Genomic DNA, 57,671 nt, shown 5'->3' with positions numbered 1-57,671 from the left:
CTGGTGATCTTAGCGTTAGATTAGGTCAACCTTCTGTACTAGGTAAATTAATTGTCGGTATCGTTATCGGTCCAGCTGTATTAGGTTGGATTGAAAATTCAGAGCTTCTAACTCAATTAAGTAATGTCGGGGTTATTCTCTTAATGTTTATGGCTGGACTTGAAACAGACTTAGAAGAATTAAACGCCAATCGTAATTCTTCTTTAGCAGTTGCACTCGGAGGTATCATTCTTCCATTCGTAGGTGGTTACGTTTCCGGCCTTGTTATGGGAATGGAACAAGGAAACGCTGTATTCTTAGGATTACTTCTATGTGCGACAAGTGTTAGTATTTCCGTTCAAACACTTCGCGATTTAGGAAAGATGAAAACACGTGAAAGTACAACTATGCTAGGCGCAGCTGTATTTGATGACATTCTTGTCGTTATTTTATTAGCATTCGCAATGAGCTTCTTAGGTACTGATGATGTTAACTTAACAATGGTTATCTTGAAGAAAGTAGTATTCTTCGCTTCTATTATTTTAATCGGATGGAAAGGTGTTCCTGCAATTATGCGCTGGTTATCACCACTACGCGTATCTGAGTCTATCGTGAGCGCGGCTCTTATCATCTGTTTCTCATTCGCATATTTTGGCGAATTATTAGGAATTGCTGGTATTATCGGTGCTTTCGCTGCTGGTATTGCAATTTCTCAAACAAACTACAAACATGAAGTAGAAAAGAAAGTAGAACCAATTGCTTACGCTATGTTCGTTCCAGTATTCTTCGTTAGTATCGGTATGAATATTACATTTGACGGTATTGGCAATCAAATTTGGTTCATCCTAGCATTAACAGTAATCGCTGTATTAACAAAACTAATTGGTTGTGGTGTTGGTGCACGCATGACTGGATTTGACGCTAAGTCTTCTGCAATTATCGGTGCTGGAATGGTTTCTCGTGGTGAAGTTGCACTTATCATTGCAGGAACAGGACTTTCTTCAGGTCTATTGGCACAAGATTACTTTACAGCAATCGTTATTGTCGTTATTTTAACTACAATGATTACACCACCAATGTTAAAATATACTTTTGGTGCAAAAGATAAAGCAATGAAAGCAAGTAAATAAGTTTACTATAATAAAAGGAGATTGCTATTTTATAAGATAGCAATCTCCTTTTTGTTTTATCTTTAAACAATCTCGTTCTTTTTTAACCATTTTTCAAAAATAGTTCGTGCTTCTTCATCATTGATATCATTACTAAATGAATACACCTTAATACCATAATCATCTATATATTCACCCAGTTTCATTTCCTCCACTTTCTTATAAAAATCGTCTGCCTCATAGTGCGGAAGATAAGCATCCCAAACTGGTTCATTTATTCTTTTGTACGCCGTCACTTCTAAATCATATCCGTCTTCATAATATCCGATGTGATAATGTTTGTTCGGATCATATTTATCCATTAAAAGTCCCCTCCTACTAAACAAAAGCGAGCCTTATATTACAGCTCGCTCCTCTCTCTATTTATTAAATACGTTCCATCGCCGTCTTCAACGTTCCAACAACAAAGGCAATTTCTTCACTTGAAATAATAAGCGGCGGTGCTAATGTTAAGACGTTATTATACCCTGCTGTTGTCATACCATTGCGTCCTATAATTAAGCCCTTTTCTTTACAAGCATTTACAACACTTGCAATTTTGTCGTTATCAATTGGCTCTTTCGTCTCTTTATCATTTACTAATTCAATTCCGACTAATAGACCTTTTCCTCTAATATTCCCAACAAGCGGATGTTCCCCAATTTCATCTTTTAGTTGCTCTAATAAAAGGGAACCCATTTGCGCAGATCGCTCGATTAAATTTTCATTTTCCATAATCTCTAAGTTTTTAAGTGCTAATGCACAAGCTGCTGGATTTCCACCAAATGTATTAATATGTCGGAAGAATTCATACTCTCCCTTCCCTTTAAATGCTTCATATATTTCTTTTTTCACAGCTGTTGCAGATAATGGTAAATATGCGCTCGTAATGCCTTTTGCCATCGTAATAATATCTGGCTTCACATCATAATTCATAAATCCAAATGCTTTTCCTGTACGACCGAAGCCGCAAATCACTTCATCACTAATAAGCAAGGCACCGTGTTTTTGACACGTCTCATGAACAGCTTTCATATAGTCTTGTGGTGGCATTAAAATGCCCCCACCTGTAATAATTGGTTCCATAATAAAAGCGGCAATTGTTTCACTTAATTCCCACGTCATAACACGATCGACTTCTTTCACACATTCTACATCATAAATATGCTGCCCTTCAATCCCAGGCATACGGTAACAATCCGGTGGTGTTACGTGTAAAAAGCCTGAAGCAAACGGCTCATATTGATATCTACGCTGCGCTTGTCCCGTCGCTGCCATTGTCGCCATTGTATTCCCGTGATACCCACGATAACGTGACATAAATTTATAACGATGTGGTTCACCTTTTTGCGCATAGTATTGCCTTGCTATTTTAAAAGCTGTTTCGTTCGCTTCTGAACCACTATTTGAGAAGAAAATAACATACTCTCCCCCAAGCCACTCATTTAACTTTTCAGCAAGCTTTATAGCTGGTTCATGAGATTGTGACATCGGAAAGTATGATAATGTTTGTAATTGCTTATAAGCCGCTTCTGCGAGCTCCTTTCTTCCATATCCACTATTCACACACCAAAGACCACTCATACCATCTAAATATCTTTTTCCTTGTATATCTTCAACCCAGCACCCTTCAGCTTTTGCCCCTACCATTGTACTATTTGGACTAAAGGGACGCATTCCGTGCCAAACATATTGCTCATCTTTTGCTAATAATTCATCAGTTTGCTTCGTTTTCATCATTACTTCCACCTTCCATAACAACTTATTTTTCACAAAAGCTGCGCTGGTGCCATGATGACTTAAATTTCTCCCTGCTATTTTCATTCCACAAAATTAAGACAAATCCTACTTACAAATCAGTAATATTTACAAGAAAATGACAAAAGAAAAAAGAGCTTTTCTTATCTATCGAAAAGCTCCTCTTTTATTTAATGTGAAGACGCATCACTAATACCGTGACCAGTATTAGATTTCACAAGAATTTCATCAAATTTCGCTGCATCTTCTTTCTTACTAGATAAAACAGTTCCTAAATATGCTGCAAGAAATCCGAGCGGAATTGAAATAATTCCTGGTGTCGTATATGGGAATATCGCTTCCCCAACAAAAATAGCTTTTCCAGCTACAGGGTTCCAAACATTCGGACTCAACGCTACGAGAACAATTGCTGATACGAGCCCTACAATCATACCGGAAATAGCACCCGTTGTATTAAAACGCTTCCAATATATTGTAAATAAAATCACTGGTAGATTTGCACTCGCTGCAACTGCAAATGCTAATGATACTAAAAATGCTACGTTTAATGTTTGGGCAAATAATGCAAGTATGATAGATAGTATCGCTACTCCAATAGATGCATAACGAGCCATGGATACTTGCTCTTTTTCCGTTGATTTCCCTTTGCGAATGATCTCATTATAAAAATCATGTGCAAATGCTGATGCTGCTGTTAATACAAGACCTGCCACTACAGCCAAAATCGTCGCAAAAGCAATTGCTGATACGAAAGCAAATAAGAAATCTCCACCTAACGCTTTTGCTAATAAAGGTGCCGCCATATTACCAGCTGGGTTCGCTTTAATAATCGCTTCATTTCCTACAAAAGCCGCCGCACCAAATCCTAAGAAAATCGTCATAATATAAAATGCACCAATTAACCACGTCGCATATACGACAGATTGACGTGCAGTTTTTGCATCACGTACTGTAAAAAAGCGGACAAGTATATGTGGTAATCCAGCTGTACCAAGTACTAGTCCTAAATTTAAAGAAAGTGTATCAAGACCATCCTTATACTTTACACCTGGATTTAAAAATGAATCTTTTAATGGTGTAGCTGTTTTCATTTGAGCGAACATTTCAGTCACGCTGAAGTTGAATTTTGCGAAAACGATAACAGAAATAATAAACGTACCAGCCATAAGTAATACAGCCTTTACAATTTGTACCCAGCTCGTTGCTGTCATACCACCAAAAATAACATACACCGTCATAAGTGTTCCAACGATTAATACAGATGTCGTATATTCAATTCCTAATAATAATTTAATAAGTGCACCCGCGCCAACTAATTGTGCAATCATATAAAAGATAGAAATCGTCATCGTATTAAGAGCTGCGACTCCGCGAACTTTTTTCGCATCAAAGCGTGCTGCAATCATATCCGCCAAAGTGTACTTTCCTAAATTTCTAAGCGGTTCTGCAACAAGATATAGTACAACTAAATAAGCAACTAAAAAACCGATACTATAAAAGAATCCATCAAACCCAGTTAATGCGATTGCTCCGGCTATACCAAGAAATGAAGCAGCAGACATATAATCTCCAGCAATGGCCAGACCATTTTGCCAACCAGTTAATCCCCCTCCAGCCGTATAAAATTCACTCGCATTTTTCGTTTTTTTCGATGCAAAATAGGTTATGACAAGCGTACCAAGAACAATAATTAAAAATAGTGCAAACGCAGTAGTATTCAAGTTCAGCCCCTCCCTTTTTGCATATCTTGCAGAATTTTTCGGGAGATTTCATCAAATGATTCTGCTTTTTTGCTATAAATCATACATAGTGCCCATGTCATGATAAATTGGGAAAAAGCAAATACCCACGCCCATGTAACGTCACCAAATGCAGGTGTATTGAGCACCTTTGAATACGATGTTAAAATAGGTAATGCGATAAAAAAACTAAAAAAGAAAATACTCATTGGAATGATAAACTTCTTTTTCGTATTTAATAACAATTGAAATTCTTCCGACTGAACGACCTCTGTATAATTCACCTCATTTTGCAACTTACGTGCTGACGTATCATCTCGTTTCATTAACCGATCCCCTCTCTTACTTGAAATGCACTTCCCCCTTGCATACCTAAAGACTAAATTTTATAAATATTCAGAAACTTATACTTATTGTAGACAATCCGTGCATTCATGCAAAGATTTTTTGATAGACATTTTTCGGCAATTTCCCCTAAATTTTTAATATACTTTTTCAACATAAAGTGACACCTTACTTATTTTTTCCTCATTAAGACAAAAGCAGTGCTTAACGCACTACTTTTGTCTTTTTTTCCTTTTCTAAATTACGAGCTGTTTCGCTTAACTCAACCTCTTTTCCGTCTTTAAGTGTTCCAAATATAAAATCGAATACTGGATTTGAAACACCGAACCAAAACTTTTCGTTTTTATAATGGTGTAATATATGTTGTTTTTTTAGCCATCTTCCAAACTTAGTGACGGGACGAATCGGTCTATGGGCAATATAATGTTTCCATTCGTAAACGAGCAGCATAATAATCATTCCGATTCCAAATGAAAGTGTAATAGTAAGACTTTTTGTAATACCATATGCTATAAGTAAATATATAGTAAAACTAGGTATACTAAACCATACAGGTAAAAACAAAAGTTTTAAATCATCTGGATATACGTGGTGATCATAATGCAATCTTCTTAACATTTTTAATAGAAATGTGTTTTTAGGTGGCTTTATATGGAATAAAAAACGATGTGTCATATATTCATTAAGTGTATAGAAAACAATCCCAAACATACATGCTAACATGCCAAACCACGTAAAAAATTGCATTTTTAAAATAATAATGAAAATAAATAGAATGCTATACATAATAACAATATCATGTTGTAAAAAGAACTCTTTCCCCACTTTCTTCATCTTGTTTCCCCCTTTTCCAAAAAAACAGCCGCAACATATCGTTACGACTATTTCTTTTCTATTCTTGTTCTATTCACTTTACAAATTTGCCCGCTGTTCTATTGCCGAGAAAAAATTGTTTGGCCCAAATATATTTTGCTTCGGAATAATATGTTCCACTGCAAACACTGTTACTTCTCCTCTTTGCACTTCTCCAATAATGAGACCAAATATTTGATGATTTACTGCAAACGTCGGTTGCTTTGTTTGTAGCAATCTTGCAGCATTATGAAATACTGCTTCATATAGTGGATTTCTATCAGTAATTTCTTTTCGGATTTTTGGCGCTAACGTAATTATAATTTCTTTTCCGTCAATAGTGGTTCGATACATAAAAATCTCCCCTTCAATCTTATGTGAACAACTGTAAAGCTTTGTATGCAAAATGTATAGAGTAACCTACTAAAATAATACCTGCTCCGGCTGTTATGTAGCCAAGCGCTTTTGGTTTTAATAAAGTTCTTCCAAAATGTACAGAAAAAGCAATATTTAAATTCCATAAAATAATACCTGCAATAATGCAAAGACTGTACAAAAAAGCTTCTTGTTTCGTTACCTTCGTAAGTAATGAGCTAAGTGTACTTCCGTATATACCAAACCAAAAAACAAGATTTAATGGATTGGATATCGCAATTAAAAATCCTGCCATAAACGATTGCTTAAGACCACCTACCTCTTCTTTTTTATATTCCATGTTTGAGTGGGAAATTCCTTGTTTTACACTTTGAAATCCTAAATAAAATAACAAGAAAAAACCCGTGCAATACATGAAGGCTTGTACATATGTATACATAAACACAGAAGATAAACCGAAATAAATGAGAAGCATAAATAAAACATCTGCAGTCATTCCACCAATTCCAACAACCCAAGCATGCCAAAACCCACGTTCAATTCCTCGTTTTAACATTTCAATATTAATCGGCCCTACTGGTGCAGCTAATGAAATACCTAATACGATTTGCTGTATAATTGCTCCAAACATCGCTCTATCCTTTCTACTCTCTTTACTACTAGTTAATGATGTAATTTGAAAAAATGGACTAGCTTCCATAATAAAATACCCTTTTTTATCCAAAATATACAAAAGAGCCATATAGGTGATGGCTCTTACTTTTCTATCCTATGAAGAAAAGGACATTTCCCTTTTATTGGTTCTACATCGTCTCCTATGAAATATTGTTTCCATTCACGATGCTCTGGGTCACCATAATGACTAATGTTAGGATGTTTCGGCAATTGATCCCACTTTTCAACTCGCTCACGGACCATTTGTCTTGAATATGCTCCTTTAGGACGATCCCCCTCTAATCCATCAAAAATAGTGCGTGGTTGAAACCCAATAACGAGAGAATTCCCTAAATGTCTAGTTTTTCGTTGTTTATAAGCTGGCGCGTTTCCAAATGCGAATATTGGCTCACCACAAAATGAAAATTCCCATAAATAATGGTCTGGATCCTCAGGAATTTGCTTTGGCCATGCTTGATTATCGTTTTCATGTAAATACTGTAACACTTTCCAAAAGGAATCACGGTAATATTCGAGTGATCGTTCTTCACATTCCGGTTCTACAAAAAGGAAAAAGCCCCTTCTTACAATCGGCCTCTCTTTCATTAACTCTAAAAAAGATAACATTGTATGCGGCAAATGACTCCAATCATTATGAGAAAGAAATGAATAACGAAGTTCATTCTTTTTCAAAGCTGTTAAACCGAAATAACATGGAAAAGTTGGTTCTAACACGACACTTGAAAAAATCTCAAATTCTTTTGCAACCCAATCCGGTATGTCGGTTCTCGTTCTCATTCCTTCATTATCTAATAAGTACGACCTATTCATTCTTTCACCTCGTTATGTATAGCATTCAATTAAGAATATTACATACTCGGCCTGTCCTATACCTATTTAAAAATTTGATTGGAAAATTATTTAAAAATATAAAAAATAAAACCGCTTACTTGACTAAATTCTCCCAATTCGTGTATATTTAAATTAATCATTTAGCAGAATATTCAAGAATATAGCATTTTTAGTTTATATTATTTCTTTAAATGAATTTCACTAAATGAAAATAGTAAACGCTTTTAGGAGGAATTGTAACATGCAAGGAAAAGTAAAATGGTTTAACAACGAAAAAGGTTTTGGATTTATCGAAATGGAAGGCGCTGACGATGTATTCGTACATTTCTCTGCTATTCAAGGAGACGGCTACAAAGCTTTAGAAGAAGGTCAAGAAGTATCTTTCGACATTACTGAAGGTAACCGTGGACCTCAAGCTGCTAACGTAGTAAAACTTTAATCCAACATATAACAGAAGGTTACCTTACTTGGTAACCTTCTTTGTTATTCCTTTGTATATTTCCGTTTTACAGAGCAAAAACTATGTAAAATGCGCACTATACAAAGGAGGAATTATTAATGGGATCAGAAGTAAATGATTTTGAAGAAGTAAAATTCCGTGTAGAAACAGCACAAAAGATGGTAGGTTCTGCAACAATTTCAATGGATCCAGACACATTAGAGCATGCCACTACTGCAGTAGAAGCAGCTCGCTCACAGCTTGAAATTATGAAATCTGTTGCAGTAGATTTAGATGAACCATTTTTAATGAACGAGGAAAAGAAACTAAGCAAATGCGAGCAGCAATTAAACGAAGCAAAGCACTAAAAAACATCCAGAGAATTTTCTCTGGATGTTTTTTTATGACAACTGTTCTCCATACTTTTTCAATGTTTCTCCAACTGTACATTGTCTTATACAAAATGAATGTGCATAATATTTACTATTTGTCTTTCGATTATGTTCTCGCAAGAAACATCCTTCACAATATGTTTCTAATAAGTCATTTACCTCTGTAATGAGTTGCTTTTTATCCACCTTTGCACCTCTCTATTCGGTTATTTCTTTATGACTATCAATGACTGTCCCTTCTAATGCTTGCGTTGCTAATTGATGTGCTTCTTTATTTTGTTTTCTAGATATCGGATCACATACAAGTTTTAATTTCATTTGCTTCGCCTTTTGTTCAATTTGATCTAAATAATGGTTTAAATGCTCATCATAACAAGGCCATTCTCCCGCCAATTGCTGCAATACAACTTGAGAATCTCCGCGAAGTGTAACTGCTTCATATTTAATCCCTAATTCCTCGAGTATATTCATACCGTATAATAGTGATGCATATTCCGCTTCATTATTATCATCTATACCTTCTATATATGCATTGCGGCGAATGCGGTAGTTTGTATTTCCTTTTTTATAGTACACACATATACCAACGCCAGCTTCTTTCGTTTGCACATCATACCCCCCATCAAAATAAACGAGTATTTCTTGGGGCTCTTCCTCTACTTGTTTACTCAGTTTTTTCATTTCCTTTAATGACCATTCTGCATCCATTTCATCGTAAAATAAAAGTTCCTTAGCTCTTCCTGTTTTCTCAAAATCCTCTGCAAATTGAAGTATTTCTTCTATGTTCATATAATCTGTTGTTAATTCCGTCTGCAATCCTCGCTTCGTTTTATACAACCAATGAATTTTATATTTCATACTAGATTCCCCTTATATAAGACTTCTTATATGTAGCCAGCTAATGAAAGCCTCACTTTATTTTATTATATTTTATCTAGAGTCACAGCATTATATTCAATATGATTACATACAAAAAGAGCTATCCCTATAGGAATAGCTCTTTCATCTATTACATAAATCTTTCAAATTGTACTCGCTTATTAATCCAGTACATTACAGGCATACCAATGGCCATTACAACAAATTCACCGACTGCACATGTTAACCAAGACAACATAAATGGTAAACCCAATGCAAGATGAAGTTCAATTGCAATCATAAACATTGTAATCGTAAAGATAACCGTATTAAAAATCATACGAGCCCAAACACCTTTAATAAATCGCATAGAAATAATCGTTGCAACTAATGCAAGAATAGATTGCCCTACTCCAAATACTAAATCATAAGCGATCATAGGTGAGAAAAAGAGATTCGTTAAAAATACACCTAATACAATTCCGTAAATTGCTTTCTTGTTAAATACAACGAGATGATTAAACATCTCTGAAATACGAAATTGTACATTCGTAAAGCCAAATGGCTGAATAAGCATAGAAACAGCAATATATAATGCCGCTAAAATACCATTGCCGACTAAAGTTCTAATATTCATGACAAAATCTCCTTAGTTTTTTTACGTGGGATGGTTTCGAACCACGTTATTCTTTTTTTAGCAACAAGATTATATTTTACGTGGTAGCCCCTCTTTCGTCAATAGATTCCTATCATGAACTACCTTTTTTCTTTTAGACAACGTATAATGAAACATATGAAAGATTTAGGAGGTTTCACTTCATGATAGCAACAATCCAAAATGAAAAAGTGATCGTTTCCATTTCTGACAAAGGTGCAGAATTACAAAGCGTTCGCTTAAAAGAAGACAACACAGAATATTTATGGCAAGGTGATTCTACATATTGGGGACGTCGCGCACCAATTTTGTTCCCAATTGTCGGCCGATTAGTAGATAATACATACTACGTAGACGGTAAACCATATTCATTAACACAACACGGTTTCGCTCGTGATCTTACTTTCTCTGTGAAAGAACAAAGTGAAACAAAGATCACTTATATCGTTACTAATAATGAAGAAACGTTAAAAAAATACCCATACGAATTCGAATTACTCGTTTCTTATGAGCTAGAAGGACAAAGCGTTCATGTAACATATGAAGTAAACAATCCTACTTCTAAAGAGATGTTCTTCTCAATTGGGGCACATCCTGGATTCAACTTCCCTTTATTGGATGGTGAATCATTTACAGATTATCACTTATCGTTTAATGGTTCGGAACGCTTAGAAACAAGCGTATTAGAAGGACCTTACCTTTCAAACAAAAAGCAATTAATCGCTGAAAATACAACTGAATTGCCACTTACATATGATTTATTCAAAAATGATGCGCTTATTTTTGAAAATATGAATACGAATGAAATTTCGATTCGTTCTCATAAACATAATAAATTTGTAAAAGTAGAATTTGATGGCTTCCCATTTGTCGGCGTATGGACACCAGGGGATAACGCACCTTTCTTATGTATTGAACCTTGGTATGGAATCGCTGATGAAGTAAATCCAGCAAAAGATTTCAAGGACAAAAAGGGAATTCAATCTTTACAAGCGAATGAAACATTTACATGTCGTTACAGCATCACAATCGGATAACTACTCTATCCCCTACTTCAAAAAAATATTTAAGTAGGGGATAACCTTATAATTTGGAGGTTTCTCATTTTGATTGAAGTATATATTGATGGTGCATCAAAAGGAAATCCTGGTCCTTCTGGTGCAGGAGTGTTTATTAAAGGCGTTCAACCACCTGTACAATTATCATTACCACTTGGAACAATGTCCAATCATGAAGCAGAATACCGCGCTTTACTTCTAGCATTAAAATATTGCATCGAGCATAATTATAGCACTGTCTCTTTTCGTACAGATTCCCAGCTTGTCGAACGGGCTGTTGAAAAGGAATACGCAAAAAATAAAATATTTGCACCTCTTTTAGATGAAGCACTACAGTACATAAAAAACTTCGATCTCTTTTTTATTAAGTGGATTCCAAGTAGTCAAAATAAAGTAGCTGATGAATTAGCTAGAAAAGCTATATTACAAAATTAACGGGGGTATGAGTGTGAAAAAAGATTGGATTGCTCCTCTTGCTTTATTATTTGTCTCTTTTATTTGGGGAGCTACGTTTGTTGTCGTTCAAAATGCTATGTCTTTCGTTGGTCCATTTACCTTTAATGGTATTCGCTTTTTATTCGCTGGAATTATTTTATTATTCGTTCAAATGATTTTCTCAAAAAACACTTCAAAACAAGATATAAAACAGAGTAGCCTCGCTGGATTAATCGTTGGGTTCTTTTTATGTGTTGGCTATGTATTACAAACATTTGGCTTACTTTATACAACTTCTTCAAAAGCAGGTTTCTTAACAGGGCTTAGTATCGTTATGGTACCAATTTTGTCTTTTATCTTTTTAAAACAAAAAGCTACCATTTTTATCGTACTTGGTATTGCTGTAGCAACAGCAGGTTTATACTTATTAACAGCTGCTGATTCTTTCCAATTAAATATAGGAGATATACTTGTTCTCGGTTGTGCAATCGCTTTCGCTGCCCATATTCTTATTAACGGCTTCTTTTCTAAGAAAATATCACCTTTATTATTAAGCACATCTCAAGTATTAGCTGTTGGTATATTTTCTTCTATTTGCGCTTTCTTGTTTGAAGATTGGGAAAAATTATTTTCAGTATCACTATGGACGAATCAATCTTTTTTATTCGCACTCTTTCTAACTGCCCTGTTTGCAACATCTATTGCTTTTTTCATTCAAACATCGGCCCAAAAGCACACTTCTCCAACGAGAGTAGCAATTATTTTCGCAATGGAACCCGTTTTTGCTGCATTAACAGGCGTTCTCGTTGCAAATGAACAACTTTCTATTTCTGCTATTATCGGATGTCTATGTATTTTCCTGGGCATGATTTTTGTTGAATGGCCTTCCAAAACAAAAAAAGAAGCGCAGGCTGCGTGAAGTTATGCTTGTAACTTCCGCATAAAAGCCTTAGCGCTTTTTTTATCTGTAATTTCTTCCTCTTTCAATCGTTCTAATAACGCAACGAAATAACTACCATCAAACTGCAATTGATGTTTAATTGTCGCTTCTATTGCTGCGTTCACAATCCCATCAGACGCACCAGTATATCCTTGTCCGAACATAATAAACCCTTGTGCTTCCTCTGATAATTTAAATCCTTTCGTATGTAAGAATGAAAGATAATCTTCTACTGTTTGCATGTTATTCCCACCTACTCAAAAATTCTCCATCTCCTATCATACATGTTTTTACACGCTATGAGAATGAAATTTCTTTGACAACTTTGTAAATCGCTCTTCTAATTCGCTTGCAATGGAGGATTTCCTAACAATCTGAAGGAATATGTACAGTGGAACTTATTTCATATTAAAGGGGAGACACGATGAAACAAGCACTATTAATTATCGACGCTCAACAAGAATTAATTGATGGAAATGAGCAAGAAAATGAAGTTTTTCGTAAAACCGAGCTATTATCTACACTAAATACAGTCATGCAGAAAGCAATAGATTCCAATGCTCTTATTGTTTTCGTAAGAGATATCGATGTTGCTTCTGGCAGCGGAGAAGGATTTGAAGTACATAATCAAATTCAAGTACCTCAGTCTGCAATCTTTATTAATAAAGCAGCAACCAATTCATTCTACGGCACTTCTTTACTTGAACTTTTAAAAGAAGAGAAAATTGGCCATATCGTTATCGGTGGATGTAAAACAGAGCATTGTATCGACACCGCAGTTAGAACTGCGACTGTACAAGGATTTGATGTTACATTAATTAAAAACGGTCATTCCACAACTGATTCTAACGTATTATCTGCAGAGCAAATTATTGCTCATCACAATAAAACTTTACACGGTCATTATAACGTTGATCATTTTTCTATGGTGAGAGATATCGAGGAAGACCTCTTTCAGCCAACTCATGACCAATATCGTGATTAAATTAGCTCAAAAAAGAATCCTTCATTTAAAAGGATTCTTTCTTTATCCAAAAATTTGTGCTGCAATACTATATAGTTCACTATTTCTTTTTATTAACCGATTACTATTTTTCATCATAATTGGTGGTGTATTCACCTTTTTAAAACCAGCAATCTCTAATTCTTTCATGAAATCGTTCTTTCCTTCTGGTACATCCATTCTTAATTTTCCATTATGCCCTCTTGCTAAATCATGTACTATTCTCATCGCCATCGCATTATTTTTAGCAACGACTGGTCCTATTATTTTATTTTCTGGCGTTTGTATACTTATACCGTATCCTACTACATTTTCTTTCGTATCCTTTACAACGACACACTGCTCACTTTGCATAATTCTTTGTTTTAAAAACTCGTTTCGGCTTGTCCCAAATGCGCCTTTATCTATTTTTATTATTCCTTCTAAATCACTCTCTTTATAAACCATCATATATTCTTCATTTTCTGCACATTTATGATTCGCATTGTACGAGTTACAAATATATTTAGAAACATAGCTTACTACCCTAAATCCTAATGTTTCATATAAGGGCTTCCCTTCATCCGTAGCAATAAGCATACATGGAGTTTGAGCTGATACGCTATTCATGCATGAATTCGTTGTCATCTTTCCAATCCCTCTCCCCTTATAATCTGGATGTACAATTACCATTCCAATAGATGCCAACGCCTCCCCGTATAATATAATTGCTGCGCTAGCAATAAGTTCCTTTCTCTCATTCCAGACGCCGTATACAATACCTGAGTTAAAAACTGCTTCAATTTCTTCTATGTTATAATCCCAGCCAATATAAGAAGATAACGCTACAATATCGCCTATTTGTTCTTTCCTAAGACGCTCCACCCTAATTTCCAATTCAATCATACTCCATCCCCTTATCTAGACATTTAAATCATTATTACTAAATCAACTTGTACATGTTTCCCTTTATTTGTCACACACATATGTTATTTTGACCAAGAGTATATTGTAAATGAGGTGACAACATGCCCATTACGAATCGATTTTCTACCACCACTAACGGCGCACTCGCTATTACAGGTAATACTTTAGGCTTAAGTAAAATTAGTAATCAAAACCGTGCTGGTACAATCGGGGCCATTGGTGCGTTCGTAACTACGAATACAGCTTTACAAGTTCCTACTTTTCCTGCTGGTACAACGTTAAACTATACACAAAATAGTTCTACCGCTATTTTAAATATCCCTGCTGGCAGTACTATTCTTTACGCAGAACTCATATGGGGAGGAAATTATTTAACTCGCGATCAAAATATTACAAGTGTTCTAGGAAATCCCGTTTCATTTACGACACCCGTTTCAACATACTCAATTACTCCTTCAGCTGTTACAGCTTCAAATCAAACATTCGTTTCAAACTCTATTACATTTGGCTTTTATACTCGTTCAGCAGACGTAACAACTCTTATTCAAGCGGGGGGTTCTGGTTCCTATACTACAGGAGCTGTCCCTGGACTTGTTGATCCTTTAGATGCTTCAAATGGATCTATTAACTCGGCTGGATGGACACTCATTGTCGCTTATCAAAACGGGACATTGCCTGCAAGAAACTTAACCATTTACGTAGCTGGTAACCGTGTTTCTGCTGATACTGGTAGTGCAGATGTAGCTGTTTCAGGATTTTTAACACCCGCAGGAGGACCTGTAAGCGGGAGATTATTCTTAAGCTCCACTGAAGGAGATGCAGATTTAACCGGGGATCAAGCATTATTTGGACCAAATTTCAGTTCATTAAATGCTTTATCTGGGCCAAATAATGCTGTAAATAACTTCTTCGGTTCTCAAATTAATAATGCTGCTGGAAACTTAGATACAACTGGGACATTTGGAACGCGAAATCAAAGTGCTTCTACAGGCACAAACATCTCCGCTGGGAGACAGGGCTGGGATATTACTTCTATTGATATTTCTCCTTATTTAACAAACTCACAAGTGTCCGCCGCAATCCGTTTAACAACTAACGGAGATGCGTATATGTTAAATACAGTCGGTTTACAAATCAACATAAATTCACCTACTATACAAGCAACGAAAAGCGTGAATAAAAGTGTTGCTGCAATTGGAGATATTCTCACTTATACAGTTACGATCCCTAACACCGGACTTCTTCCGGCGAATAATGTTACCTTTACAGACATTCTCCCTAACGGGACTTCCTTTATACCTGGCACTGTAACAGTAGATAATGTCCCGCAAACAAACGCAAATCCCGCCGCTGGTATATCTCTTGGAACAATCAATAATGGTGCTTCTCGTACAGTAACTTTCCAAGCTACTGTCGTTTCTCTTCCAAGTCAAAACCCTATCTCTAATACCGCTAATATTACATTTCAATATACACCTATCGCCGGAGGAACAACCTTTAACGGTCTTGCAACAAGCAATTCTGCTGGAACACAAATTAACCTGGCAGATATTAATGGAACAAAATCAGTCAACAAAATTTTTACCGATATTGGTGAAACATTAACTTACAGTATTGCCTTAGCTAATATAGGAAATATCGCTGCAACGAACGTTATATATACGGATCCGATTCCTAGCGGAACTACTTTCATTCCAGGAAGTGTAACTGTTAACGGAGTTACTCAAGCTGGAGCAAATCCCGCTAATGGTATATCAATTGGTTCGATTGCCGCAAATTCCACTACTACTATTTCATTCCAAGTGCTCGTTCCTTCTATCCCTCAAACAAATCCAATATTAAATAGTGGAACAACAACATATCAATATATTCCTGTACCAAATCAACCTGCAGTAAGTGGGACTGATACGACAAATATCGTATCTACTCAAGTGAATAACGCTACTGTAACAATGGTAAAAGCAGTAGATAAAAATTTTGCAGATATTGGTGATACACTAACGTACACCGTTTCTTTTACAGGTACAGGTAATACAAATGCGAACAATATTATTTTTACAGATGTCATTCCTACTGGAACAACTTTTGTTTTAAACAGTTTAACAATAGATGGCACTACACAAGTGGGCGCAAATCCCGCTAACGGCGTGAACATTGGATCCATCCCAAGCGGCACAACAAAAAATGTTACATTTCAAGTAGTAGTAAACACAATACCCGTGTCAAATGTCGTATCTAATGGATCAAATGCTTCTTATCAATATACCGTCAATCCTATCCAATCACCCGTTACAAAAAACATTTCTTCTAATCTCGTTTCCACTCAAATTAACAATGCGAATGTAACATTAACAAAATCAACTAACAAACAATTTGCCACAATTGGTGAAACGATAGGTTATACAATCCTTATTACAAACAGTGGAAATACAGCCGCTAATAACGTACAACTAACAGATCCACTTCCAAATGGAACGATATTAACATTAGGTTCGGTAACGCTCAACGGCGTTTTGCAAAATGTAGATTCTCTCGTTGCTTTACCTATTGGCACAATTCCTGCTGGAGCTACTTTTATCCTCTCTTTCCAAGTAACAGTTATTAATATTACTTCACAAAATCCTATCCTTAATAACGCTTTTGCCTCTTACATTTACACTGTAAATCCAAGTCTGCCACCAACTTCAAAAACAGCAAATTCTAATTCTGTTACATCTACAATTAGACTAGCAAATCTCCATGCTAATAAATCTGTAGATAAGACGTTTGCGGAAGTTGGCGATGTATTAACTTACACCTTTGCTCTTACTAACGATGGAAATGTTGCAGCAAACAACGTATTACTATCCGATTCCATCGCGAATGGCACTTCCTTTGTACCGAACAGTGTTATAGTTAACGGTGTTACTCAGCCGGGCATAACACCAGCTAGCATCAATATTGGTAGCATCAATGCTAATACTACAATTACAGCTTCATTCCAAGTAGTAATAACTAGCATTCCAAATCCAAACCCTATTTCAAATAGCGCTTTCGTCTCCTACAACTTTATCGTTGATCCAAACGCTTCACCTGTAAATAAAAACACTACTTCAACCACTACATTTACTCAAGTAAACGATGCAAATGTCATTTCAGCAAAAACAGTGGATCAAGCGTTCGCTACCGTAGGGGATATATTAACTTATACTGTTACTTTGACGAATGCAGGAAGTGTTTCTGCTGATAGTCCTACTTTCGTAGATACAAATCCAGACGGTACTACCTTTATTCCAAACACTTTTCTTATTAATGGTGTACTCCAAAATAACGCAGATCCAAATATAGGTGTTCCACTACCTTCCATTCCTGCTAACGGCTCACTTACCGTCTCTTATCAAGTAACCGTCACCTCTTTACCAACACAAAACCCAACGATAAATTCATCTAGTACACAGTATAGTTTTATTCTAAATCCGGGAGATCCACCAACTATAGAAATATCTGTAAGTAACACTGTAAGTACACAAATTAATTTAGCTAATGTAGTTATTGTCAAAGAAGTAGATTTAACTATCGCCGATGTAGGGCAACCAATCACATATACAATTTCTTTAGCTAATCTTGGCAATACTACAGCAAATAATGTTATTGTTACTGATATAATCCCTAATGGCACCACTATCGTACCAAATAGTATTTTTATAGGTGGTGCTTTACAACTAGGTGCAGATCCCAGTACCGGTCTTCAAGTCGGCTCCATTCCTTCGGGTGGTTTTACAACGATTGTTTTTCAAATAAGTGCAAATGGGCTACCTTCACCAAATCCAATTCAAAACAGCGCTTCACTTCAATATAGCTTTATCGCTGATCCAAATTTACCCGCTCTTGTTAGAAACGCTGCTAGCAATATAGTAACTACACAAATTAATACTGCTAATATCATTGCTACAAAGCTAACAAGCACAAACTTTGCTGATGTCGGTGATATCATATTATATGCGACTATTTTAACAAATAACGGGAATATCCCTGCTGCTAATGTAACGTTTACAGATATCATTCCAGCGGGTACCCTCTTCATTCCTAATACTGTAACGATTAATAATGTCCCTATAGCTAATGCAAATCCTGCTAACGGCATTTCGATTGGTACGATAGGAGCAAATTCATCACGCACCGTTGCATTCCAAGTTTTTGTACCAACTATCCCTGCTGTAAATCCGATTACAAATCAATCAGGCACAACATTCCAATATACGTATGATCCATCCAAACCCGCTGTGATGCAGATGGTTGCTTCTAGCACTGTACAGACAACTATTAATAACGCCTCAATTGCCGCTACTAAATCGGCAGATAAACAGTTTGCTAACGTAAATGATATTATTACGTACACGACTACTTTAACGAATAACGGGAATACACTTGCATCAAATGTAATATTTACAGATGTAATCCCAAACGGGACATCGTTCATTCCTAATAGTGTTACTGTAAACGGGAATGCACTGCCTAATGTCAATCCAGCAAGCGGAATTGCAATCGATCCAATAGATCCGAATACAAATACAATCATCTCGTTCCAAGTACAAGTAAATTCTATCCCGAACCCGAATCCAATCCCGAACCAAAGTAATACAACGTATCAGTATGTCATAGATCCTAACTTACCTCCAGCATCCGCTAATGCGCTGAGTAACGTAATAACAACTCAAATCAATAATGCCACGATTATCGCTACAAAATCAGTGAACACACCGAATGCTGCAATTGGAGATATCGTTACTTATACAATTGCAGTTACGAACACAGGAAATATCCCTGCTAGTGCTACAGTTTTAACAGATGGGCTTGGACCTGGTGCATCCTTCATCCCAAATTCCGTTACAATAAATAATGTTTCCCAACCTGGATTAGATCCTTCATTAGGGATTCATTTAGACGATATTTCACCAGGAAACACTACTTTCATTACATTCCAAGTGAAAATTCTGGCTATTCCACCTAGTGGAACTTTAACGAATAATGCTCTTGTAAACTACGAATATGCAGTGAATCCAGCTGAAACGCCAGCTATTGGTAGTACCGTTACAAACACAACAGTTACACCGATTATTGACGCTACTTTAGTAATAAATAAAAGTGCTAGTACAACTTTCGCTACGATTGGTGATACAATTACATTCACTTCATCTGTTACAAACACAGGAAATACTACTGCGAACAACATTGTTTTTACAGATACAATTCCAAACGGTACTACCCTTGTCCCAAATAGCTTTAAGATAAATGGTGTAACCGTCCCGAATGCAAATCCACAAAACGGTATCAATATTGGTAACTTAAATTCAAATGCATCGGTTACACTCAGTTTCCAAGTAAACATCACAACGCTTCCAAACCCTAATCCAATTCCGAACAAATCATCGCTTCAATATAGCTTTATTGTTGATATAAATGAACCGCCTGTTTCACGAACAGTTCAATCCAATACAACTTTTACGCAAGTAAATTCAGCTTCCGTTATCGCAACGAAAACTGCGAGCAGTGCATTTGCCGCTGTTGGCGATACAATTACGTATACAACTACTCTCACTAATAGCGGAAATACTACCGCAAACACACCTGTTTTTATCGATATATTACCACCTGAACTTTCATTCGTTCCTGATAGCGTACAAATTAATACCATCCCACAACTTGGATTTAGACCAGATAGCGGAATCTCTTTAGACTCAATTCCAGTTGGAGGAACGACAACAATTAGCTTTCAAGCTATCGTTGGCTCAATACCAGCTACAAATCCAACTTTGAACCAATCCAGTACGACATACTTGATCATTGTTGACCCTACCCAGCCACCGGTGACAGAAACAGCTACAAGTAATCCAACTTTAGTTCAAATTAATGAAGCAATTATTCAAGCAACGAAAAGTGTGGATCGACTATTTTCTGACGTAGCACCTGGAAATTCATTTTTAACGTATACAGTTTTATTAGAAAATGTAGGGAACACAACTGCTACGAATATCATTTTTACAGATCCTATTCCAAATAACACAATATTTATAGAAGATAGCGTTCGAGTCGGCGGAGTTTTATTGCCTGGGGTAAATCCAGCGAATGGAATACCAATTGGGGATATTATTGCAGGAGATTTTACAAACGTCACCTTTCGCGTTCAAGTAGTTAGTATTCCAAATCCAATTTTCACAATTGGACCTGGTGGACCAAACTCACCGGTTGTAAATAGTGCCTCCATTGACTATCAATTTATTACAGGACCTAATTTACCACTCGTTTCAAGAAGTACGACATCCAATCCCGTTGCGACACAAATAAATTCCGGAGAAATTGTGGCAATCAAATCTGTAGATAAAACTTTCGCAACGATTGGCGATACAATTTCTTATACAATTACATTAAGTAACCCTGGAAATGTCACTTCACAAAATATCATTTTTACAGATATTTTACCTGACGGAACGACATTCATATCTGGCACTCTTACAAACGATTCTGGTACACAGCAAATCGGAAATCCAGCTAGCGGGATACAGATTGGAAATATAAACCCAAATGGAACGGCCGTTATTTCTCTCAACGTACTTGTTACAAACATTCCAAGTATAAATCCTATCTCTAATTTTAGTTCCATACAATTTGAACATGTGATTGATCCTAGCCAACCTTCTGCATTACAAACAGCTGTATCTAATACAGTTTCAACGACCATTAATAGCGCAGTATTAACTACAACAAAAAGTGTTGATAAATCTATTATTTCCGTCGGGGGATACACTTACGTATACAACGACTATTACGAATACAGGAAATACACCAGCTACAAATATAACTTTTACAAGTGCGATTCCTCCTAGTACTACTTTTGTACCAGATTCGATCACTATAAATGGCATCCAGCAGCTTGGTGCACAGCCAGCACTCGGAGTAAATATACCAAATATCGCTCCTGGTGAAACAGTAACTGTTACTTTCCAAGTAAATGTGATTTCTGTTCCCCCTTCAAGCTCAATTATGGGTAACGATACAATTTTATATTCTTATACTGTTGATCCAAACGGAACTCCTGCTACTACTTCTACTTCAACAAACATTGTTACAAACCCTGTATTAGATGCTATGATAATGATGATTAAATCAGTTGATCAAACACTTGTAACGCTAGGTGATACCATTACCTATACGACAATTTTAACGAATAATGGTAATACAAATGCAACGAATATTACTTTCACCGACCTTATACCAGATGGTACAACGTTTATTACTGATAGCGTTACAATAGATGGCATCACGCAAATTGGCCTTAATCCTAATACAGGTATAACGATTGGAGCAATTGCTCCTAACAGCTCAATATCTATAGCATTTCAAGTGACGGCTACTTCTACACCTGTTCAAAATCCTATTGCCAATTCCGCTAGTGCTTCTTACACATTTATCGCTGACCCAAATGCCCCTATTGTTTCAAGAAATGTTACTTCAAACACAGTGTTCACTACGATTAATACAGCTACCATTCTTTCATTAAAACAAGTCGATGAATCCTTTAGTCGTATTGGAGACACACTCACTTATACTGTCGCTTTAACAAACAATGGAAACTCATCCGCACAAAATGTTATATTTACAGATACAATGCCGAGCGGAACTACTTTTATTGCAAACACATTCTCTATTAATGGGGTTCCTCAAAGTGGTGCGGATCCATCGAATGGTGTGAATATTGGGACTATAACAGCCGGGACTACAGTAACCGTTTCGTTCCAAGTTACTGTAACGTCATTACCAACGGAAAACCCCATTGTAAATTTCTCATCAACATCGTACCAATTAGTCTCACCACCTGATGCAGAAACTTCAATTAGTAATCCTGTTTCAACGCAAATTAAAGAAGCCATATTATCCATGACGAAAAATGAAAGTGTATCCTTTGCAGATATCGGGCAAACTGCTTTTTATACTACTTCTATTACCAATGTAGGAAATACCGATGCAACTAACATTGTATTCACAGATGTATTACCAAGTGGACTCACATTTGTTCCTAACACATTAACTGTCAATGGCGTTTTACAACCTAACGCGAATCCAAATACAGGTGTATTACTTGCAACACTTCCACCAAATGAAATATATAGTATCGTCTTTCAAGTGACAGTGAACAGTATTCCTCCTAGTAACCCAGCACCAAATACAGCATCAACGACGTATGAGTTTACTGTTGATCCAGGTAATCCGCCAGTATCGAGTACAGCTACTTCCAACACTACACTCCTTCAAATAAACAACGCAACTATTATTAGCATAAAAACAGCAGATCTTACTTTCGCGGATGTTGGTAATACAATAACATTTACACTTAACCTCCCTAATACCGGGAATGTGACTGCAACTGATGTAACTATTATTGACATTCTTGATAGTAATTTAAGTTTCGTTCCAAATAGTTTCACAGTTAATGGGCAAACCATTCCAAACGCTGATTTATCTACTGGTGTAAATATTGGTTCCATTAATGGTGGTAATGCGGCAATCGTTACATTCCAAGCAACTGTTATTACACTTCCAACACTTAATCCCATTTCTAACTCTGCTTCTATCACATATCATTATGTCGTTGATCCTAGCCAGCCACCTATTACAACTTCCAATCAATCTAATACAACGACAACACAAATTAATAGCGCTACCCTTACTGCACAAAAAAATTCAAATGTATCTACGGTAGATATCGGGCAGGATATTACCTACACCGTTACAATTACAAATAGCGGAAATGTTAGTGCAACGAATGTTATTTTTACCGACCTTATTCCAGACGGAACTTCCTTTGAACCAAATAGTTTTACACTAAACGGAACTAGCATCCCAAATGCAAATATCATTACAGGCGTTCCAATTGGTGATATTGCGCCAAACGAATCTGTCATCGTAGCATTCCATATTAATGCCAATGAAATTCCGCCTATAAATCCAATTACTAATCAAGCTAGCGTTAGCTTTCAACATATCGTTAATCCAGCTAATCCTCCAGTTTCAAAAAACATTACTTCTAATAGCGTTTCAACACAAATTGAAAGTGCTATTTTAAATACGATTAAAATAGGAGATAAAGCATTTGCAACGATTGGTGATACGATTACGTATACAACAACTATTACGAATACAGGAAATATCCCAGCTAACAATGTTGTATTCTCAGACCCTATACCATCGTGGACACAATTTGTTGCAGGATCAGTTGTTGTTGATGGAACTCCATTAACATCCGCTTCTATCATTGACGGCGTTGGCATAAATACAATAACTCCAAATCAAATCGTAACAATCGTATTCCAAGTTCAAATTGTAAGCAACCCAACAACGCTCACACCTGAACTCCAAAACTTAGGATTTGTTAACTTCCAATATAACGTAGGCAATGCATTACAGGCTCAACCTGGCAATGTGGAAACGAACGTCTTCGTTACCTCTATTAATTCAGCAATACTTTCAGCTGTAAAAACTACTAATACAGCCTTTGCAAATATTGAAGATACAATCACTTATACAGTTTTGATTCAAAATAATGGCAATACAAACGCTACGAATGTAAATTTCTCAGACATGGTTCCAGCAGGAACAACCTTTGTTGAAAATAGTTTTACTGTAAATGGAAGTAGCCTTCCAGGCGCAAATCCAAATTACGGAGTTAATATCGGAACAGTTAACGCGGGTAGTTCCTTAACCATTACTTTCCAAGTCATAGTTACATCAACCCCACCTTCAAATCCGATTACAAACGTAGCATCTATTCAATACGCATTCATCGTTGATCCAGCCTCTCCTCCTGTTACAAGCACGATAAATTCTAATAGCGCTTCAACACAAATTAATAACGCGACTGTTACAACTGTTTTACAAGCAAATCGAACAATCGTATCTCTCGGAGATGTAATTACGTATACAGCAACATTAACGAACACTGGAAACTTCCCTGCAAACTCTGTATTACTCATTAACGGCATTCCTGAGGGAGCATTATTTGTTCCAAATAGTGTCACGCTCAACGGAGTTTCACTTCCAGATGCAAGTCCAACTCTCGGTATTCCAGTTGGTATTATCGCACCAGGTGATTCTGCTACTATTACGTTCCAATTTCTCGCTAGTTCTATTCCACCGCAAGGAGCAATTATCAATCAAGCCATTACAAGTTACACGTATATCGTCAATCCAAGTCAACCTCCAGTTACAGCAACATCCTCATCTAATACGGTTAACACAGCTGTTGTTGATGCATCGTTATCCGCAATTAAAAATACAGATTCTCTCGTACAATCTACTGACGGTACAATCACTTACACAGTAGTCGTTCAAAATAACGGAAATACTACTGCAAATACAGTTACTTTAACAGATTTGGTTCCAGAAGGAACTGCATTTATTCCTAATAGCGTAACTATTAATAACGTTTCCGTTCCAGGTGCCGATCCTAATGTAGGAATACCATTAAACTCCATCGCACCGTCAGAAATAGTTACCGTCACATTCCAGGTTATCGTTCAATCCATTCCAAGCGTGAATCCAATTTCCAATACGGCCCGTATTGACTATAATTTTATCGCTGATCCAACTGCTCCCATCATCTCTCGAACAATTACGTCTAATCCTGCTTTCACACAAATTTCGGATGCGACTATCCTTTCTTTAAAAGCAGTCAATGCACAACAAGCAACAACAGGTGATATTTTGACTTATACAATAACATTAGAAAATACAGGAAATATCCCAACTACGAATCTCACATTTTCAGACACTATCCCTCAAGGGACTACCTTTGTAGAAAATAGTTTTACACTTAACGGAACAGCTATACTTGATGCCAATCCTAATGTAGGTGTTACTTTGCCTAACCTAGCTGCAAACGCTACGCACCTTATTTCGTTCCAAATTCTTATTAACGATTCATTCTCGCAAGAATCAATTACAAATCAATCCAACACAACTTATACAATTCAGCCAGACCCAGGGCAACCGCCTATTACTGAAACATCTACTAGTAATATCGTCATTACAAATTTCGTGCAAGCACAATTGACAATTACAAAAACATCCAATCCAACAACTGTTGATATTGGCGGAACTATACTTTATATTTCTGAAGTAAAAAATATCGGCAATGTTGACGCAATAAATATTAATTTTACAGATTCTATTCCAGCTGGGACTACATTCGTTCCCGATAGTGTCACAATTAACGGTATCCTTCAGCCAGGTGTAAATCCAGAAAACGGAATACCGATTGGAACAATTCCAGCAAACAGTTCCAAAACGATACTATTTCAAGTGCAAACAAATAATCCACCTACTGAAACCGAAATTGTAAATCAATCTTCAGCAACTTACCAATATGTAAGTATTCCTGCAGCCCCACCAGTAAATCGTTCTGCAAATTCTAATATCGTTACAACATCACTTCAAAATGCAAATATTATTTCTGTTAAAAGTGCGGATGTAACTTTCGTATCAATCGGGCAAATTATTACCTACACAAATACACTTCAAAATATAGGAAGCGTTCCAGCTAACAATACCGTTTTCATTGATAACATTCCAGAAGGTACTATATTCATTGAAGATAGCTTAGCAATAAATAATGTAATTCAGCCTGGCGCTAATCCTGAAAACGGAGTAACTCTCGGCACGATACAACCAAATGAAACAGTCACTATTTCATTCCAAGTACAACTTACAAATATACCAGAGGGCAATACAGTCATTAATATTTCAGACACTTCGTACGAATACCAAATTGACCCTAGTTCTCCAATTATTCAGCGTAGATCGTTATCAAATGCAGTAAATACTGAAGTGCGGACGGCAAATGTTAGTGCCATTAAATCCGCCAATAGATCCATTACACGCATTGGTCAAATCATCACATATACAGTCGCAGTTACAAACGCCGGTACAGTACCTATTACAAATACTCTCCTAATTGACGCAATTGCAGCTGGGACCACATTCGTTCTAAATAGCATTCTTGTAGATGGCATACCGAGACCTAATGAAAATCCAATTACCGGTATCAACCTTGATATTATCCTTCCAAATAATACAATTATTGTTACTTTTCAAGTAAGCGTAGTCTCTATACCGCCACAAAATAACATTAATAATATCGCAGTCATTCACTATGAGTATGAACCAGACCCAAGCGCACCACCAATTTCAGAAACGACATCTTCCAATAGTACAAATATACAATTTATTGATGCTATTCTTATTGCTACAAAATCCGCTAATACTGTATTAGCTAACATTGATGAAACCATTGAATATACAGTATTCATTCAAAATAACGGATCGACTACAACTAACTCCATCTTTTTTACAGATACTATAGCGGATGGAACAGTATTTATTCCAGGAAGTGTAATAGTTAACAATACTGTACTTCCTGCAGCAGATCCGAATATCGGCTTTTCCATTCCTAATGTCGCAGCAGGTCAAATAGCTACAATAACATTCCAAGTTTCCGTTACGAATTTACCTGTTGTAAATCCAGCACCTAATACTGCAAACATCGTCTACGACTTTATTTTCAATCCTGACTTTGCACCAATTCAAAAATCTACTACTTCCAATACTACTTTCGTTCAAATTAATGATGCTGATATCGTTTCACTTAAAACTGTTGATTTGACCTCTGTAACAATTGGTGACATTTTAACTTATACAACAACTTTAACGAATACAGGGAATACGGATGCCACTGCTGTTGTATTTACAGACAATATACCTGATGGAACAACTTTTATTGACGGTAGCGTTTTAGTAAATAACATTCCTCAGCTTAACGCCAATCCAAGTGCAGGTATACTTGTAGGAACGATTACTCCTAACACTTCTATCCCAGTCACATTTTCTGTTACCGTCGTAGCTCTTCCTGCTAGCGGCCATGTTCAAAATCAATCAACTTCTCGTTATACAATAAACGCGGAAGAACAAATATCGACTAGCAATATTACCTTCACTGAAGTTATTTCTGCTAATGTAATTGCGACAAAAACAACGCCTATCCAATATGCTGACTTACAAACTATCATCCCTTATACAATTTCCATCATAAATAACGGAAATATACAAGTCGAAAACATTATTGTTACAGATATCATCCCAGCAAATACGAGCTTTATAGAGAATAGTGTTATCGTGAACGGCAATGCTCGGCCAAATGACAACCCTCTTAACGGTATACAAATTGATAACATTCCGCCTAATACGACAGCAACTATTCTATTCCAAGTACGGGTTACTTCGATTCCACAAACAAATCCAATCTCTAACACGAGTACAATTGAATATGAATACACGGTACCAGATCGACCACCTATTACCGAAACTATTATTTCATCAGCTGCCGCAACAGAAATTAATCACGCGAATTTGAATAGTAATAAGGCTGTTGACCTTGCATTTGCAACGGTTGGTGATACGTTAACGTATACGATTACACTAAATCAAACCGGTAATGTTGCAACAAATGATGTAAACATTCAAGATATTATTCCTCAAGGTACTACGTTTATAGAAAATAGCGTCATTGTAAACGGAGAAGCTCTTCCGGGAGTGAATCCAGTAAGCGGCATACCAATTGGCACTATAATTGTTGGTGGAGATGCTATCGTTTCATTCCAAGTAACTGTGACTTCTATTCCAACACCAAATGAACTAAACAACAACGCAATTACTACTTTTAACTATATAGTCAACCCAAATAACGTACCCGTTACAAATACGACTACAACAAATACCGTCACAACTACTGTCCAAAATGATAATGTCATTGCCATAAAATCTGTTGATGTAACGAATGCCTTACCTGGTCAAACTTTAACGTATACAATTACGATTACGAATAGCGGTAATGTAACGATTGAAGACCTTCTTGCCATAGACACCGTACCAATAGATACGACTTTTGTTGCTGATAGTGTTACGATTAACGGAATCAATCAGCCTAATGAAAATCCTGAAAATGGTATTACGTTAGGAAATCTTGCTCCTAATGAATCTGTTATTATTACGTTCCAAGTGACAATATCTTCTTCTACTCTTCAATCTACAATTAATAATGATGCTTCTGTTTCCTATACCGTTATCATTGATCCAACAAAACCACCTATTACAATTACAAAACAAACAAATACCGTTACAACGACAGTCATTGATCCGATGGTTCGCATTGAAAAAACAACTGACAAATCTATTGTCGTTATAGGAGATATCATTACATTCACATTAGCGGTATTTAATCACTCCCCCATTCCGACAATCAGTACTTCTGTTATAGACAGCATTCCAGCTGGTACAACATTTATAGAAAATAGCGTAACAATTAACGGTACTTCGGTTCAAAATGTTCGTCCAGACACTGGTATTAATATTGGTTCTTTATCTGCAGATACAGTAGCAACTATAACATTTCAAGTTCTCGTAACTTCTATTCCTTCAAACAGTACAATTATAAATTCTGCAACAGTTACCGCTGCTTTTCAATTGACACCACAGGATCCAATTATTACTTTCATTGTTAATTCAAATATTGTTCGTATACCAGTTCAATTTGTAACTGCAACAGTCACGAAAAACGCTTCCGTCAGCTCCGCTTATTTAAACCAATACTTTGATTACACGGTGCGTATTACAAATACTTCCGAAATTTCACTCTCAAATATTTCTTTACAAGATACCATTCCAGCAGGTTTACAATTTATAAACGGCACTGTCTTTATTAACGGTGAACGCTCTCCACTAGCGAACCCAAATATCGGTTTCCTAGTTGCCACTAATTTAGAGCCAAATGAAACAATTATCGTGTTATTCACAGTACAAGTAATAAGTCCACCTATTAATAATCAATTTAAAAATACGGCCAATATTTCGTTACAACTTCAAGTCTCGCCTACCGATCCACCAATTACAGTAACCGTTACAAGCAACGAAAACATCGTCACCTTTGTTCCAGAAAATCCAGACGAAACACTTCCAAATTTAAATTGCTTCTTTGACGGTGAACGCTTCATACGGATTACTCCCCAAAATGCAAGAAATTACCTTTGGACTTGGATTTGGTGGAATTAAATTAAAAAAGAGATTGTAGTTTGGTTGAAACCAAATTACAATCTCTTTTTCATTGCCTTTATCACACTACGTTATAACTCGTCCAAGGATATACAATTAAGCATCACCTCAAGTTATTTTAGTCGTAATAAGTTGGCCAGCTTCATTAATAGTAACTTTCCATTTCACTCCACTAGCTGTCTTCATGATTATGCCTTTACTTGCCTCTATTTCAATATCTCCAAACATTCTTCCACCAGTTGTAGCTAACCAAGCATTCCCATTTTCCATAGAAGACCTTGCAAAAATGCGATTAATTCGAAAACGCTTATGATCTTGAGAATAACCACTTAATGTAATTCTTACTTTATATAGTTGATTCGCCTTCATATTCGATATAATTGTATCGCCTACATTTAATGGAACATCCGATGCGATAACCCAATTTCCAGTTGTGCTTAATGCATATTCAATTTTAATTTTTTTTGGACTCTCTCCCCATCCAAAATACATTCCGAAACAATTTAACATTTGTATTGGTTTTTTCGTAAAATCCAGTTCAATAACAACTGGATTACTATCTGGAACGTCAATATAGTTTACACTTTGTTCATCTATTAAATTAAAGCAATTTGCTAGATTTCCACCGTACGGTACTTTCCCACTTACTTGCTTAACAATATACTTTTGCTGAGCATTTACTAATATATCATCTTGATTGCCTATTAAGTGAGGTTTATTTAACGTAATCGGTAACTGAATTCGAAGAGATTCTTCATAGGTAGACTTACAAACATTATATTGCCCTTTATCTACAATAGTTGTCGAAAGCAGATTTGAAAAAAGGTAGTTACGATGAGAATTAGAAGAAAATTCAATGACAATTTGTTCACTACTCATCCGGTACGTATCCCAGATCATACAATCAAATGTATTATACGCACCTGAGCAACGAATTACTTTTTTCGTTTGTTGTCTACATTGTACTTGAATATCATGAAACGTATTTCCTGAACTTTCATTTGGTAAATCACTATTTCCATCTACTTCAATCCCATACACACATCCATCAATAAATATAGATTGAAATACATTGGCGTTAATCCAACAAGGTGTATTGATATCATTTATATATTCTGTCTTCAAATGTATTGCAGTTTGAAAGTTTTTAATTTGAATAAATTTAACTTGAAAGAAACTAATAAAATCCCATGCCTTTTGACAATAAAAATGTATAGCTTTTCCTTTATACGATGGGGTTGCATTTACTATATTTATATTTGATATAACAGATTGATTAGGTACTTCGATTTGTTGTGAACCAGAAACATAAATAACAACAGATTGAAACAATGGATTTATAACTTGAAGAGTACCACCAACTATCGAAGCGTTACTTTGTAGCTCAAATGCATTAAAATCTCCATCAATTTGCAGCGTTACGGTAGGATCTAACTCTAATCTTACGTTTGATTTAATAACAATCGGCTTTACAATTTTGTACGTATTTACCCCGGTAATTCTAACCGTCGAAATTCGATTCGCTACACAATAATCAATAGCTTGCTGAATTGCTAATGAGCTATCATTTCCCGAGTTTGGAACTGCGCCAAAACAATTAATGTGAACGCTACTTTCTGGCACACAATCTTCTTGGGAAGAAATATATTCTGACAAAATAAATTCACTCCTCATATTACCTTTTTCATATAATATGTGAGTTGTCTCTTAAAAGTTTCTATAATAAAAAAAACAAACGACCTACCCGGTCATTTGTTTAATTCATATATATTTTTCGTTTCCTCTATCATTTTAGTTAACGAGAAATACATCATTGCTTTCTCTCGTGCTTTTAGTCTAATAGCAATTACCTTTTCTTCATTCCCTTGTAGTTCCTCAAGCGCACTTGCGAATTCATATTCGCAATATTCAGATATCAAAATACCTGATTCTCCATCTATTACTGCTTCATGTATTCCACCAACATCTATTGAAACTATTGGTGTCCCTGTAGCCATTGCTTCAATTACTACCATTGGAAACACTTCACGAAAAGATAATAAAAGTAAGGCATCCATATTCCCTATAAACTCATGCGGCTCAGAAATATTTCCTAGCATCTTTACACTCTGTTGCAATCCATATTTTTCTATTTCTTTCATAATCGGTTCTTTCTCTGGTCCATCACCAGCAATATAAAACATAAAATCATTTCTCTTTTTCAACACATTTGCAATTTTGACAAATAGTAGATGGTTTTTCTCTTTGGATAATCTAGCTAATATCCCTATTTTATATGTAGATTCTTTCTTTTTCTGCTGGAATAAAAACTTTTCAATATCGACACCGTTATAAATTGTATTTATTTTTTCTTCTGCTACATGAATTGAAATTAAATTATTCTTTTCAAACTCACTTACTGTAATAATATTGTTTACATATTTATTCATGAAATAACGAAAAAGCGTTGGCATTTTCTTTTCTAATATCGTTACATTATGTTTCGTATAAACAATTTTCATCTTTTTTTTAATAAACTTTTGAAGTAGCAAAGCATATAATACCATTCGCAAACTATTTGCATGAATAAGTTCTATCTTTCGTTTACAAATTTCGTTTCGTAAATAATAAATATTTCTCAAATGATTCCATCTACTAAGTAAGATGAAATTTTCTTTTCTAGTAAGAGATTCATATAGTTCTCCATCACCTGCAGCTGTATAAATCTTAAAATCCTCATAACGCAAATTACTTTCCAATTTACAGAAATAGCTCTCGGCTCCGCCAGTTATCAATTTATCTGTCATCAACAGTATATTCATAATTGCGTCTTCCCAACTACATTGATTTTATTTTTTTTATAAGCATGATAAGCATACTTGCTGAAATAGTAAAAAATTTGTACCGAATTCAGTCTTTCTTGTTCCCTTAACAATTTCCAATACCGGAAAGCTGCTCTAATTTTATTTCTAGAAACAGAATTTGTAACAATTCTATATTTTGCTAACACTTGCTGTATCCCTTTTGCTTCATACCCTTTATGTAATAAGTTCAGCCATAACGCTGTATCTTCCGGCTGTATACTAGGCATTTCTACATACGGAATTTTTTCACGATCAATCATCACTGTTAAACACCCGATAATTGTATTTCCTACTAAATAATGATAGTCAACAGATTTTGGTACACTCACTTCGCGATTTAGTTCATTACCATTTTCATCAATTAAACTATACGACGCATATGAAAAAGCAATATTCATTTCTTCCATAAATAACAATTGTGTCTTCAATTTATGCGGCAACCATATATCATCACTATCTAAAAAGGCAATATACCTTCCTCTTGCCTCTTGGATCGCTAAATTCCGAGCTTTAGCAGCACCAACATTTTCTTTTAATGATAATAATCTAATTCGTGAGTCTCCTTCTATTATCTCTTTAATTTTTTCCGCAGATTGGTCGGTTGAACCGTCATCAACGATAATCATTTCCCAGTTTTCATACGATTGATTCTGTACAGATAAAATTGTCTCACCTATAAATCGTATACTATTATAAGAAGGTGTTATTACAGAAACATAAGGCGGCTCGTTATGTGCTGATAGACATTTTACCATCTATCTTTCCCCTTCCTTCATATATTGAAATATACTTCACAACAACTGCTAAAAATAAAAAGAACGCTTCGTTAATAATGAGTGACAATGACATCATCTGAAATAAAAATGCAATCATAGTCAATAGAAGGTATGGTTTTTCACGAAACAAAGTATGCTGCGCTAGCTTGAATATTAATATGAATAAAAATGCGCTATATAGAAGAAAACCAATTGTACCCGATTCAGACAAAATTTCTAAAAATGTATTGTGTACATATAATTTTTCATTAAATTGATACTCATAATAATTCGAAAAGTTAAAAGCACCGATTCCGATATATGGATTGGATAAATAATATTTAAAAGCAGCTTCCCATAATGTAAATCTACCACTTCCATTATCATGGGAAAAATCAGAGATTCGTTTATTTAATATGTCATCTAATTGGCCCCCCATTACACTATTCGATAAACTAAAAATAACTACACTAAACAATACTAAACTCATAATTATTTTTATTTTTTTAGCGAAACTAGACATACATATATATACAAAAACGACAAGCACAAGCGCTAATATACCACCCCTTGAAAAGGTTAATAGACTCGTCGTAACACATAAAATTAACCCTAGGATGTTAGTGATATTTTGTAAATTAGTCATATAGTACATAAAAAATATTGTATTATAGAAAATAAAAATGTTAGGATCATCTAGCAATCCAATTAACCGTGGATATCCTCTATCAACTAATAAACCAGCAAAAATTTCTCTCTCTTCTCCACCGTATAAACTAAAGTATTGTAAACCGATTATATAGAGTATTAGACTTACAATATTAAATACTACTCCTACATAAGCAATAGATGATTCAAGTACCACTATTTCAGTATTCCCCAATAAATTCCTCATTATAAAATAGCATCCTAAAACGAGTAGCACGCCAAAAATCATACGAATACTAGCATTTAAATACATAGAAAGAATTCCACTTAAACAATAAATGAAATAAAACAGTAAAAATATAACTTCATGAAAATATAACTTTTGAATATGAAAGTTTTTAATTGTTAAACAAAAATATATGACTAAAAAAATCATATATATTTTCAATGAAAATCCAATATATAAATTGTATTTACTTAACATAACAAATAATATTAGAAGAATAATCCATCCCATCGATACTTTCATACTATTTTCCATAGGCTATATCCCCTGTTTCGTAATATAATCCTTTTTGCGTATTTTTCTTATAAAAGAAAGAAGAAGTTTTTTTAGCTCATAATCATATAGGAATATGGCAGCTACTACAATTAGTATATTAAGAACAAGCGCAATTAAATGATATGTATGCAATATATATTGCACTCCAATAAAGGTTACACCAAAATAAATTGTATACGGTATTACAATTTGGAATACAATTTTTTTCTTCACTACACTTACCGCTATATATCCCACTAAAGCGACAATTTCAAATAAAACCATAGCGTATGCCGCTCCTATCACTCCACCAAGACTACTAAAGCTATAAAGCATAACCCCACCTATCACCAATGCTACACACTGCACAACAGTTCTCTTATTTTGACATCCGCTCGTCGTTAAACCGTCAGCAATGGCAATATTTAAACTTTGTAGCACAATAAGAAATGATAATATTTGGAGTGGTTCTACTGCATTGCTCCATTCTTCATGAAAAAATATAGAAATAAAGTATGGTGCTAAATGATATAAACCAATCGTCATACATATTCCTACAATCGCCATTGATTTAATTTGAAGCAAATTTAATTTCGTATGCGCTTCTAAATTATTCTGGTTATAATGCTTAAAGAGCACTGGAAAAAATGCACCTGCAATTACCCCCGGTACTTGATATAAAGCTGCCGGCATCCGGTAGGCTACTGCAAAAACACCTACCATACTTAATGGCAATGTATAGTTAAGCAAGATAGGTGCTAATTGTGGCGTACTCATTATTAAAAAACCGCTAATAATAAAGGGAGTTAATTGCCAAAATAACGCTTTATGAATTACGACTTTCATATTCATTTTCGTCTTTCTTCTCATGATATATATACTGAATACACCACCGATCATATACCCAAAAGCATATAAGCGAGCCGTTACATACACCGGTAACTCTCCGAAAATACAAAAACATGTAATTATAATAACAACCGATGATGATACAACTTTAATGAGCGCTATATACTCCATACGTTCCATCAGTTGAAAATAGACAATTCCTATGTTTTGCCAAGTTAATCCTATTAACATGAAAAACATTACGTTTATCATCATATAAATTAAATTTTTATCTACATACATATAATGAATAGCAACATAACCGATGATAGAAATAAAAATAAGTAGAATCATCCTTATTTTTATATACGATGATAAAATCTTCTCTAAATCTGCTCCACCCTTTGCCCCTTCTCGAAGAAACGTATTACTAAGTCCTAAGTCTGTAAAAAATAACATAACAAACGTCACTGCTATGGCAACACTAAACATCCCATAATGTTGTGCGTTAAAAAAGTTTGCTAAAATAATTAAACTGACAGCCTGAAGAAGGTTAGCTAAAATCGTACTATAAAATAGATGGATAATATTGTTTAGAATAGATCTACCCATACCAGTTCTCCTTTGCAAGTAACCTACTTACATATGTTGTTTGTTTACATATATATTTATCTTGCACCATTACCGTTCAATACAATTAAAACGGTCTTACATAAAATACGGATATCCATCCGAATCGTTTTCATTTCAATATACTCCATATCCAGCCTCAACTTTTCCTTTGGATCAAGATTATATCCTCCATTTATTTGTGCCCATCCTGTTAATCCTGGTTTTACCATTAAACGATCCTTAAATTCTGGAATATACGCATCAAATTCATTATAAAAAAACTCTCTCTCTGGTCGAGGGCCTACAAAAGACATATCTCCTCTTAAAATATTTAAAAGTTGCGGTAATTCATCAATTCTCGTTTTTCTTATGAACAATCCAACTTTTGTAATTCTTGAATCATGTTCTTTTGCCCATTGCGGGCCATTTATTTCAGCATCCTTTACCATCGATCTTAATTTAAATACATTAAACTTCTTCCCGTTTATACCTAAACGTTCTTGAAAGTAAATTGAAGCCCCTGATGTTTCTAAAGTAATCATAATACAAAAGAACAACATAATTGGTATCGTTAATAGTAACAATATGATTGAAAATATAATATCAAACAAGCGTTTTACACTTCGATTCAATATGCTAGGCTTTTCTTGAGCCGGAATCGTATACAACTTGGCTTGATTTGTTTCACGAATCATGGATCGTTACCCCCACATTCAAGAATATAAAATTATACCTATTAATTCACATTCTTTTCTCTTTATATCCGCTATTACTTTTTGCACTGTACGTAGTGAATCTTTTCGCTTTTTAACTGCTAAAACCACTCCATCGCACTTCCCTGCAATAATGTGCGTAGCAGGAAGGTCAAATACTTCAGAGGAATAAAAGAAAATGTAATCAAAATCTTCTTTCCACTTAGCAATCGCATTATCAAATTCATCCATAGCAATTAAGGGTGTCCCTGTGTGTACTGTTTTTTTTGCAGGAATACAATATAAGTATTTAGACAAATTACTAGAAAAAGATTCATAATTGCAGGGGGAAGAACTTATTATATCGTTTACTGTTATCATGTGATTACTTTGTAATAATACATGTAGTTTAGGGTCAGAAAAATTCACATCAATAAGTAACACCTTTTTCTTCATTTCCGCAAACACTAGCCCCATATTTACTATAAGCGAGGCAACAACACCTCTGTCCTTCGTTGAACTAACTGTGAACAGTTGTTTTCCAGATTTTTTCAGCCCGTGATATACCGTATAAAACTGCTCTTTCATCAGATCATCATGCATATTGAATGGCAGCTGTTTCTTTGTCCTAAACATCGACATGTTCACCTCGATATATAGATGATTGTTTATCAACCTCTGTAGGTTTCTTTTTTCTATTCGGTTTCATATTTATGTAACCAATAACAGAAACTGTAGTTATTTTCTCTAAATCCTGTTCCACGTATATACGTTCATCAAAATAATCTCGAAATACAGCTAAACCTATACCAACAAAAAAACTAACAATTAAAGAAATAGGAATGATTAGTTGAAATTTCGGAAACAATTTTTCGGCCTGTTCCTGTAACTCAGGATCAGTTAATACTTTCACTCCTTGTACATTTGTGTACTGTTGAAAGCTTTTTTGTGATTGCTCTGCCAATGTCTTTACTATGTCTTTCACGACTTTCGGATTGGAATCTTTTACTGTAACAGTTACAATTTGTGAGTTGTCCGTATTTACCACCGAGATTTTTTGTGCTAATTCATAACTTGATTGCTCTAATTTCAAAGTTTTTTTAACTGTTGAAATAATTAATGGGCTTTTTAAAATATCGACATACGATGTTACTAGTTGCTTATTTTCTTGTGTTTTATTTGTTGAATTTTCCTTATTAAACTCATCTAAATTCCCAACAAGAATTTGCGTTGAATATTGATATGACGGCTTTAAAACATACATAGAGATAAGAACTAAAGAAGCGGTTAAACAACACATCGTTAAAATAATCGTTACGAATCTTCTTTTCAATAATTGTTGAAAATCTTTTATACTCATTTCTTGCTTCAATTATTTCACCGCCCTTTTCTGAATAACATCCTGCAAGTCACTCTTTACAGATAACCCTTTCTCCTTTCTATCCACTTGTTTTGTTACATACTTTCCGACTCTCAATGCAAATTTTTCTACATATATATACGAAAGCATTGCAAATATAAACGAAAAAACAAGTGAAAAAATTAAAATAATAGGCAACGGTAATATTTTATGGAGCATGTATATAAGGGAAAATAACGATATAATATGATATAAATAAAGACTGTAAGAAATCTTCCCCAAATATAACAAGTATTTATTACGTAGTAAGGACGACAAAGTTGATATTGACAAGCTTAATATGACAAATAGACATGCGCTTATCGCCACTACATAGTCTCGAAATATAAAATTATTGAGCACTTTCATTTCTCCAATAAGCCCTTCATACATAAAAAGTAAAATCGCAAATAAAAACCATGCAATTTTCGTGTTTTTAGTACAATTACTATAAAAAACTATTAAATTATTTTTATACTTCGCAACTAGTGCTCCTAGTAAAAATAGCACCGTATAATGCAAAGTTAATGCATAGCTTGTTAATGTTAAGCCCGAACGAAACAAAAATAATATGATGACAGAACATATACTAAAACTAAACAATAATAGTAATGAACCCCTTAACGTTTTTCGTAAGCAAATCATCAAAATTAACGGGAAAATTATTGATATTCGCATTTCATGGACAAGCGACCAAATCACACCGTTATATGCATCTGTATTATATTTCCCAACCAATAAAATATGTTGTGCGATTAAGCTTGAAGAACTTTCAATCGTCCATGAGCGATTAAACCATTCACTTAAATAAGAAATACCATATTCACTAATTGTAGTCTGGCATATAATCGCTATAATTATTGCCACAATATAAGGAATATATATTCTGCATATACGTTTTAAAAGGTATGACCCATAGCTACTATAGTTTTTTTGAATAGATTCATACAAAACAAATCCGCTCAAAACAAAAAAGATAATAACAGATTCGTTACCACTACTAAAAATTAGACGAGCAGGTGTTTCTTTTAATAGATACACAACAAATGGTTTATTATCTTCATAACTGTAATTTTGAAATGCTGAAAAAATCATTAAATGATGACCAATCATTACTACTAATGAAGAAATCCCTCTTATAGAGTCCAATTCTTCGTATCTCTTCATCTTTTTACATCAACTCCTAATGAAATGATACTAATCATTTCAAAGCGACATCTTTATTCATATTCCTCTCCTTTCTTTTCATTCCAATTTTTCATATTAAAATGATTTTATAGTATAAATTTGAGTGTATTGTAACATTTTTTGTAATATTATGAATAGTAAATCTCGAAAATTGGTATATACCAATTTCAACCTCGAAAAATGAGTAATATTGATAGAAAAACACTATAAAAATATCTTGCATATTTACAAAATTAAAGAGATGAATAGCGTTTTTTCAATATAAAATAAAAAAGATAGCCTATATAGGCTATCTTTTTTATTTTATTTAATTACTGGCACCACTATATGCTACATGTCGTTTCTCAATTCTTTCTTCAATTTCTTTCATATTTTCTTTATTATTTAATAGTGATTGTTTATTTTCAATTAATAATTGTTTAAAAGATTTTCTCACTTTTTTTCTCATTTTCATTGTCCTCCTTGGGGGATGGTTTATATAAAAGATAAAGAATTATCTGTGTGTCCTTATAATAATTGATTGTTGTGAATTCTATTTGAACTTCATATGAAAAATCCGTTTATTTTCTGACAACTTTGTGAACACGAAAAAAAGACTCTCTAAAACTATGTTGAAATTAATTCACTTCATTATAAAAATTACTATTTCCATCAACTTTTATCATTATATCTTGTCGAAACATTTATATATTTAAAATTGATTTCGACATAATTTTATTTACTATAATACTGTTTACAAAAACAAAAAGAAGGTGTTGCATAAGTCAAAGTTCGACTTATGCAACATCCCTCTTTCTAAACTATTTATAGCATATTTATTAATATTTCAGGTCTTCCCCAATTCATTTCTTCACAAACAAATTTAAGTTTTTCTTCATCCATTGTGTGTAGTCCCTCTTCTAGTGAACATGAAATTGGAACTTCACAGTGAATTTGTGCTAATTGCAACGAAATATTTAAGTTCTCTAAATCACTTTCAATCTTCGTACGCTGCGCTTTCGTTAATGATTCTACATTTTCTAGTACAGCGGATACTGTTCCGTGCTCTTGAATAAGCTTATACGCTGTTTTTTCACCGATACCTTTTACACCTGGATAATTATCACTTGTATCTCCCATGAAAGCTTTTGCATGGACGATTTGCCACGGCTCTACACCTTTTTCTTCCATGATTTTCTCCGGTGTGTAATATTCGTAATTTCCAATTCCTTTACGCAGAAGCATAACTGTAACGTTCTTATCAACAAGTTGAAGTAAATCTGTATCACCAGTTAAAATATAAACTTCAGCTTCATTGCAATATTGTTTTGCAAGCGTACCGATACAATCATCGGCTTCGTAGCCTTTCATACCGATAACTGGAATGGATAATTTCGCAGTCATTTCTTGCACTAAATCAAATTGAGGAATTAATTCTTCTGGTGGCGCTGCACGATTTGCTTTATAATTCGAGAACGATTCTGTTCTAAATGTCGTACTTCCCATATCCCAGCATGTAACGATATGTGTTGGTTCGATCGCTTGCGTAGCTGTTAACAAGTGTTTCATATAACCATGAATCCCGTTTGTAGGGGTTCCATCTTGTCGTTTCATAAATTGTCCGTAGACACTTGTTGCGTAAAAAGCACGAAATAATAGTGCCATACCATCAACTAATAATACTTTTTTCATAATTCCTCTCCTATTAAAAAAATAATAACCTCACGTTATCACGTAAGGTTATATAAATAGATTACCATTCTACGTTTTTGCTCAACTTTGTCTATTATACATGGTTTTTTTATATTTAGCACCATTAACACATTAAGACATCCTACTACAACAAGTATGCAATATGCCTGAATACGTATTTTTTCCAGTAGAAACAACGACAGCCTTTGCATTTCCACTAACAATATGCGAACCTTTAAAACATACATTTTCAAGCTCAAGTGGATTATAATCTTTCATCCGTTTTAATGGAATAAATCGTTTACGTTCAAGGTGATAGCAGCTTTCAAACTTCTCTATACTCGCTTCGTTTCCCGTTAACACAGACTCATTTACTAATAAATCATCTGCATAAATAATACGTACATCAGCTGGCACAGCATCTCCAGCCGAAAGAAAAATCATATCTCCAGGTACAAGTTCTTGCACTGGTATCTCCATCATTTTCAGTTCACTATTTAGCCCTGTACTACTAGAACATTCTACTCTAGATACAGTAATCGTTTCACGTTGTAATTCATCACACACACGTTGTTTTGAAAAACCTGGGATCATGCCACCAAGCTTCATCATTACTTCTGCAAGAAGTGCTCTTTTTGAAGTTAGTTCATTTCGGCCATATACTTGAATACGTTTTTGTGCCTCTTTCATTGATAGTCCGTCTCTTGTTGTTTTAAAATATGCAAATACAGATTTTACATCTCTTGTTGCAATTTCAATTAATAAATCTTTATTTTTTTGAAGCATTGTTTGTTCTTTTATTGATTTTTTACTTAGTTTATATGACGTGTTACCCACAGTTTTGTTTGCATATAACATATTATCGTCTCCTCCTTTACAACATAGGAAGAAACGCTTTGTTTCTCAATTTATCCACTTTACTGTGAAAGTGTCTAGCGCTTTATAAACGCTACATTGTGATAAATATAGAGGGAGGAACAAATCGTTTCCTGCCTACATCATATATTTTTGATTTGAAGTATATGGGTAACGGAACCGAGTCAGAATTTGACATGCTCCTCACCTCCTCGTTTAATTTTATAGTTTATACTATGAAATTACTCATAGCTTGGTAACAAAAAAGACCCCTACCCTTAAGAGAGTAGTGGCCATTACATACACAAATAAACGATTTCTAATATAATTAGAAATCTACGGACCTCTCCCTCACCGAGTTTTAGCACTGTATAGCATAGGTACATTACCAGCTACGTTAAGAAAAACCTTAATTCGATCATTCCTGTTGACCCATTGGCGTCTCTCGACATTTTTGGGCAGTAGCATTTCTCTATACAGGAGCCTCACCTAACAGAGACTTATTTTCATTACATTGAAAATGTTACTCTTATTTAAAATAGATGTCAACCGTAGCCTACAATTTTTTCAAAAGGTATGGCAAACTAACATATATAAAGTGAAACTTTAATCAGTGGGGTTTTGTTCATCCCCCACTGATTATTAGCCCTCACCAATCAGGCTGCCCGGCAAATAGCGGAATAAAATAAAAAACTTTACGTTTAAACGTAAAGTTTTTAATAAGTTATACAGCCAGCAATTACAATCCCAATTGAAAGCGATAAAAACATAAGAAAAAGACCGACTGCTTGATTATCTTCTTCAAGACTTTTGTTTATATTAAAGCGTGGTGTAAGCCACTCAGCTAAATAAAAAACGATAATTTGAGCCAAAATCCCAACTGCTCCCCACGAAATCATATCAAGAAGTGAAATTGAATTAGCTGCTGTCGAATATAAAACAATAGCTAACCCAAGTAATCGTCCTCCAAGCACATAGCTTACCGCCTTATTCCCTTGAGCCATTAACTTAAATTCCTTAACTTTCGTTGTCACTTCCATCAAGAACAGACCAATACATAAAAGTCCGAGTGTTACTGCTAAATATGATAAAAAATTAATCATTTTTCCCCCTCCTTTTTATACCTACCGGTAAATAGTACGATTCATTTCCTGTAATCTTTTCTCCCGCGCGAATACCGATACTACTTGCTTTTCCAGCAATTAAAAAAGAACCAAACACATACGACAGTTTCTCCATCCCTTTTTCTGTTTCCAAGGATACGACTGGAAGTTCTATATACTTTTGAAATATCGGCAGTGAAGTTTTATACGTTTGATGTGCATTTTGAAGCATAATATTTTCATCCTTATCGCGAATCGTAATTGTATCTCCTTCTCTACCAAATGAAGGTTTTTGAACGAAAGAACCTTTTCCTAAAAATAAATCTGGTTCTAAATATGTAGGTAACATATATTCTTTAATCCACTGTTGTTCCTCGTTTGTATAAAAGACCTCTTCTTCTGCTAACCCCCAAATAAGACACTGAATTGATTTTGGCTGAAGTAAAAATGCTGACAAAGGATTTATTATAAAAAGCTTTCCGGCTTTTACAAGTTGCAGCAGTTCCACACCTACCAAATCTCCTGTTTCAGGATCTTGATCCTCAATTAAATCTTCTATCGGATATGTTTGACGATATAAAACATCAATCTTCGCCCCATCTTTATCAACTAGAGCACCTTTCGTAATTCTAAGTTCTGACATTGGCACTACTTTATTTTCAACATGGCATAACTGACTTAAATACATAGTCGTATTCCAATCCTCAATATGTTCATGATGTGCTGTAAAAACAACATTTGGATTGTCTAATCCCTTTGTCGCTTCCATTACAGCTTTCGTAACACCAGAAGATAGTAATCGTTCTTGATCCGAGTTTGGATCATCATAACCTAGGTTTTCACAAACTTTTCCATTCATTTGAAAGCATTCCATAATAAAAGTTGGTGTATCACTATTAAACTCAAGCATTTTAATTTGGTTATCAACCGTTATAACGAAATCAAATCGTGAAATAACAGATTCAGGATATAATCCTTTCATTCTAATGAATGATAAGCTCGCAGGAGGAAAACCAAGCTCAAGAAGCTGTTCGTCACTTAAATTTCTCAAAAGTCTAGCAGTCTTAAAAAATATTTTACCCATTCGTTCAGTCGCTAAGTGTAATTGTTCCAAAGTCTGATTTGTTATAGAAAAAACATGAAACAAACTATATTCACATTCATATAAATCCGACCAAAAATTCGGATATTTTAAATAAAAATCTTTTCGATCCCTTATGTATTGCGACATATTTTAGCCCCCAAATCCTCCCTTTGAACCGCTTCCAATTCCACCTTTAAATTCAGCAGACGATTGATACGATTTAAACGCCGATGAATTTTTAAAAGTGGATTTATTTTGATAATATCGCCCACCATAGAAATAATGCCCACGATAACCTGAACTACTATCATCACACTGCCATACCCCAAGTTCATCATCCCAATCCCAATCAGAACAACTATTATCATTCGGTTTTGGGGGAAGATCTTGTGCGCAACCAAATAAAGTGCCAGTCATTAAAGACGTTACGACACCACCTACTAGCCATTTCGTTTTTGTCACCTTCGCACTCCCCTTTTTAAATTCTATTCCTATTATATAGGATGGCATGATAAAGTAGAAGAAAAAGGAAGAAGAGGGATGAAATGCGCTTAGAATATCGACTTAATGATGAAACGAAAGGGTATCCTGCTTTATGGAACTACGCCAATATTTCTAATTCTGAAATTATCGCACGCATGACTTGTGAATATTTTATTAAAGAGAAAAATACTTATGTTGTTACTGCAACTTCGGTTGATCCAGACGGAACAGCAGTTATTTATATTCAAAAAGAAGTTTTCGCCAATGACCCTTCAGACCCTACATACTCCCACATCGGTTTTGAAATTAGAGAACTAAGTGAAACGAGTTCAAGCTTAGTAGATAGTCAAGATGTATGGAACTACGAAGAAATTTTACCATCTCTTCATTCAGATATTATATATATTCAGCGAGACGGCATGTCTATGGAATTCTCCTTGGATTCAAGAGAGATTGATGAAGACAGAAAGTGCTACATTTATTACGGAAACTTCACAGGTGAATCAAGATAATATTGATATATCTATGCAACAAAAAAACCTTACGTATAAAACGTAAGGTTTTTATATAGCCCCACATATGCCGTTCTCTCTAGATGTCCATAAACCTGCTCTCACAGGTGGATGCTCTCACAAATGTTTGTAACTTCCTTCTTAAAAAGATGGCATGTTAGCTACATTTAAATATTGAACTTCCATATTAAACTTATTGGTTTAAGACATGCATAAGCTACGTACACCGTAGGAATTTTATATAAGGTTAGTTGAAATAAGACCCCCGCACGTGCCGCTCCTCGTAAATGTCCAAAAACCCGCTACTCGCAGGTGGATGCCCTCACAGTTACCGTACATCTTCCTCCACAAGGAAGGCTTGATGATGGTCGCTAAATATTGAGCTTCCGTATAACTAACATCGGTTTTAGACATAAATAAGTTACGTACACCGCAGGATGTATTATTTACTTGTCGTTATATTATCACATTGTTTCCAATGTGTAAAATACAAAGTTTTTCGAGCAATCTCTTGCTTGTGACCTTATTTTAATACAAATTATTTTTGCATGCAAGTGATTAATCTTCTTCTTTTGCAATTTGATTTTCCGGATAAGAAATCCAATCACTCCAGCTACCCGCATACAATTTAACATTTTGGAATCCAGCCAATTTTAACGCAATGATATTTGGACATGCCGTAACACCAGAACCACAATATACAATGGTTTCCTTATCTTTCGACAGATTTTGGAATCGTCCTTGTTGCTCAGCTTCATTCTTAAATTGTCCTGATTGCAACATTCCATCCTTCCAAAAATAGTTTGCTGCTGTCGGAATATGTCCTGCTTTATGATCGACAAGTTCCTCTACACCAGCATAACGTTTTGGCTCTCTTGAATCAATTAACGTAACATCTGCACCTGCCTGGATATTCTCTCTTACTGTTTCCATCGATACAAGCATATGATCTTGTATGTTTGTTTTGAATGTTTTTCGTATAACAACAGGAATTTCCGTTGTTGTCGGTAGTCCATTCTCTTTCCAAACCGGGAAACCACCATCTAATATATATACTTTCTCATGTCCTACATAGTTACATAACCACCATAAACGAGCAGCATTTGCACCAGCTTGACTGTCATACGCAATTACTGTCGTATGTTCATCAATACCAACCTCCGAAAGCTTGTCCGCAAACTCTTCAATGCTTGGCAACGGGTGGCGGCCACCATGCTCTACTATAGGACTTGATAAATCTAAATTCAAATCAAAATATAAAGCATGAGGAATATGTTCTTCTTCATACTTTTCTCTACCCCAATTAGGATTCGCTAAATCAAAACGACAATCGATTACACGGACGTTCTCATCTTCTATATGCTCACGTAACCATTCGACTGTAACTATCATCTTTAACGACCTTCTTTCTCTTGTAAACGACTTACATACTCCATAACCATTTCTTCTGTAACATATTTACGCTGCAAGGTAACACCATTTTTTGCAAGATCATTAATTTGCTTTGTTACAACATTAATGACATCAACCGAAAATTCTTTCCCATTTGACGCAAGAGATACGGCTGCTTCAATAGCTGCTTCACGCTGCGCATCTAATTGTAAACATGCTTTTACACTTTCATTTTGTTTACGAGAATGTGCTGTAATTGCTTTATGTACTTCCATCTTCTCTTCCCCCTAAATAAGTTATACGTTCTAATTCAATTCCATTGCAAGCCGAATCATATCACGGCATACAATGCCATTTTCAATAATCTCTTCTTCATAATGCTTCGAAAAGTAATCAAAATCAATAGAAAAAATACGAAATCCACATTTTTGATATAAAGCAAGTTGTGAAACACTAGAATTGCCTGTACCAACTTCCAGTTTTGACATACCATATCCTTTAGCAGTTTCTACAGCATGACTTACTAGCTTCTTTCCAATCCCTTTTCCTTGCACATGCTCTGCAACCGCAATATTCATGATTTCCATCGTCTTTGGCCTTGTTTCCAAAAGAACATATACACCGATAACGCTACCCTCTTGCTTTGCTACGTATGTTAATCCTCTTTGTACATATGTAGCTATTTGCCGTTCACTTGGATCAGCAAGTAGCAATAAAGACTTCGGTATAGCTTCTTCTTTCGAAATATACTCTATTACTACACCCATAAAAATTCCCCTTTCTCTATTGTTCTAAACCCTCCTTGTCTACCATAAGTAATAGAAAGGAGGGGTTCATCATGGACAACAATGAGAAAAAATGCAACGTCATCTCTATTGATGGAAAGAAGAAGAAAAGCGACACGTATTCCTATCCAAAATTAGTAGTAGAAAATAAAACATATGAATTTTCTTCATTCGTCTTATGCGGTGAAACACCAGACGGCAGACGACTCGTTCTTACTCATATGATTTCTACCGATGAATTTGCTGGATTTGTAAAATCTTTAGATACTGTACTGCAAAAGAAAATTGAACGAATCTTTTTCTCATAACGACTATATAACATAAATTTCTTTTTCAATCTCTACTAACTGCTTGTGCAATTGTTCTTTACTTTGCTCATATAGAGATACATCAATCGTTTCAGCCAATGCAAATAATATACTTTCATAATAATTCATCACATCTTGCTGCATTACTTTTTGGAATAAGTTCCATTTCAAATCCCACTCTTGCTTATAATGATGAACAAATAAATCTTTTTCATCAGCTACATAGTTTGATACGAAAGGTTCTAATACAACTTTAGCCTCTTCTTGCATGAATGCTTTATCATTTTTTTCAAAAAAGCTTTTTTCATTTTTAAAATGTGCCAGTGCTTTTTTGAAATCTTTTATTTCAACTGAAGGGAACGGTTCTTTATGTGTAATATCTTTATATTCATACTCCACTGTTCCATTCATAGAAATTGATTGATTTTCTACTTTACAGTTCACTACAATTTCGTCCTTTGCACGCTTCATCGCTTCGTCTATCCATTTTTCAAGACGTAATGATGTCGCACGCATTTCTTGTAATAAATCATGCTGAATAAATGCTACTAATTCCATAACACACTGTTGCAATTGTGTTTTCACATTTCCATCCGTTCGAAGTGACGCCGGATTAATAAATTCAGTAAACACATCGTTATAACGTAGGAATAGACGCTGTTGCACGTAATAAAGCAACTCTTTCACTTCATTTTGCATCGCCTGTTCTTCAGCAAGTACACTATATGATGAAATGATATGAAGTAGTTGATCACGCTCTGCTTCATATTTTTTCGTTTGCTTCTCTTTCTCTTCATTCCCCTGCTTTGCACCATTTATCATGTTTACTAAAAGCTGATCTGCCCCTTGCAACGCACCGTATAGAGCATGCACAGAAACAAGCATTAAATCTCTCATCATAAAGGACGTAAATGATTCCTCAAACTTAGTAATTCCAGAGTTTTGTAAAATACCATACTTCTCTTTTTCAACACTCTTTCCTTGTTTCTCTTCAAGCGCACATAAACTTGAAATTGCAAATAAACGCGGATTTCTAATACCGTATTGCAGTAGCTGATCTGCGATATAACCTTTTACCATTTCAAGTTCTTCTTCAGACTCTGCTAAATCCGCCGCATTAATTAAGAAGAACATTTTATCAAGGGCAAAAGTATCCTTTACACGACCAAGCTGAATTAAAAATTCACGATCCGCACGAGAGAATACATGGTTATAATATGTTACAAATAAAATAGCATCTGCGTTTTTAATATACTGGAATGCAACATCCGTATGGCGAGCATTAATAGAATCCGCTCCAGGTGTGTCTACAAGCGCTACTCCCTGCCTTGTTAAAGCACAATCATAATAAAGCTCCATATACTCAACGAAGCATGATTTTTCTTCGTTCGCTACATAATCAGAGAACTCTTCTAATGTAACTTGTACTTGTTCTCCTAAATAAGTAGAAACTGCATCATACCCTTTTTGTACCGCTCGTAAAAAGCTAAATGTTGTTTTTTGCTTCCCAGTTGGTGAAGGATATTTCATAACTTTATCAATTTGTGCTAACGCCTCATCTAACGTAGTAATCTCATAATGAAACAGCTTATAAACAGCTTTCATATCTTCTAATAAAGCTTGCTTTGATTTGAATTGAACCATTACTGTTCCGTGTGGTTTTTCCTCTGTAACCGGCAAAATTTGATTAATCGTTGCCGTCGTCGGATTTGGTGATACAGGAAGTACCTTCTCACCTAGTAAGGCATTGGCAAATGATGATTTTCCAGCACTAAAAGCTCCGAATAACGCTACTGTAAATTGTTTCGTTTCCACACGACGCCTTTTTTCTATTACCTCTTGCTGTACATGTTTCAGCGCTGGCAATGGCTCTAATATCATTTCAGCTTTCTTCACTTTCTCTAATATACGCTGAATATTTAAAACTGCTGTTCCTTTTATCTCTTCTTCATGAGCCGCCCCGTTATCATTTACAATCTCCTGCTCTTGTAGTGTAAATTTCTCACTAACAATTTGTTTTTCACGTTGCAATATCTCCTCTATTTGCAATCCTTCTGGTGTAGCAACACGCTCGCGCCAAATATTTTGTAAATAACTTTCATATGTCTCTAAATTGTTACTGTATTGTAATTCCGTCTCTTTTGCCGTTTGCAACATCGTATATTTTTCAATCTCTTGTTCCATACGAGCAACTGCTTCCTTCACCTTTTGCTTTAAAACGACTGCACTTTTATCAAAAATTTGCTGAGCTTTTGTAAAATAACGTTTCTTCAGTTCATTCGCTACATCCGCTGTATAAAGAAGTAAGTAATCACCTGTGAAACCTGCACCTTGTTTAATGACTTCAGCTAACATTTCTGGTCCAAAAGCAATTTCTAAAGCATATATGTCTTTCCCAATTTCCTCCGTGAACAATCCTTCTTCTTTTAAGAAGGCCACAATAAATTCTTTCACATGAAAATCAAGTTGCGTTTCAACAGTCTTTTGAAGGGCAGAATAAAACGCCTCTACACGTCTTTGTTTTTCTTGCTCCGTCTTTCCTTTTGCAAATAGCAAACCAACTTTAAACTTTGTTAATTTCGTTTCTAAATATGCATTTGCCAATTCTCTCATTTCAAATGGCATTAAATACGCGTTATCTAATATAGCTTGTAAACCTTTTATAAATTCGTTTCTCACATGAGATTCTTTACTAGCCTCGCGATGTTTAATTTCCGTTAGCTCTTCTTTCTTTTCAACTATTTCTGAAATCGAAAGCGGTGATGCTAACTCTTCCTCATATGTCAAAAGAGCTTTTTCATTTTCAGAAAGAATAAACGAGAAATGTTCCCCCATTAAATATTCTGTTTCTCGCTCCATTCCATCTCTTACATACTGCTCTTTTTCTTTCATAATAGATGTAATTAATGTTTCTAAGCTTCCAATTTCATTTTGTGGATGGTTCATCATTCTTAATGACGTATAATAAACTCCATCTACTTCAATATCCCAGTTAGAGAACGATTGTTTTACACTATCTTTATAATCCTCAAACGATAATTCATTTTCTTTATGTTTATCTATTTGATTTACAACGAGATAAACCGTTTTATTACGTTGTTTCAATTCTTTAACAAATTGTAAATTCACTTCCGATTGGACGTGATTATAATCCATCATATAAAAAATTACGTCTGCTAGATGCAGCGTTGATTCTGTCGCTAATTGATGGGCATCATCTGTTGAATCAATCCCTGGTGTATCAACTAACATAACACCCTCAGGAATTGGCGCATCATTCCGATAAATATGAACACCAATTACCTCATCACCGTCTTTACAAATTTGTTTTAATTCTTCCGCTGAATATGCACCATCATATTCGTACTGTTCTCCAGATTTAATCGTTACAACAACACGATCAAATCCCTTTTCAATTTTAACGACGTTAGCGCTTGTCGGAATTGGACTTGTTGGTAACAACTGTGCTTTATATAGATGATTCATCATCGTTGATTTCCCTGCAGAGAAGTGACCGCAGAACGCTATCATAAGCTGTTCTTGTTTATATTTTTGAATCACCTCAAACAACTTTAAACTATTCTCTGCATCGCCGTGTTTTTGCCACTCTTCATAAAAACAAACAAGTTTTCTCATACCGTTTGTCTGTACTATGTTTGTCATCCCCTTGTTCCCCTTTATCCAAGATGTATATACTTTTCCCTGCTATTTGCGAGCTCATAACCAGTGAGAGTTACACCTACCCATTGATTACAGTTTCACTTTACTATCATACTAAATTTTCAGCATATTCTCATTAAAAATAAAAAATCCCTTTCATTCTTTTTACAAATGAAAGGGATTTTATGTCATATCACTCATTTTGCTGTTCCTACTCCATTTAAAACATACTTTGTAATAACTGCATATACAACGACTGTACCTGCTACTAATGCATATACCATACTTACGCACCAACCTTTTTTGATAATGATTATCACTTTTGAATACAGTTTATCATTAAAGAGAATCATTATCAACACTTTTCATAAAGAAAGCCCCTTATAGGAAGGAGCTTTACTGCCTGTTTTGAAGAAGGTTAAAACTTGTTGTGCACTCTTATTATATCTCATAATACGCATCTTAACAGTTTTAAAAATTGGAAATTACCTATATACCCTCTTCTTTACATTTTGTATAATAAAAGGGAATTACTTAACAAGGAGGAAAATAATGACACAAAACATTTCACAAGGCGAGAGGATACATTCCATCGATATTATTAGAGGAATAGCTGTATTAGGTATTTTTCTTGTTAACTGGCCAATTATTGCCGGGGTTGACTCACGTGATATTACAGGAATTTACGAAGGGATAGACAGCTATATTCGCCTATTTTACGATATGTTTATTCAAACGAAATTTTATACAATTTTTTCGTTTTTATTCGGATTAGGTTTTTATATTTTTATGAATCGTGCTGAGGCGAAGACCGATCGTCCAAAAACTTTGTTTGTTCGCCGCTTACTTATCTTATTATTATTTGGGTTCTTACATTACGTTCTTTTATGGGACGGTGACATTTTACATACTTATGCAATTACCGGGTTTTTCTTATTTTTATTTTACAAAAGAAAGACACGTACTATTTTAATATGGTCAATTGTACTATTAAGTTTCATGCAATTGTTCACATTATTAGGTTCTCTTGTCATGTTATTAGTGCCGGTAGATGAACTAGGCCTTTCCATAGCCATTATGCCGTTAGAAAACTGGGGCTTACAAATTACAGACAGATTCTATTCTTTCTATTCTGAAGCAATAAGTAACAGTCTTATTATGCTTCCTGAAACACTAGGATTGTTTTTACTCGGATTATATGCCGGTAAAAAAGACATTTTCCGCCGTGCTAAGGAATTAGATCCAAAACTTAAAAAATGGCAAATCATTATGTTCATTTTAACATTACCGATGTGGTTTATTATGGTTTACTTCTTTATGAACAATCAACCATACACACCATTTTCACTTATGGGTATTACGATGATAAGCGGAAAGACATTGTTCATCTTCTACATTGTCACGTTAATGCGTTTATTACAAAAAGAAAAATGGCAAACAGTATTACGTCCATTCCAATACGTTGGACGAATGGCGTTAACGAATTACATCTCACATACAATTGTTACATTACTTGTATTTGGGCTACTATTCAAAAATGATTATCTTGCTCCATTATGGGTTGGACCACTATTCTGCGTCGGTTTCTACACGTTACAAATCTTTATTAGCCGCTGGTGGCTTTCACATTACCAATACGGGCCACTTGAGTACATTTGGCGTCTTGGTACTTACGGGAAAATGATGCCACTTAAAAAGAAAAGCAAGGTCTCATAACGAGACCTTGCTTTTTTACGCTTCTCTTACTGCACTTTGCATAGACACCGGCTCTTCTTTTACTTTCACTTTGCGCTGCGGCACCATATTAAATACGATATTTAACAATACTGCTGATGCACTTCCAAGTACAATTCCGTTATCTGTTAAAATACGAATGCTTTCTGGAAGTTGTGAGAATAATGTAGGAACGACTGTTACGCCAAGCCCAATTCCAACAGAACATGCAACGATTAATAAGTTTTCTTGTCTTCCAAAGTCAACGCTACTTAACATTTTAATACCATATGCCATAACCATACCAAACATTGCGAGCATAGCACCGCCAAGTACTGACTTCGGAATAATTGTTGTGATAGCTGCAATTTTCGGAATAAACCCAAGAGCGATTAACATACCACCGCAAGTATAAATAATAACGCGATTTCTTACTCCAGTTAATTGAACAAGTCCTACGTTTTGAGAGTATGTTGTATATGGGAACGCGTTAAAAATACCACCTAACACCATCGCTAATCCTTCTGCACGATACCCTTTTGTTAATTCTTTTTCACCGATTTTTTTATTGCAAATATCAGATAATGCAAAGTATACACCTGTTGCTTCTACAATCCCTACACAAGCAACGAGAATCATTGTAATAATTGGTGTTAATTCAAATGTTGGTGTACCGAAGTAAAATGGCTGAATACCATGGAACCAATCCGCCTCTCCAACTGCTTGCAAGCTTACTTTCCCCATAAATGCTGCAGCGATAGTACCGAACAACAAACCTAATAGAATAGAAATTGAACGGATAAACCCATCAAAGAAACGATACATAATGATGATAAATAATAACACTCCAAATGCTAACGCTAAGTTTTCAAGACTTCCGAAATCTTTGCTTCCTACTCCACCAGCCATATCATTAATAGCGGCTGGAACAAGTGTAACTCCAATTACTGTAACGACAGACCCTGTTACAACTGGTGGAAACAGTTTTACAAGCTTTCCAAATAATTTCGCAAAAATAACAACGAATAACCCGGCAGCAATAATTGCCCCATAGATAGAAGACACACCGTATTGTTTTCCAATTGCAATCATCGGCCCAACCGCTGTAAATGTACAACCAAGTACAACTGGGAGTCCAATACCGAAAAAGCGATTTGATAATGCTTGTAAAATTGTCGCAACGCCGCACATTAATAAATCAATTGAGACTAAGTATGTTAACTCTTTTTGATTTAAACCAAGTCCGCCGCCTACAATAAGCGGTACGATAATTGCGCCAGCATACATAGCAAGCATATGCTGCATACCAAGCGATGCAATTTTAAATGGATGCTGCTTCATTGCTTATTTCACCTCCGCAGTTTCATGCTGTACAAATGTAACTGTGCCGTTATCAAGTGATGCAATTTCTGCTAGTGATTCAACACGAACGCCTTGTTCACGAAGCTTCTTTCCTCCATCTTGAAATGCTTTTTCAATAACAATTCCAATTCCTGCAATACTCGCTCCAGCTTGCTCTACTAAACTCATTAAACCTAAAGCAGCCTGACCGTTTGCTAAAAAGTCATCGATGATTAATACACGATCATTTTCATCGATATGATTGCGAGATAATGAAATTTCATTCGTTTCTTGTTTCGTAAATGAGTATACGTTTGCAACGTACATATTATCTTGTAACGTTAACGATTTACGTTTTCTTGCAAAGATTACTTTTACACCAAGCTCTAATGCAGCCATAACTGCTGGTGCGATGCCTGAAGATTCAATCGTTACGATTTTTGTAATGTTCTCTTCTTTAAAACGTTTAGCAAATTCTTTTCCAATCTCTTGCATAAGTACTGGGTCAATTTGATGATTTAAAAATGCATCTACCTTTAATACGTCACCAGATAAAACCTTTCCTTCGTTCAAAATCTTTTCTTGTAATACTTTCATGTTTGTTCCCCCTCTTATGCAATAAAAAACTCCAAAAGCCGCCACCACTCGTTACAAGTGAGAGACGCGCTTTTGGAGTTTCGCAAAAAAGAATGCTAAACAAGCAATATATTCGTCCTCACTCATAGTCAAAGTATTTACGGTACTTCGGTAGAAACTTGCAGGCCATATCCCCGCGATTATATGAGTGTAGCTAACTATTTATTTTATAGATGGATTATAACGCACTTTTTATACTTTGAAAAGTATTTATTAACAAAACACGTACAAATTTTATAAAAACATCATTTTCGTTCGAGTTTTGTAAACTCTTACATATTATTTCAAAGCGTCGTTAAAACAATTGGCCCATCTTTTGTAATTGCAATTGTATGCTCATATTGCGCTGATAATTTCCCGTCCATCGTTCTTGCAGCCCATCCATTTAAATCTACTTTAGAATATCGCATACCTACATTTACAATTGGCTCAATTGTAATTACCATTCCTTCTTGCAACTCAGGCCCTTGTCCTTGTTTCCCAAAATGAAAAATTGCTGGTTCTTCATGGATCTCTTTACCTATTCCATGTCCCGTAAAGTCTCTTGCGACAGAAAAACCTTCATTTGCTACATAACTCTCAATTGCATACCCAATGTCTCCTACATGATTACCGATTACCGCCTGATCAATCCCTTTATACAATGCATTCTCAGCTACTACCATTAACCTTTCCGCTTCCTCAGAAACATTTCCAACTCTATACGTCCAAGCAGAATCTGAAAGACCACCATTTAAGTTTACTACCATGTCAATTGTTACAATATCTCCTTCATTTAAAGGAACATCGGCCGGAAACCCATGACACATTTCATCGTTTACAGATGCACATATCGCATATGGATACCCATTGTAACCTTTCTGTTCAGATGTGGCACCATGCTGTTTTAAATACATTTCAACAAACGTATCAATCTCTTGTGTCTTTATACCTGGCTTTATCATTTTCGCAATTTCTTTATGACATGAAGCAAGTAATTTTCCAGATTCATGCATCAAATCTATTTCATTTTTCGTTTTAATTGTAATCATACTACCTCTACCTTTCCTTGCTAAACCTACTATTTACTACTAAAATTCTATCATACACATCTTCTTCCACAATTTCCAATTACAAAAGCAAATATCCTTTATCTCTATTTTCCGAATATAAATTTTTAGTTAATTCGATTTTTAAGATATTATATCTAGTATTTTTTATTGATATTTACTTATAAACAAAGTATAGTGTTACCATACTATTAAAAGGAGGATTATTAAAGATGATGCACGCAGGAAGACTACGTCAGCAAACTTTGAACAATAAGTAACTTAATATGTTCAAAGGCTCTGTTTTCATAAAGCAGAGTAAACGGGATTAGTCTGCACATTTTTAATAATCTTCAACGGAAGAGTACACTTTCCACATGAAGAAAGGCAGATATACGTCTGTCTTTTTTTCGTATATTTTTTCATACAAAGAGAGGCGTTTATTCATTATATCCTCGTTTACTCTTAACCACAGACAGAAGCTCGTCTGTGGTTTTTTTATGATTACATTTCCTTATATCTCGCTACTTTAATCATATTGATGTAGTTAGAAACAATTAGTAACAGAAAACATTAAAATTAGAATAAACATTTGGAGGAAATGGGAATGAATACACTTAAAGTTAAACAATTAGCAAATAAGGAAGGACTAAATATATTAGAAGATTCAATAGTAATTAATGAATCTGGCGTTGACTTTCAAGTAGCACACGTTAAAGAACAAAACGGAGATAAATGGATACTAAGAATTCCTCGTAGACCAGAATCTATGAGACATGTCCAACGAGAAAAAAAGCATTAGAACTTATGAAAAAACATGTAGAATTCCAAGTTCCTGATTGGTCTATATTCTCTGAGGAACTAATCGCTTATAAACAACTAAGTGGCGTTCCTGCCGCTACTATCGATATAGAACGACAAGAATATATATGGAACTTTAATGAAAAGAATGCACCAACTGAATACAATATTTCATTAGGAAAAGTTCTAGCGAATTTACACTCATTACCTCAGCAAAAATTTAATAATATAGGTGTTGAAATTCTTACTGCTAATGAATTAAGAACTTCTATGAAACAAAGGATGAATCGAGTGAAGGAACAATACCACATCAATCAAAACTTATGGGATCGTTGGCAAGCATGGCTAGCTGAAGACTCTTTTTGGCCATCTCATGTAGGAGTAAAGCACGGGGATATACATCCAGGTCATATCCTGATTGATAAGAAAAATAATGTAACTGGCTTAATCGATTGGACAGAAGTAGGGATAGCTGATGTATCTATCGATTTCGCTTCCCATTATCTGCTCTTTGGGAAAGATGGACTAACAAAGTTAATTAGTTCTTATGACAATTCTGGCGGTAAAACTTGGTCAAGAATGGATGAACATATTATCGAACTTCTAACAACAAGTAGTATCACTGTTGCTGAATACGCTCAAGTATCAGGTTTGAAAGACATGCATGAAATAGCTGTACACATGCTATCAACTGAAAGTTAATGTAGTTGCAAAAAACAGAAGAACCCTCTTCTGTTTTTTGTTATTTTCCACATATATAATTCATTTTCAAAAACTCAAAACAACTACCGTTTGTTTTTTGTATAAACGTCCCAACTGCTTCAAACCCTGCCCTTTTATATACTTTAATAGCTCTCTCATTAAATTTCACTACTGATAGTGTTATATAATTGCACCCATATTTTTCTTCACTAAAAGCTAGTCCCGCATTCACGAACTGTAAACCAAATCCATTGCCAGTTATATCAGGTCTCATTCCAAGTCCTATATCAACCGTTCCATTATTCATTTTACAAACAGTAAAAAAACCAATGAGAGTGCCATTTTCCTTTACAGAAAATGTATGATTCCCTCTACTCTCATCATGTAAAAACTCATCTAAATCTTCTTCATCTGCCGCTATATCATAAAAAGAATATTTCCCTTCATAGTGCCAGTTATATGCAATCTCTTCCGCTTCTTCTTGCGTCATTACTGTATATGTATAAAGCATTCTTTTATCCCCCTTAAAAAAAGAGCTGCAATTGAACTGCAGTTTTTCTATGGCTAA

47 protein-coding genes, 2 other RNA genes, 2 pseudogenes and 3 riboswitches (1 of these 54 running past the window's edge) are annotated in these 57,671 nt (G+C 35.0%); of the genes and pseudogenes, 12 read left to right on the top strand and 39 right to left on the bottom strand.

Annotated elements, in window-relative coordinates; all coding sequences use genetic code 11:
* Window positions 1–1,109, top strand: the 3' portion of a protein-coding gene (locus DN403_RS10980) for a cation:proton antiporter (protein WP_000393904.1). Its footprint begins 55 nt before the window's first position; 1,109 of the gene's 1,164 nt are visible here — the last part of the coding sequence; the start codon falls outside the window, past its left edge; the stop codon is at window positions 1,107–1,109.
* Between the two features lie 62 nt (window positions 1,110–1,171).
* Here the strand turns inward: DN403_RS10980 and DN403_RS10975 are convergent, their stop codons facing one another.
* The 8 genes from DN403_RS10975 to DN403_RS10940 form a co-directional block, all read right to left on the bottom strand.
* Window positions 1,172–1,450, bottom strand: coding sequence for a DUF3986 family protein (locus DN403_RS10975; protein WP_000362149.1), 279 nt, complete (start codon window positions 1,448–1,450; stop codon window positions 1,172–1,174).
* A gap of 64 nt (window positions 1,451–1,514) precedes the next feature.
* Window positions 1,515–2,864: an aspartate aminotransferase family protein gene (locus DN403_RS10970; protein WP_000850964.1), complete on the bottom strand. Its 1,350-nt coding sequence runs from the start codon at window positions 2,862–2,864 to the stop codon at window positions 1,515–1,517.
* A gap of 191 nt (window positions 2,865–3,055) precedes the next feature.
* A complete protein-coding gene (locus DN403_RS10965) occupies window positions 3,056–4,606 on the bottom strand; it encodes a solute symporter family protein (RefSeq protein WP_001098235.1) in 1,551 nt (516 codons plus the stop codon).
* Between the two features lie 2 nt (window positions 4,607–4,608).
* Window positions 4,609–4,950, bottom strand: coding sequence for a DUF485 domain-containing protein (locus DN403_RS10960; RefSeq protein ID WP_000817366.1), 342 nt, complete (start codon window positions 4,948–4,950; stop codon window positions 4,609–4,611).
* A 223-nt stretch (window positions 4,951–5,173) separates the two neighbouring features.
* Window positions 5,174–5,803, bottom strand: coding sequence for a sterol desaturase family protein (locus tag DN403_RS10955; RefSeq protein WP_000755395.1), 630 nt, complete (start codon window positions 5,801–5,803; stop codon window positions 5,174–5,176).
* Window positions 5,804–5,881: 78 nt separating this feature from the next.
* Window positions 5,882–6,175 carry a hypothetical protein gene (locus DN403_RS10950; RefSeq protein WP_042597503.1) on the bottom strand — a complete coding sequence of 98 codons (294 nt, stop codon included), beginning with the start codon at window positions 6,173–6,175 and terminating at the stop codon, window positions 5,882–5,884.
* A 19-nt stretch (window positions 6,176–6,194) separates the two neighbouring features.
* Complete coding sequence (locus tag DN403_RS10945) at window positions 6,195–6,938, bottom strand: LysE family transporter (RefSeq protein WP_001196838.1); 744 nt, start codon at window positions 6,936–6,938, stop codon at window positions 6,195–6,197.
* A gap of 14 nt (window positions 6,939–6,952) precedes the next feature.
* Window positions 6,953–7,681 (bottom strand): YqcI/YcgG family protein, encoded by a 729-nt coding sequence (locus tag DN403_RS10940; RefSeq protein WP_001082150.1) that lies wholly within the window; start codon window positions 7,679–7,681, stop codon window positions 6,953–6,955.
* A gap of 262 nt (window positions 7,682–7,943) precedes the next feature.
* Here DN403_RS10940 and cspB point away from each other — a divergent pair, with 262 nt between their 5' ends.
* Together cspB and DN403_RS10930 are read left to right on the top strand one after the other, a co-directional pair.
* Window positions 7,944–8,141 (top strand): cold shock-like protein CspB, encoded by a 198-nt coding sequence (gene cspB, locus DN403_RS10935; RefSeq protein ID WP_001161731.1) that lies wholly within the window; start codon window positions 7,944–7,946, stop codon window positions 8,139–8,141.
* A gap of 119 nt (window positions 8,142–8,260) precedes the next feature.
* On the top strand, window positions 8,261–8,509 hold the full coding sequence (locus tag DN403_RS10930; protein WP_000534400.1) for a DUF2564 family protein: 249 nt from the start codon (window positions 8,261–8,263) through the stop codon (window positions 8,507–8,509).
* A 33-nt stretch (window positions 8,510–8,542) separates the two neighbouring features.
* Here DN403_RS10930 and DN403_RS10925 read toward each other — a convergent pair whose 3' ends face one another.
* From DN403_RS10925 to DN403_RS10915, 3 genes are all read right to left on the bottom strand, one after another.
* Window positions 8,543–8,719 (bottom strand): zinc-finger domain-containing protein, encoded by a 177-nt coding sequence (locus tag DN403_RS10925; RefSeq protein WP_000358801.1) that lies wholly within the window; start codon window positions 8,717–8,719, stop codon window positions 8,543–8,545.
* Window positions 8,720–8,731: 12 nt separating this feature from the next.
* Complete coding sequence (locus tag DN403_RS10920) at window positions 8,732–9,391, bottom strand: ribonuclease H family protein (protein ID WP_000875533.1); 660 nt, start codon at window positions 9,389–9,391, stop codon at window positions 8,732–8,734.
* A gap of 151 nt (window positions 9,392–9,542) precedes the next feature.
* A complete protein-coding gene (locus tag DN403_RS10915; RefSeq protein ID WP_001026475.1) occupies window positions 9,543–10,028 on the bottom strand; it encodes a QueT transporter family protein in 486 nt (161 codons plus the stop codon).
* Window positions 10,029–10,034: 6 nt separating this feature from the next.
* A riboswitch (PreQ1 riboswitch) is annotated at window positions 10,035–10,079 on the bottom strand.
* A gap of 131 nt (window positions 10,080–10,210) precedes the next feature.
* Here DN403_RS10915 and DN403_RS10910 point away from each other — a divergent pair.
* The 3 genes from DN403_RS10910 to DN403_RS10900 all read left to right on the top strand — a co-directional run bounded on the left by DN403_RS10910 (window position 10,211) and on the right by DN403_RS10900 (window position 12,458).
* A complete protein-coding gene (locus tag DN403_RS10910; RefSeq protein ID WP_000562118.1) occupies window positions 10,211–11,083 on the top strand; it encodes an aldose 1-epimerase family protein in 873 nt (290 codons plus the stop codon).
* A 69-nt stretch (window positions 11,084–11,152) separates the two neighbouring features.
* Window positions 11,153–11,539 carry a reverse transcriptase-like protein gene (locus DN403_RS10905; RefSeq protein ID WP_000573877.1) on the top strand — a complete coding sequence of 129 codons (387 nt, stop codon included), beginning with the start codon at window positions 11,153–11,155 and terminating at the stop codon, window positions 11,537–11,539.
* A 13-nt stretch (window positions 11,540–11,552) separates the two neighbouring features.
* The gene (locus DN403_RS10900) at window positions 11,553–12,458 is read left to right on the top strand and encodes a DMT family transporter (RefSeq protein ID WP_000711161.1); all 906 of its coding nucleotides are present in this window, start codon (window positions 11,553–11,555) and stop codon (window positions 12,456–12,458) included.
* Between the two features lie 2 nt (window positions 12,459–12,460).
* Here DN403_RS10900 and DN403_RS10895 read toward each other — a convergent pair whose 3' ends face one another.
* Entirely contained in the window at window positions 12,461–12,721 is a 261-nt protein-coding gene (locus DN403_RS10895) for a DUF6123 family protein (RefSeq protein ID WP_001195212.1), read from the bottom strand.
* Between the two features lie 182 nt (window positions 12,722–12,903).
* Between DN403_RS10895 and DN403_RS10890 the strand changes: the two genes are divergently transcribed.
* The gene (locus tag DN403_RS10890; RefSeq protein WP_042597500.1) at window positions 12,904–13,464 is read left to right on the top strand and encodes a cysteine hydrolase family protein; all 561 of its coding nucleotides are present in this window, start codon (window positions 12,904–12,906) and stop codon (window positions 13,462–13,464) included.
* A 42-nt stretch (window positions 13,465–13,506) separates the two neighbouring features.
* Here DN403_RS10890 and DN403_RS10885 read toward each other — a convergent pair whose 3' ends face one another.
* Window positions 13,507–14,367 (bottom strand): GNAT family N-acetyltransferase, encoded by an 861-nt coding sequence (locus DN403_RS10885; protein WP_000571018.1) that lies wholly within the window; start codon window positions 14,365–14,367, stop codon window positions 13,507–13,509.
* Window positions 14,368–14,489: 122 nt separating this feature from the next.
* Between DN403_RS10885 and DN403_RS10880 the strand changes: the two are divergent.
* Window positions 14,490–29,523: pseudogene (locus tag DN403_RS10880) on the top strand (DUF7507 domain-containing protein).
* Window positions 29,524–29,631: 108 nt separating this feature from the next.
* On the opposite strand, the gene DN403_RS10875 reads toward DN403_RS10880, so the two are convergent.
* The 15 genes from DN403_RS10875 to DN403_RS10800 all read right to left on the bottom strand — a co-directional run bounded on the left by DN403_RS10875 (window position 29,632) and on the right by DN403_RS10800 (window position 44,204).
* Window positions 29,632–31,179, bottom strand: a complete 1,548-nt coding sequence (locus DN403_RS10875) for a glycoside hydrolase family protein (protein WP_000006067.1) — start codon at window positions 31,177–31,179, stop codon at window positions 29,632–29,634.
* A gap of 92 nt (window positions 31,180–31,271) precedes the next feature.
* Window positions 31,272–32,324: a glycosyltransferase family 4 protein gene (locus DN403_RS10870; protein ID WP_001023711.1), complete on the bottom strand. Its 1,053-nt coding sequence runs from the start codon at window positions 32,322–32,324 to the stop codon at window positions 31,272–31,274.
* On the bottom strand, window positions 32,321–33,121 hold the full coding sequence (locus DN403_RS10865; protein WP_000237679.1) for a glycosyltransferase family 2 protein: 801 nt from the start codon (window positions 33,119–33,121) through the stop codon (window positions 32,321–32,323). The genes DN403_RS10870 and DN403_RS10865 overlap by 4 nt, the downstream gene beginning before the upstream one ends.
* Window positions 33,096–34,310, bottom strand: coding sequence for an O-antigen ligase family protein (locus DN403_RS10860; RefSeq protein ID WP_000431763.1), 1,215 nt, complete (start codon window positions 34,308–34,310; stop codon window positions 33,096–33,098). Before DN403_RS10860 ends, DN403_RS10865 begins: the two co-directional genes overlap by 26 nt.
* Before the next feature lie 3 nt (window positions 34,311–34,313).
* On the bottom strand, window positions 34,314–35,750 hold the full coding sequence (locus tag DN403_RS10855; protein WP_000533727.1) for an oligosaccharide flippase family protein: 1,437 nt from the start codon (window positions 35,748–35,750) through the stop codon (window positions 34,314–34,316).
* 56 nt (window positions 35,751–35,806) lie between these two features.
* Entirely contained in the window at window positions 35,807–36,445 is a 639-nt protein-coding gene (locus DN403_RS10850; protein WP_149185458.1) for a sugar transferase, read from the bottom strand.
* Between the two features lie 18 nt (window positions 36,446–36,463).
* A complete protein-coding gene (locus DN403_RS10845; protein ID WP_149185457.1) occupies window positions 36,464–37,084 on the bottom strand; it encodes a CpsD/CapB family tyrosine-protein kinase in 621 nt (206 codons plus the stop codon).
* Window positions 37,071–37,814, bottom strand: coding sequence for a YveK family protein (locus DN403_RS10840; protein ID WP_000807060.1), 744 nt, complete (start codon window positions 37,812–37,814; stop codon window positions 37,071–37,073). The genes DN403_RS10845 and DN403_RS10840 overlap by 14 nt, the downstream gene beginning before the upstream one ends.
* On the bottom strand, window positions 37,815–39,008 hold the full coding sequence (locus DN403_RS10835; RefSeq protein WP_000833052.1) for an acyltransferase family protein: 1,194 nt from the start codon (window positions 39,006–39,008) through the stop codon (window positions 37,815–37,817).
* Between the two features lie 328 nt (window positions 39,009–39,336).
* Window positions 39,337–39,477 (bottom strand): FbpB family small basic protein, encoded by a 141-nt coding sequence (locus DN403_RS10830; protein WP_001228048.1) that lies wholly within the window; start codon window positions 39,475–39,477, stop codon window positions 39,337–39,339.
* Window positions 39,478–39,833: 356 nt separating this feature from the next.
* Window positions 39,834–40,700, bottom strand: a complete 867-nt coding sequence (locus DN403_RS10825) for a 5'-3' exonuclease (RefSeq protein ID WP_000757071.1) — start codon at window positions 40,698–40,700, stop codon at window positions 39,834–39,836.
* Window positions 40,701–40,832: 132 nt separating this feature from the next.
* Window positions 40,833–41,558 carry a P-type ATPase actuator domain-containing protein gene (locus tag DN403_RS10820; protein ID WP_000964950.1) on the bottom strand — a complete coding sequence of 242 codons (726 nt, stop codon included), beginning with the start codon at window positions 41,556–41,558 and terminating at the stop codon, window positions 40,833–40,835.
* Between the two features lie 335 nt (window positions 41,559–41,893).
* A riboswitch (M-box (ykoK) riboswitch) is annotated at window positions 41,894–42,059 on the bottom strand.
* A 212-nt stretch (window positions 42,060–42,271) separates the two neighbouring features.
* Window positions 42,272–42,658, bottom strand: coding sequence for a DUF350 domain-containing protein (locus tag DN403_RS10810; RefSeq protein WP_000606873.1), 387 nt, complete (start codon window positions 42,656–42,658; stop codon window positions 42,272–42,274).
* On the bottom strand, window positions 42,651–43,889 hold the full coding sequence (locus DN403_RS10805) for a glutathionylspermidine synthase family protein (protein ID WP_042597489.1): 1,239 nt from the start codon (window positions 43,887–43,889) through the stop codon (window positions 42,651–42,653). The genes DN403_RS10810 and DN403_RS10805 overlap by 8 nt, the downstream gene beginning before the upstream one ends.
* Window positions 43,890–43,892: 3 nt before the next feature.
* Window positions 43,893–44,204, bottom strand: a complete 312-nt coding sequence (locus tag DN403_RS10800) for a hypothetical protein (RefSeq protein WP_000169030.1) — start codon at window positions 44,202–44,204, stop codon at window positions 43,893–43,895.
* A gap of 83 nt (window positions 44,205–44,287) precedes the next feature.
* On the opposite strand from DN403_RS10800, the gene DN403_RS10795 reads away from it, so the two are divergent.
* Window positions 44,288–44,737, top strand: a complete 450-nt coding sequence (locus DN403_RS10795) for a hypothetical protein (RefSeq protein WP_001235522.1) — start codon at window positions 44,288–44,290, stop codon at window positions 44,735–44,737.
* A gap of 54 nt (window positions 44,738–44,791) precedes the next feature.
* On the opposite strand, the gene ssrS (DN403_RS10790) is transcribed toward DN403_RS10795, so the two are convergent.
* The 5 genes from ssrS (DN403_RS10790) to DN403_RS10770 all read right to left on the bottom strand — a co-directional run bounded on the left by ssrS (DN403_RS10790) (window position 44,792) and on the right by DN403_RS10770 (window position 46,896).
* Window positions 44,792–44,975: non-coding RNA, 6S RNA (gene ssrS, locus DN403_RS10790), on the bottom strand.
* 21 nt (window positions 44,976–44,996) lie between these two features.
* Window positions 44,997–45,179, bottom strand: a non-coding RNA gene (gene ssrS, locus DN403_RS10785) — 6S RNA.
* 116 nt (window positions 45,180–45,295) lie between these two features.
* Complete coding sequence (locus DN403_RS10780) at window positions 45,296–46,129, bottom strand: sulfurtransferase (protein ID WP_000637581.1); 834 nt, start codon at window positions 46,127–46,129, stop codon at window positions 45,296–45,298.
* A gap of 2 nt (window positions 46,130–46,131) precedes the next feature.
* Window positions 46,132–46,404, bottom strand: coding sequence for a YpbS family protein (locus tag DN403_RS10775; RefSeq protein ID WP_000451820.1), 273 nt, complete (start codon window positions 46,402–46,404; stop codon window positions 46,132–46,134).
* A 30-nt stretch (window positions 46,405–46,434) separates the two neighbouring features.
* Window positions 46,435–46,896, bottom strand: coding sequence for a GNAT family N-acetyltransferase (locus DN403_RS10770; protein WP_000539329.1), 462 nt, complete (start codon window positions 46,894–46,896; stop codon window positions 46,435–46,437).
* Window positions 46,897–46,967: 71 nt separating this feature from the next.
* Between DN403_RS10770 and DN403_RS10765 the strand changes: the two genes are divergently transcribed.
* Window positions 46,968–47,222 carry a DUF3931 domain-containing protein gene (locus tag DN403_RS10765; RefSeq protein ID WP_000369740.1) on the top strand — a complete coding sequence of 85 codons (255 nt, stop codon included), beginning with the start codon at window positions 46,968–46,970 and terminating at the stop codon, window positions 47,220–47,222.
* Between the two features lie 3 nt (window positions 47,223–47,225).
* On the opposite strand, the gene DN403_RS10760 is transcribed toward DN403_RS10765, so the two are convergent.
* Window positions 47,226–50,885 carry a dynamin family protein gene (locus DN403_RS10760; protein ID WP_000182183.1) on the bottom strand — a complete coding sequence of 1,220 codons (3,660 nt, stop codon included), beginning with the start codon at window positions 50,883–50,885 and terminating at the stop codon, window positions 47,226–47,228.
* Between the two features lie 194 nt (window positions 50,886–51,079).
* Complete coding sequence (locus tag DN403_RS31105) at window positions 51,080–51,244, bottom strand: hypothetical protein (RefSeq protein ID WP_153587184.1); 165 nt, start codon at window positions 51,242–51,244, stop codon at window positions 51,080–51,082.
* A 190-nt stretch (window positions 51,245–51,434) separates the two neighbouring features.
* On the opposite strand from DN403_RS31105, the gene DN403_RS10755 reads away from it, so the two are divergent.
* Window positions 51,435–52,598, top strand: coding sequence for a DUF418 domain-containing protein (locus DN403_RS10755; protein WP_000193087.1), 1,164 nt, complete (start codon window positions 51,435–51,437; stop codon window positions 52,596–52,598).
* 15 nt (window positions 52,599–52,613) lie between these two features.
* Here DN403_RS10755 and pbuX read toward each other — a convergent pair whose 3' ends face one another.
* The 3 genes from pbuX to DN403_RS10735 form a co-directional block, all read right to left on the bottom strand.
* Window positions 52,614–53,936, bottom strand: coding sequence for a xanthine permease PbuX (pbuX, locus tag DN403_RS10750; protein WP_000809208.1), 1,323 nt, complete (start codon window positions 53,934–53,936; stop codon window positions 52,614–52,616).
* A gap of 3 nt (window positions 53,937–53,939) precedes the next feature.
* A complete protein-coding gene (locus DN403_RS10745; protein WP_000866482.1) occupies window positions 53,940–54,533 on the bottom strand; it encodes a xanthine phosphoribosyltransferase in 594 nt (197 codons plus the stop codon).
* A gap of 105 nt (window positions 54,534–54,638) precedes the next feature.
* A riboswitch (purine riboswitch) is annotated at window positions 54,639–54,740 on the bottom strand.
* A gap of 116 nt (window positions 54,741–54,856) precedes the next feature.
* Window positions 54,857–55,603, bottom strand: a complete 747-nt coding sequence (locus DN403_RS10735) for a type I methionyl aminopeptidase (RefSeq protein ID WP_000628412.1) — start codon at window positions 55,601–55,603, stop codon at window positions 54,857–54,859.
* Window positions 55,604–56,207: 604 nt separating this feature from the next.
* Between DN403_RS10735 and mphL the strand changes: the two are divergent.
* A pseudogene (gene mphL / locus DN403_RS10730) lies at window positions 56,208–57,103 on the top strand (macrolide 2'-phosphotransferase MphL).
* 40 nt (window positions 57,104–57,143) lie between these two features.
* On the opposite strand, the gene DN403_RS10725 reads toward mphL, so the two are convergent.
* Entirely contained in the window at window positions 57,144–57,614 is a 471-nt protein-coding gene (locus tag DN403_RS10725; protein ID WP_000967501.1) for a GNAT family N-acetyltransferase, read from the bottom strand.
* Window positions 57,615–57,671: the final 57 nt, after the last annotated feature.

Source organism: Bacillus sp. AY2-1, assembly GCF_008368965.1.
GTDB classification, from domain to species: Bacteria; Bacillota; Bacilli; order Bacillales; family Bacillaceae_G; genus Bacillus_A; species Bacillus_A thuringiensis_S.
Note: the sequence above shows the minus strand (reverse complement) of the source record. Positions and strands in the feature narration are given on the sequence as shown.

Coding starts and splice junctions, on each gene's coding strand:
- DN403_RS10975 (WP_000362149.1), bottom strand. CDS start 1,450: ATGGATAAATATGATCCGAACAAACATTATCACATCGGATATTATGAA.
- DN403_RS10805 (WP_042597489.1), bottom strand. CDS start 43,889: ATGTCGCAATACATAAGGGATCGAAAAGATTTTTATTTAAAATATCCG.
- DN403_RS10940 (WP_001082150.1), bottom strand. CDS start 7,681: ATGAATAGGTCGTACTTATTAGATAATGAAGGAATGAGAACGAGAACC.
- DN403_RS10920 (WP_000875533.1), bottom strand. CDS start 9,391: ATGAAATATAAAATTCATTGGTTGTATAAAACGAAGCGAGGATTGCAG.
- DN403_RS10830 (WP_001228048.1), bottom strand. CDS start 39,477: ATGAGAAAAAAAGTGAGAAAATCTTTTAAACAATTATTAATTGAAAAT.
- DN403_RS10915 (WP_001026475.1), bottom strand. CDS start 10,028: ATGAATATTAGAACTTTAGTCGGCAATGGTATTTTAGCGGCATTATAT.
- DN403_RS10770 (WP_000539329.1), bottom strand. CDS start 46,896: ATGGGTGTAGTAATAGAGTATATTTCGAAAGAAGAAGCTATACCGAAG.
- DN403_RS10860 (WP_000431763.1), bottom strand. CDS start 34,310: ATGGAAAATAGTATGAAAGTATCGATGGGATGGATTATTCTTCTAATA.
- DN403_RS10795 (WP_001235522.1), top strand. CDS start 44,288: ATGCGCTTAGAATATCGACTTAATGATGAAACGAAAGGGTATCCTGCT.
- DN403_RS10895 (WP_001195212.1), bottom strand. CDS start 12,721: ATGCAAACAGTAGAAGATTATCTTTCATTCTTACATACGAAAGGATTT.
- DN403_RS10885 (WP_000571018.1), bottom strand. CDS start 14,367: ATGATTGAATTGGAAATTAGGGTGGAGCGTCTTAGGAAAGAACAAATA.
- DN403_RS10945 (WP_001196838.1), bottom strand. CDS start 6,938: ATGGCTCTTTTGTATATTTTGGATAAAAAAGGGTATTTTATTATGGAA.
- DN403_RS10910 (WP_000562118.1), top strand. CDS start 10,211: ATGATAGCAACAATCCAAAATGAAAAAGTGATCGTTTCCATTTCTGAC.
- pbuX (WP_000809208.1), bottom strand. CDS start 53,936: ATGAAGCAGCATCCATTTAAAATTGCATCGCTTGGTATGCAGCATATG.
- DN403_RS10775 (WP_000451820.1), bottom strand. CDS start 46,404: ATGGAAGTACATAAAGCAATTACAGCACATTCTCGTAAACAAAATGAA.
- DN403_RS10725 (WP_000967501.1), bottom strand. CDS start 57,614: ATGCTTTATACATATACAGTAATGACGCAAGAAGAAGCGGAAGAGATT.
- DN403_RS10810 (WP_000606873.1), bottom strand. CDS start 42,658: ATGATTAATTTTTTATCATATTTAGCAGTAACACTCGGACTTTTATGT.
- DN403_RS10820 (WP_000964950.1), bottom strand. CDS start 41,558: ATGTTATATGCAAACAAAACTGTGGGTAACACGTCATATAAACTAAGT.
- DN403_RS10735 (WP_000628412.1), bottom strand. CDS start 55,603: ATGATTACAATTAAAACGAAAAATGAAATAGATTTGATGCATGAATCT.
- DN403_RS10825 (WP_000757071.1), bottom strand. CDS start 40,700: ATGAAAAAAGTATTATTAGTTGATGGTATGGCACTATTATTTCGTGCT.
- DN403_RS10760 (WP_000182183.1), bottom strand. CDS start 50,885: ATGACAAACATAGTACAGACAAACGGTATGAGAAAACTTGTTTGTTTT.
- DN403_RS10850 (WP_149185458.1), bottom strand. CDS start 36,445: ATGATTCGTGAAACAAATCAAGCCAAGTTGTATACGATTCCGGCTCAA.
- DN403_RS10870 (WP_001023711.1), bottom strand. CDS start 32,324: ATGAATATACTGTTGATGACAGATAAATTGATAACTGGCGGAGCCGAG.
- DN403_RS10955 (WP_000755395.1), bottom strand. CDS start 5,803: ATGAAGAAAGTGGGGAAAGAGTTCTTTTTACAACATGATATTGTTATT.
- DN403_RS10745 (WP_000866482.1), bottom strand. CDS start 54,533: ATGAAAGTATTACAAGAAAAGATTTTGAACGAAGGAAAGGTTTTATCT.
- DN403_RS10855 (WP_000533727.1), bottom strand. CDS start 35,750: ATGGGTAGATCTATTCTAAACAATATTATCCATCTATTTTATAGTACG.
- DN403_RS10970 (WP_000850964.1), bottom strand. CDS start 2,864: ATGAAAACGAAGCAAACTGATGAATTATTAGCAAAAGATGAGCAATAT.
- DN403_RS10780 (WP_000637581.1), bottom strand. CDS start 46,129: ATGATAGTTACAGTCGAATGGTTACGTGAGCATATAGAAGATGAGAAC.
- DN403_RS10960 (WP_000817366.1), bottom strand. CDS start 4,950: ATGAAACGAGATGATACGTCAGCACGTAAGTTGCAAAATGAGGTGAAT.
- DN403_RS10930 (WP_000534400.1), top strand. CDS start 8,261: ATGGGATCAGAAGTAAATGATTTTGAAGAAGTAAAATTCCGTGTAGAA.
- DN403_RS10835 (WP_000833052.1), bottom strand. CDS start 39,008: ATGAAGAGATACGAAGAATTGGACTCTATAAGAGGGATTTCTTCATTA.
- DN403_RS10755 (WP_000193087.1), top strand. CDS start 51,435: ATGACACAAAACATTTCACAAGGCGAGAGGATACATTCCATCGATATT.
- DN403_RS10890 (WP_042597500.1), top strand. CDS start 12,904: ATGAAACAAGCACTATTAATTATCGACGCTCAACAAGAATTAATTGAT.
- DN403_RS10845 (WP_149185457.1), bottom strand. CDS start 37,084: ATGTCGATGTTTAGGACAAAGAAACAGCTGCCATTCAATATGCATGAT.
- DN403_RS10865 (WP_000237679.1), bottom strand. CDS start 33,121: ATGGTAAAATGTCTATCAGCACATAACGAGCCGCCTTATGTTTCTGTA.
- DN403_RS10765 (WP_000369740.1), top strand. CDS start 46,968: ATGGACAACAATGAGAAAAAATGCAACGTCATCTCTATTGATGGAAAG.
- cspB (WP_001161731.1), top strand. CDS start 7,944: ATGCAAGGAAAAGTAAAATGGTTTAACAACGAAAAAGGTTTTGGATTT.
- DN403_RS10950 (WP_042597503.1), bottom strand. CDS start 6,175: ATGTATCGAACCACTATTGACGGAAAAGAAATTATAATTACGTTAGCG.